Here is a 49,754-nt window from a genome sequence, read left to right as displayed (position 1 = left end):
CTTCATTGCGAGGTTGCTACTGGATTCCCGCCTTCGCGGGAATGACGAGTCGAGTGAACAATCGGCAAGCCATCCGGGTTCAACGAACGTCCACTGTGGGCGATTTCAGACGTTCGATGCCGATCCATTGTCACTTTGGATATTGAAGCACTGCATCTTGCGCCGGATCAGGATTGAAATTTATTTATAATCGCCCGCACCGCATAACCAACGGCGGCAGCGGGGATGACAGCAATCGCTACCGTTCCTAGCCATTCCAGTGTGCTTGCTCCGCCTAATCCTGCTACCATTGAGCCGGCAAGGAAAAGCGGGACGCCGAGAACCGCCGCAGTGGCGCATCCGAACTTACCACCAAGTGTTGCCCCAGCTTGGTATCTGCTATCTGCCACCTGCGCTCCCTAATGGCTCATTCCGTAACGGCTAAATGCTTGGCCATTTGTCCGCAATGGGGCGTGTCCGGAATGGCGCGTTTCAGGCAAATTCCCCAGATAGCCGCCGCCGCTGTCGGTCCCCGAATTCGTTTACGCCGCCCGGGCTGCGTGAAAAGTCTCCAGGTGCCGTCCGCCTGCTGGATCGCGGGCAGGGCTATCCCCGGTCAGTATCCGCTACCGCGCCAGCGGTTCATCACGGTTTCGAGGATGATGGGGTTGAGCAATTGCTCGAAGGCGCAGCCGACCAGACCGTCTTCCCACCAGATCACGCGGGCAGGCAAGGCCTCCATGCCCGGCAGCGTCAGCCAGCAATAGGTACCGGCATGGATACGGCTGATCGCCGTGGCCGAGAACCCGGAAAGCGAAAGGTCGCGGACCGCCGTCTGGTAGCCTTTGGTTCCGGATGCGCGGAAGCCGGCAGGAATGGAGATGCGCTGGCGAATGGCACTGCGATCTTCCTGCGCGGCCAGTTCGTAAATGTCCTGCGGGGATTTCGTCGTCATGTTCCCGAGACCCGTACCCTTGAATGGCGCAGGAGGTGCGCCGTTCAAGGGCAGGAAATCAGGAAAGGGTTACCGCGCGGTTAATTCGCGGCGGCAACGGTCTCGCGGTGGCCGGTTTCGAAGGGTTCGCCAAGCAGCGAAACCACCCGTTCCGCAACGACTTCCGGCGGCTTCACCGAAGCCGGTGCCTCGCCGGGGTAGGCGCGGGCACGCATGGCGGTGCGGGTGGCGCCGGGATTGACCACGGCGACACGCAGCTTCGCGATATTGCGGGTTTCGTCCGCATAGCAGTCCAGCAGGACCTCGAAAGCGGCCTTGGTCGCGGCATAGGCGCCCCAGAAGGCGCGCGGCGCGGTCGCGACGTGGAGGTCATGCCGATGACGCGGGCGTCGCTGCTCAGGCGCAGGAGCGGATCGAAGTTGGCGATCAGCGCTTGCGTGGCGAGCACGTTGGTGGTGAGCGCCTTGTTGAAGGCGCGCTGGTCGATATCGGCCACGCTCGTCAGCTCGGGCAGGACCGCGGCATTGACGACGAGAATGTCGAGCTTGCCCCAGCGCTGCGAGACCGCCGTTGCAAGGCGGGCGATCCCGTCCGATTCGACGAGGTCCACCGGCGCGATCGTGGCCGAGCCGCCGGCCTCGAAGATCTGGTCCTCGATGGCCTCGAGCGCCTTGGTGTCACGGCCTGTCAGCAGGACATGCGCACCGGCTTCGGCCAGGGCGAGCGCGGTGGCCGCGCCGATCCCCCGGCTGGAGCCGGTGACAAGCGCGACCTGACCTTCGAAAGGCTTTCCGCCGGTACCGTCGCTCACGCTGCGTTGAGCTCCCCGGCGAACCGGTCGGCGAAGTCCGTCAGCTTGGTGGGGTATTCGCCCGAGAAGCAGGCGTCACAGAACTGCGGGCGCTTCTTGTTGCGCTTTTCCTCACCCACCGCGCGGTAGAGACCGTCGATCGAGACGAATGCGAGGCTGTCGGCCTTGATGAAGTCCGCCATGGCCTGGATGTCCATGTTGGCGGCCAGCAGCTTCGAACGCTCCGGCGTATCCACGCCGTAGAAGCACGAATGCTCGGTCGGCGGGCTGGCGATGCGCATGTGCACTTCGGCGGCGCCTGCGTCGCGCATCATTTCCACGATCTTCATCGAGGTGGTGCCGCGCACGATCGAATCGTCGATCAGGATGATCTTCTTGCCTTCGACGATGGCGCGGTTGGCGTTGTGCTTGCGCTTCACGTCCGCATGGCGGGCCGCGTCACCCGGCTGGATGAAGGTGCGGCCGACATAGTGCGAGCGGATGATCCCCAGTTCGAAGGGAATGCCCGATTGCTGGGCATAGCCGATCGCGGCAGGCACGCCGCTGTCGGGAACCGGGATCACGACATCGGCCGGGGCCGGCGCTTCCTTGGCCAGTTCCATGCCGATCTGCTTGCGCACCTGATAGACCGAGCGGCCGTCCATCACCGAATCGGGTCGGCTGAAATAGACGTGCTCGAAGATGCAGGGGCGCGGGGCCGGATTGCCGAAGGGGCGGTGGCTGGAGATCGTGCCCTTGTGATCGACCTGGACCAGTTCGCCCGGCTCGATCGAGCGGATGAACTCGGCGCCGATCACGTCGAAGGCCACGGTTTCCGAAGCGAAGACGGTGGCGTCGCCGATACGGCCCATGACCAGCGGGCGGATGCCCAGCGGATCGCGGCAGGCAATCATGCCCTCTGCGGTCATGCAGATCAGCGAATAGGCGCCTTCCACCATGCGCAGCGCGTCAACGAACCGGTCGAGCAGGGTGGGGTAGCGGCTGGTCGCGACGAGGTGAATGATGACCTCGGTGTCGGAGGTCGACTGGAAGATCGAACCCTTCGACACGAGATCGCGCTTCAGCGTCATCGCGTTGGAAATGTTGCCGTTATGCGCAATGGAGAATCCGCCGGCGGCGAGGTCCGCGAAGAGCGGCTGCACGTTGCGCAGCCCCGACCCCCCGGTCGTCGCATAGCGGACATGGCCGGAAGCCATGGTGCCGGGCAGGGTATCCAGCTCACGCTGGGAGAAGACCTGGGCGACGTGCCCAAGCCCGCGGTGGGAATGGAATTCCGCCCCGCTGAAGCTGGTTATGCCCACGGCCTCCTGGCCGCGGTGCTGCAGGGAATGGAGCCCGGCCGCAGCGATGTTCGCTGCGTCCTTGGAACCGATTACGCCGAAAACGCCGCACTCTTCGCGCAGCTTGTCCCCATCGGCGTCTCGAAAGGGATGTGTCATGTTCATGGATGTCGTCCGGGCTGCTGGCGCGCCAAAATCGCCCGCGCATTTGGAGCGTGTTGGCTTCAAATGCAAGGCCCTCGACAGGATATGGCCAAGGTGGCGGCGTTGCGCGCTTTTCGTGACTGCATAATGACGGCGGGCAGGGAGCCGAATCGGCCAGCGTTCGTTTCTGCCGGAATGCCGGATCCGTTCATCGCAGCGTCACCGGCATTCGCCGATCAGCTTGCCAGCTTTCAGACATATGCTTAATGCCGGGCCATCTGCCCGATCACAGACGGACCGTCGCTTGATCCTATCCCCTTTCGAATGGACCATCGCCAAGCGCTACATGCTGCCCGGCAAGGGCGAGCGCTTCATTGCCCTGGTCGCCGGCATCAGCCTGGCAGCAGTCATGCTCGGCGTGGCCGCGCTGGTCATCGTCATGAGCGTGATGAACGGCTTTCGCGCCGAGCTTTTCGACAAGATCGTCGGCCTCAACGGTCACGCGATCATTCAGGCCTATGGCAGCCGTCTGGATGACTGGCAGGGCGTTCTCAGGGACGTTAGGGCCACTCCAGGTGTCGTTCAGGCCTCGCCGCTGATCGAACAGCCGCTGATGACGACGTTCAACGGCCGGGTCGAGGGTATCCTCGTGCGCGGCAATACGAACGAGGATCTCGGCCGGCTGCGGGACAAGGTGCAGTCCGGCAATCTCTCCGAGTTGAAGACCGGGAGCGACAATGTCGCCATAGGCTCGCAACTGGCGCAGAACCTCGGCGCGCAGATCGGCGATACGATCACGATCATCAACCCGCTCGGGCGCTCGACCCCGTTCGGCACGGTTCCGCGGCAAATCGCATATCGTGTGGCGGCGATTTTCGAGATCGGCGTCTATGACTATGATAAAGCCTATGTGGTCATGCCGATGCAGGACGCGCAGACGCTCATGCTCACCGGCGACACCATCGGCATGATCGAGGTGACGACCACCAACCCCGACAAGGTCGGCGAAATCCTCGCCCCGCTGAGCCGGAAGCTGGCGGGCCGCGCCATCGTCACGGACTGGAAGACGATCAACGCATCGCTCTTCGAGGCGCTTGCCGTGGAGCGGGTGGCGATGTTCGTGGTGCTTTCCATCATCGTGCTGGTGGCAGTGTTCAATATCCTGTCGTCGCTCATCATGCTGGTGCGCGCCAAGACCCGCGACATCGCGATCCTGCGCACCATGGGCGCGACACGGCGCTCGTTGCTGAAAGTCTTCGTGACGACCGGCTTCTGCATCGGGGCGCTGGGAACCGTGGCGGGCGTGCTGCTGGGCTTCGTGTTCCTGTATTTTCGCCAGCCCATCGTCCATCTGGTCGAGATATTGACCGGACAGAACCTCTGGGATCCGTCGATCCGGTTCCTCACCGAACTGCCTTCGCGTCCCGATCCTTTCGAAATCGTGGTGATCTGTGTGATGGCGCTGATCTTCAGCTTCCTTGCCACGCTCTATCCGGCCTTCAAGGCGGCGAGCACCGATCCCGTGCAGGTGCTGCGTTATGAATGATCCCGTAGTCCGTCTCGACAACCTGACCCGCAGTTTCGAGCAAGGCGGCGTCCGCATCGACGTGCTGCGCGGTGTCGACCTGACCGTTCAGCCCGGCGAGATCGTGGCGCTGCTCGGCCCTTCGGGTTCGGGCAAGTCGACCATGCTTCAGGCCATCGGCCTTCTCGAGGGCGGTTTCGGCGGCCGCATCGAGATTGCGGGGATCGACGCGTCCAAGCTCGGCAAGGACCGCCGCGCGGCCGTGCGGCGGACCATATCGGGTTCGTCTACCAGTTCCACCACCTGCTGCCCGATTTCAACGCGATCGAGAATGTGGTGCTGCCGCAGCTCATTACCGGCAAGTCGCGGGAAGAGTGCGAGCAGCGGGCCACCGAACTGCTTGCCGCGCTTGGGCTGGGCCAGCGGCTCGAACACCGGCCAAGCAAGCTTTCGGGCGGGGAGCAGCAGCGCGTGGCCGTTGCCCGTGCGCTTGCCAACCGCCCGCGGCTGGTGCTGGCCGACGAGCCGACCGGCAATCTTGACGAGAAAACGGCGGACAAGGTCTTTGCGAGTTCCTGGAACTGGTGCGCGGGCAGGGCAGTGCGGCGCTTGTGGCTACTCACAACGAGCGTCTCGCGGCGGCGATGGACCGCGTGGTAAGACTTCACGAAGGCGTGCTGACCTGACATTCTGACAGGGAACATCGCAGGCTTTCGGCGCGTTTTACCACCAGAGGCAAAAAGCGCGCGAAAGGAGCGTTGTATGAGCGACTTTCCTACTACCATCCAAGGCCTTCCTGCCGGCGAGAGCCCTGGCTGGAACGACGGTGCCGAATTGCACAAGACGGCCGACGGTGGCGGTTTGTTCAACGTATTCAAGGGTATCCGCCGGGATACGGTGGCAAACCTGATCCGTTATGTCATGCATCTGCCTGAAGCGGACCAGGCTGGCTATGCCGTCCAGAAGGATGGTGACAGGCTATTGGAAATCGGGGACATTCGCCGTCTCTATCGAAGGACGGACTTCCCACATGGCATCACCGGCTGATCCTCGAACGATCGCGGATTTTGAAGCGATATTGCCGAATGGCGAGGCGGTCAGTCTTGCTGAAAAGCTCGGCAAGGTGCTGCTCGTCGTAAACACGGCCAGCAAGTGCGGGTTCACGCCGCAGTATGCGGGCCTTGAAACGCTCTGGAAAAAGTACCGCGAGAGCGGGTTCGAGGTGATCGCGTTTCCCTGCAACCAGTTCGGCTCTCAGGAGCCGGGCTCGGCTGAAGAAATCGCGGAATTCTGCGACATCAACTTTGGCCTCTCATTTCTCCTGATGGGCAAGGTGGCCGTCAATGGAGATGATGCCTCGCCGCTTTGGAAATGGCTCAAGGCCGAGGCGCCGGGGCTGCTCGGCAGCAAGTCGGTGAAATGGAACTTCACGAAGTTCCTGATCGGGCGCGACGGCAAGGTCGTGCGCCGCTATGCCCCCACCGACAAGCCGGAATCACTGGAAAAGGACATCGAGGCGCTGCTGTAGTCGGCAGCGCCTCGACCGCTTTCCTCAATAGAATGCGCTATAGATAACGTCCACGACCCGTCGGGTCCGGCGATCCACCAGCAACAGGTCAGGGCCGTAGCGAACCCAGTAGTAGCCGGGGGGGGCGGCCCGACGCCGATCATGGCATAATCCTGGAACAGATAGGTCGAGGACAGGAAGATCGCCGGCAGGATCATGTGGATCGACCACCGCCGGTAGCCGTAGCCGCGTGGATAACGATATCCCGGCGCATGCATGGGCCGAAACGTGCTGGGACGGCCGGCACCCGGTCTATGGGGGTGCTTGATGGCCGGGGGGCGGTAGTTTCCGGGGCGATCTGGCCGATTACCGCCGGGTTGCGAGGGCGGCCTCGTCTGGTTGCCTCCGCCGGGACGAGAGGGCTGAACGTGGTTCCCGCCCGGCCGGGGTGGCTGCGGTTGAGGCCTGTTGCTTCCCGATCCCGGATTCGTCGGGCGGTTCGATCCCGCGCCGGGCGGTCTTGTTCCCGGGCCGTGCGAACCGCCGCCGGGCGGCTTTGCGCCCTGCCCATGAGATCCACCGGGCCGGCTCTGTTGCGCCATGGCGGCAAATTCCGTGGGAAGCAGGCTTTCCGGAGCCAGCAGCAACGGGACGAGGGCAAGATAGGCGAATTTCATTCACACGTCTCCAGTGCCGCCCGTGAACGGGGCAACGACAAATTACGCCGGATCGGCGTGGGTTGTGCATGAATTATCGGGTTCTTGAAGTAACCGGCCGGAAGAGCCGGTGAGGACAGGAACGGATCGAGCATGGCGCGATTTCCCGCTGCTTTCAAGGTAATCCGGCCTGGCGCCCGTCGATGCCCGCGCCTTGGCCGCGTGTGCGATCAATGACATGGGCACTTCCGTTCACTCCGGTTCCGCGGTCGGTGCCTGGTGGCCGCATATCGCCTGCTCCTATCCCCCGGCTTATCCCCAGCCCCGCCTTGATTGAGGGGTAGGGCAATGCCTAAATTCCGCCGATGGCTCATGCACCTTTCGTTCCGCTCCGCATCTTCTCGAGTTTCACGATGCTGGACGGTGCGATCGATCCCAAGGCAGCCGCCAAGCTCGCCAAGGAGCGCAAGTTTCCTGCCGCCGCCATCTGCGATCGCAACGGCCTTTACGGCGCGCCGACTTATGCGCAGGCGTGCAAGGGGGCGGGGGTTCAGCCGATCGTCGGAACGTTCCTGGCAGTGGCACGGCCGGGTGTGGTGGCGCAGGGGCAGGATCTGCCGATCGACTGGCTTGCCCTTCTTGCCCAGAGCGAGCAGGGATGGCTCAACTTGTGCGATCTCGTCAGCCGCGCTCACCTCGAACGTCCGCTCGAACTCGATCCCCACGTCCCGCTCGAATCGCTTCGCGGCCATACCGATGGCCTGATCTGCCTTACCGGCGGCGACGAGGGCGCGCTCGCCCGGCTGTTCGCGGCTGGCAGGTTCGAGGCTGCCGAGAGTTATTGCGATACCTTGCAGTCTCTGTTCGGTGACCGCCTCTATATCGAGATCACGCGCACGGGGGAGCAGGTAGAGGACGAAAGCGAGGAAGACCTGATCGCGCTCGCCTATTCGCGGGACATTCCGCTCGTCGGCACCAATCCGGCGCAATATGCCGAAGCGCAGTTCCATGCCGCGCATGACGCCATGCTCTGTATCGCCAATTCCACACAGTCGATGCGCCCGAGCGCCCTCGGTCCTCGGCCGAGCGTTGGGTCAAGCCGGTCGAGGCGATGCAGGAACTGTTCGCCGACTTGCCCGAGGCGCTGGCGAATACTCTCGTCGTCGCGCAGCGCTGTGCCTACATGCCTCCGCGCCGCAAGCCGCTGCTGCCCAGCCTTGCAGGCGACCTCGAGGGCGAAGCGCGGATGCTTGCGGACAACTCGCGCGCCGGTCTGGCGCGGCGGCTTGCACCCTATTGGCCGGATGTGACCGAGGAAGAACTCGATGCCGCCATGGCCCTTCAGGGCGAAGAGCGGGAGGCAGCCTATCGCGAACTCGCCGAGCGCGGTGTCACCGAAGACTTCCTCGACTATGCAAGGCGCCTCGACTTCGAAGTGCAGATCATCGTCGGCATGGGTTTTCCCGGCTACTTCCTGATCGTTGCCGACTTTATCAAATGGGCCAAGGACAACGACATTCCGGTCGGTCCGGGCCGTGGTTCGGGCGCGGGTTCGCTGGTCGCCTGGGCATTGACCGTGACCGACCTCGATCCGCTGAAGCTGGGCCTGCTGTTCGAGCGCTTCCTCAATCCCGAACGCGTCTCGATGCCTGACTTCGACATCGACTTCTGCGAAACCCGGCGCGGCGAGGTGATCCGCTACGTCCAGCGCAAGTATGGGCACGATCACGTCGCGCAGATCATCACGTTCGGCAAGATGAAGGCCCGCGCGGTGCTGCGCGACTGCGGGCGAATCCTGCAGATGGGCTACGGCCGTGTCGACAGTCTCTGCAAGATGGTGCCGAACCATCCAACCGATCCCTGGACCCTGACCGAGGCGCTGCATGGAAGGAAGCAGCACGGTGTGACCAAGGATCCGCCGGTCGCCGAATTCCGCCGGGAATACGACGTAGACCATGAGGTCAGGCGTCTGGTCGATCTGGCCGTCCAGCTCGAAGGCTTGCCGCGCAATTCTTCGACTCACGCGGCGGGCGTGGTCATCGGGGACCGTCCGCTGGCGCAGCTCGTGCCGCTTTACCGCGATCCGCGTTCGGACATGCCGGTGACCCAGTTCGACATGAAGTCGGTGGAAGACACCGGCCTCGTGAAGTTCGACTTCCTCGGTCTGAAGACGCTTTCCGTGTTGAAGAAGGCCTGCGACCTGCTTGAGCGGCGGGGCATCACGATCAACCTGTCCACGCTCGGCTGGGACGATCCGGCGGTCTACGAACTGCTCAAGCGCGGCGATACGGTTGGCGTGTTCCAGCTCGAATCGGAAGGGATGCGCCGCACGCTGGCGGCCGTGAAGCCGACCAATTTCGGCGACATCATCGCGCTCGTGTCGTTGTACCGCCCCGGCCCGATGGACAATATTCCGTTGTTCGGCCGCCGCAAGAACGGGCTGGAATCGATCGAATACCCGCACGACAAGCTGGCGGGCATTCTGGGCGAGACTTACGGGATCTTCGTCTATCAGGAACAGGTCATGCAGGCCGCGCAGATCCTGGCGGGCTACTCGCTGGGCGACGCCGACCTTCTGCGCCGCGCCATGGGCAAGAAGGTCCAGGCGGAAATGGACAAGCAGCGCCAGCGCTTCGTCGATGGCTGCAAGGAAGTGTCCGGCATCGATGCGGCCAAGGCCAACGAACTGTTCGACTTGATCGACAAGTTCGCAGGCTACGGCTTCAACAAGTCGCACGCCGCCGCCTACGCGCTGCTCGCCTACCACACCGCGTGGTTCAAGGCGCATTACCCGCACGAATTCTATGCGGCCTCGATGTGCTTCGACATGCACCAGTCGGAAAAGCTGGCGATCTTCGTTGACGACGCGCGCCGCAACGGCATCCAGCTCGCCGCGCCCGACATCAACATGTCGGAAGCGGAGTTCTGCGTGGAGGAAACGCCGGACAGCCACGCCGTGCGTTATGCGCTCGCCGGTATCCGCAACGTCGGCGAAAAGGCCATGGACGCAATCGTTGCCGAGCGCGAGGCGAATGGCAAGTTCGTCAGTCTTGACGATGTGTTCCGCCGCGCGCGGCCGGATCGATGAATCGCCGCCAGCTGGAAAGCCTCGCGGCTGCGGGCGCCTTCGATGGGCTGGAGGCCAATCGCGCCAAGGTCCTGGCCAACGCCGATACGTTGCTGGCCGAAGCAGACCGTTCTTCCCGTGAGCGAAACAGTGCCCAGCATGGCCTGTTCGGGGGTGAGGATCACGTCGAGCAGGGCTTGCGCTTCGTCGAGGCGGATCCGTGGAATCGCATGGACCAGATGGCCAAGGAGCGGGAAACGTTCGGCTTCTACTTCGCCGCACACCCGGTCGAGCAATTCCGCGCGGTGGCTTCCGCCAACGGCGCGCGCACTTATTCCAGCCTCATGACGGGGGGCGGCGCGGGCCGCACCGGCGCGGTGATGGCGGCGATGGTCGAGAACGTCCAGAAGCGAAAGACGAAGCGCGGCAAAGATTTCGTCATGGCTGACTTTTCGGACCAGTCCGGCAACTTCTCGGCCTCCTGCTTCGAGGAGAGCATGGTCGAGAACTTCGTCAAATGGTCGAAGGAGGGGGCATGCGTGCTGCTCAACGTCGAACTGGACAGCCCCAGTCCCGACGAGCCGCCGCGCGTCACGGTGCGAAGCGCGCGTCCGTTGAACGAGGTCAAGGCCGATGCCCGGATGCTGCTGTCGCTTGAAATAGACAGTATCGAAGCGGTTCAGGAACTCGCGATGCTCATGCGTCCGGGGGCGCCCGGCTGCGGCGAGGTTGTCGCCACTTTGCACCTTGGCGAAGGCCGCACCCAGAAAATGCGGCTAGGCCGCGATTTCGCGCTGGACGGCGACTTTGCCGAGCATCTCTCCAGCATCAAGGGCCTCTCGAATGTCTCGCTTATCGCCAGAAGAGGCCCGGAGGGCTTGCGCCGGGCGGCTTGACCGCCGGCGCAAGCGCCAAGCTTACCGATTGTTTCGGCTGACGTCCTGAGCGGCGTCCTGGGCGGCGTCGCCAACCTTGTTGGCGGCCGTGCCTACTTCGTTCGCGGCCTCCGAGATCGCGTTGTCCTTTGCCGTCTCGCTCTCCGTACCCTTGCTGAAGAGATAGATGCCGCCGACTACGGCGACCAGCAGGATCAGCGCCATCACTATCCCGGTCGCCCCGCCGGACGAGCTGCGCTCGCGAATGATCGTTGTCGTGGTGGTGGGGGCTTCCGGTGCGCGCTCGGTTGTAACGGTTTCTTCGGTCATGCAGACCTCCTGTCCTGTCTTATCGTTGGACGGGGAAACGCGTGAAAGCGGCGCAAGGTTTCGTGATCCCGTTCAGCGATCCCGGAACTTGGGCGGGCGCTTCTCACGAAAGGCCGCCAGTCCTTCCGAAAAATCCTCGCTCATCAACATCATGACCTGTTGCCGGTCTTCGAGCGCCATGGCGTCAGAGAGGGAGCGCGCATCGAGATTGCGGTTTATGCCTTCCTTCGTAAGGCGCAGGCCCATCGGAGAATTGGCCAGCATTTCGCCGGCCAGCGCCAGCCCACGATCCAGCAGGGAATCCAGCGGAGCGATCTCGCTCAGAAGGCCGCATTGCAGCGCCTTCCCGGCATCCATGAAGCGGCCGGTGAGCATGTATTCGGTGGCGACCGAAGCGCCCACGATACGGGGCAGGAAGTAGCTGCATCCCAGATCACAGCCGCCAAGGCCGATCTTGATGTAGGCCGCATTCATCCTGAGGTCCGGCGCGCCATATCGCACATCGCAGGCCAGCAGGAGCGAAAACCCGCACCGCAGGCCGCGCCATGGCCGAGGCCGATGATCGGCTGCGGACAGGCGCGCATCAGTTCCAGCAGCCCTGCGAGGCTCCTTTGCAGGCGCCAGAAGTGCTGAAGTTCGCCCCTAGATGCGTCGTTTTGCCACCCGGAAAGGTCCAGTCCGGCGCAGAAGTTCCGGCCTGCGCCGCGCAGCAGCACCACCCGCACCTCGGGCCGCTCGGCCAGGCCGGCAAAATAGTCTCGCAGCGCGAAGGTCATGTTCTCGTCGAGAGCATTGAGGACGTGCGGCCGATCGAGAGTGAGGATCTCCACGTCGCCGCGACTATCTACGAGAATGGTGGGTTCCTGCATGGCGTCCCCGGTTGGAATGGCACAGGAATCCTCGGGTTTTCCTGATCGGCGATCAAGGTCTGCAATGGCCGGGACAATTGCCTCTCGGGGGCATTCCAAAGGTGGCTTCAACAGGTGTTGAAACGCCTCTAGAGCAGGGAGAGCTGGCCATCGAGCGACGGACGGCGAAATTGCGAACAGTCGAGCGCGATGGACGGCTTCGCGAAGCCCATCCGCTTCATCGCAACCCTGAACCGATGCCGGAAAAGGTCGGCCCACACGCCGCTCGGCCGCATCCTGGTGAAGAACTGCGGGTCATTGTCGCGTCCGCCCCGCATCGACTGGATAGTGGCCATGACTTTCCCGGCCCGGTCGGGGAAATGAGCGTCAAGCCATTCGCGGAACAAGGGAGCGACTTCGTGAGGAAGCCGGATCATGATCCACGTTGCGGCGTGGATTCCCTGCGCGGAGGCTGCTTCCAGAATTTCCTCCAGGAACTGGTCGGTGATGGAGGGAATGACCGGCGCGATCGAGACATGGGCCGGCACTCCGGCTCTGGCCAGTTCGCCGAGCGCTGCGATCCGCTTGTGCGGAGTCGCGGCGCGAGGTTCGAGAAGGCGTGACAGGTGCGGGTCCGTGCTGGTCACCGAAATGGCCACTGCCACCAGCTTCAGCCGGGCCAGTTCCGCGATCAGGTCGAGATCGTGCAGGACGCGGTCCGATTTCGTGGTGATCGTCACGGGGTGGCGTGTTTCGAGGCAGAGCTCAAGAATGGCGCGGGTGATCCGGTAACGCCCCTCGATAGGCTGATAGGGGTCTGTATTGGTGCCCATCGCGATCGGTGCGGGCCTATAGCCGGACTTGGCCAGAGTTTCGCGAAGCAGACTGGCTGCCTGGGGTTTCGCGAAGAGCCTGGTTTCGAAATCGAGACCGGGCGAGAGGTCGTGATAGGCATGGGTCGGCCGTGCGAAGCAATAGATGCAGCCGTGCTCGCAGCCGCGATAGGCGTTGATCGAGCGATCGAACGGGATGTCCGGAGACTTGTTGAAGGACAGGATTGAGCGGGGATGCTCTTCTGTTACGGTCGTGGCCGGATGGCGGGCAGGGCCGTCGACATCGTCCCTGCTGTCGAGCCAGTCGCCATCGGCCTCCCGCTGTGGGAGGTTGAAGCGGGTGCTGGCCTGTCCGCTGACGGCGCCTCTTCCCTTGTGGACTTTCATGCCGCCTTTTTTGAACAAACAGGGAACAAATAGCAAGTCCCGGCGGTCCGGTTGATCTTCCCGGCCGCAGGCCCTAGGCCAGCGCGGCAAAGGAGATCTGATGGCAGGCGCACCGCGCAGGATCGGAGCCGAGACGTCCGCGACGCGGGCACGTATCGTCGAGGCGACCGTCCAACTCATTCGGGACGAAGGCTATGCCGCCGCAAGCACGCGGCGCGTGGCGGCGCGGGCAGGGCTCAAGCCTTCGCTCGTCCATTACTATTTTCCCACGACCGACGATCTCCTGCTCGAAGTCTCGCGCCAGGGCGCTGCCGAAAGCGATCGCATGATCGAGGAGGCGCTGACTTCCGACGATCCGGTGCGGGCGCTCTGGTGCTTCTTCGTCGATACCAGCAGGACCGCGATGTCCCTCGAATTCATGGCGCTTTCCAACCATCGGCCGGCGGTTCGCCAGATGATGGCGGAGCACAGCATGGCCATGCGCAAGCGCCAGGTCGAGATTCTCGAACATATTCTGGGCGATCGCTCAAGGTGCTTGAAGGTTTCGACGCCGCCGGCCTCACCGTGGTTCTGGCCGGGATCGGCCGGGCCATCGTGATGGAATCGGCGCTGGGCGTGACGGACGGCCATGAGGCCGCCATGGCCATCGTGGAAACCTGGCTGTCCCGGCTGGAGCCGATCGGGGCCGACTGATCGCCGAGCCGCTGCACGCCTGTTTGAACGGGCGTTCAGTACGTGATAAAACAATCCCGATCGCAACTATCGCCATGGGCGGATTGATGCAGGCCTCGTTCTTCGCGCATCGCAGGAACGACGTTCTCGTCAGTGAATTGGGAGAGTTCGGAAAATGTCGGTCGCAACCCAGACCAAACTCAACGCGGAAGATATCAAGCCGAAAATCGGCGGTCGTGTGCTCAACACGAAGGAAGAGCTCCTGTCCGGGGAAATTGCCAGGGAAATCCGGGAGCTGCTGGAAGCGCGCGGCGTGCTGGTGTTCCCGCAGGTCAACTTCACCGATGAAGAGCAGATCGCCTTCACGAAGACGCTGGGCACTTTTGCGCCGGAGCGGAAGGGCGGCGAGGAAGTGATCTCGAAGATCACGCTCGACGCCAAGGAAAACCCGATGGCGGCGGAGTACCTCAAGGGCTCGCTCTACTGGCATATCGATGGCACCCGCAATGACGTGCCGATCCTGGCCTCGCTGCTTTCCTGCCGCGTGCCGAGCCCGCGCGGCACCGGCAACACCGGCTTCGCCAATACTTATGCGGCGTTCGAGGGCCTGCCTGCCGAAAAGCAGGAAGAGTACGAGCAGTACCGCGTCGTTCATGGTCCCTGGGCAAGCCTGTTCTATTACGAGCCGGAACCCAGCCTGGCCAAGCTCCAGGGCTATGCCCAGATCGGCGAACAGGAGCTGCCGCTGGTCTGGAAGCACCAGTCGGGCCGTAAGAGCCTCGTGATCGGCTGCACTTCCGCGCAGGTCGTTGGCAAGTCGGCTCTGGAAAGCGCGATGATCATTCACGGCCTGCGCGAATGGGCGACCGGCCCGGAATTCACGTATAGCCACGAATGGGAAGTCGGCGATCTCGTGATGTGGGATAACACCGGCACCATGCACCGGGCAGAAGCCTATGATCCGACCTGCGGGCGCATGATGCACCGTACCAAGCTCGAAGGTGAAGAGCCCTTCGAATAAGCTTTTGCCGAAGCCGATTTCAAATTCCATAAGCCCGCCGGATGTGTCCGGCGGTCGGAGCGCTTGCAGGCAAAGAAAAACCCTCCGCCCTTGATGGGCGGAGGGTTTTTCTTCGAATTCAGATCCGAAAGGCCGGGGGCTTACGCCCAGTTGGCCATTTCGGCTTCGAGGTTCTGGACGATGGCCTCGAAGAACTGTTCGGTGGTCATCCAGTTCTGATCCGGACCGATCAGCAGCGCGAGATCCTTGGTCATCTTGCCGCTTTCGACGGTCTCGATGCAGATACGCTCAAGCGTTTCGGCGAACTTCACCACTTCCGGCGTTTCGTCGAACTTGCCGCGATAGGCGATGCCGCGGGTCCAGGCGAAGATCGAGGCGATCGGGTTGGTCGAGGTCGCCTTGCCCTGCTGGTGCTGGCGGTAGTGACGGGTCACGGTGCCGTGGGCGGCTTCCGCTTCCACGGTCTTGCCGTCGGGCGAGAGGAGAACCGAGGTCATCAGGCCCAGCGAGCCGAAGCCCTGCGCAACGGTGTCCGACTGCACGTCGCCGTCGTAGTTCTTGCAGGCCCAGACGAACTTGCCCGACCACTTGAGCGCCGAGCGACCATGTCGTCGATCAGGCGGTGTTCGTAGACGATGCCGGCATCCTTGAACTTCTCGGCGAAGCCTTCGGTGTCGAACACTTCTTGGAACAGATCCTTGAAGCGGCCGTCATAGGCCTTGAGGATGGTGTTCTTGGTCGAGAGGTACACCGGCCACTTGAGGTTCAGGCCGTAGTTGAACGAAGCGCGTGCGAAGTCGCGGATCGATTCGTCGAGGTTGTACATCGCCATGGCGACGCCCGGAGCCGGGAAGTCGAACACGTCGAGGTCGATCTTCTCGCCGCTCTCGCCGTCCCACACCAGGCGCAGCTTGCCCGGGCCGGGGATCAGGGTGTCGGTGGCCTTGTACTGGTCGCCGAAGGCGTGACGGCCGACGACGATCGGATCGGTCCAGCCCGGAACCAGGCGGGGAACGTTCGAGATCACGATCGGCTCGCGGAAGACGACGCCGCCCAGGATGTTGCGGATCGTGCCGTTGGGCGACTTCCACATCTTCTTGAGGTCGAATTCGGTGACGCGCGCTTCGTCGGGCGTGATGGTCGCGCACTTGACGGCAACGCCGTGTTCCTTGGTGGCGTTGGCGGCGTCGACGGTGATCTGGTCGTTCGTCTCGTCGCGCTTCTGGACCGAGAGGTCGTAGTACTTGAGATCGATGTCGAGGTAGGGGAGGATCAGTCGTTCACGGATCCATTCCCAGATGATCCGCGTCATTTCATCGCCGTCCATCTCGACGATGGGATTCTTGACCTTGATTTTCGCCATTCCTGAATACTCCCCAGAGGTGAGAAATTGGGCGTCTCTTAGGCAGGCGGGGGAGCGCTGGCAAGGCAGGTTGCGGGGCGGCCGGCCGCTTTGCGCGGTGGCGGAGTTGCAACGCATGCACGGTCGATGTCGAAGGGGAGTGAAGGATGCGCAATCGATGGCGACTTGCGCTTCTGTCGGCGTGCTTCTTTACGAAGCCGGCTCAACGATGTTCGGGAGGGCCGGCTCAGCTCTGGCCGGCGGTCCGAATGGTGGGCGTAGCAAGGATTGAACTTGCGACCCCTACGATGTCAACATAGTGCTCTACCACTGAGCTATACGCCCACACCATTCGGTCGGTCCGGAGCGGCGTGGTGTGCCGCTCGGTGGATTGGCCCTCTAACGGTGGTGTCAGAGGTTGGCAACCCGTTTTTTCCAAAAATCTCGAACTGCCTGTGGACGGTTCTGTGGATAGCCGGAATCAGAGGCGAGCGTGCTCGGAAAGCCCGAAGACGCGCTGAACTTCCATAACGATATCACGCAGATGGAAGGGCTTCGAGAGCACTTTGGCGTGCGGTGCCTCGCGGCTGGCGCGCAAGGTGACGGCCGCGAAGCCGGTGATGAACATGACCTTGGTCATCGGCGAAACTTCGGCACAGCGCTGGGCAAGCTCGATGCCGTCCATCTCCGGCATGACGATGTCGGAGAGCAGCAGATCGAAATGTTCGTTTTCCAGGTGGGGGAGGGCTTCTGTACCGCGATCGACGGCCAGTACGTCGTAGCCGGCGTTTTCCAGCGCACGTGCAAGGTAAGTGCGCATGGCCTGGTCGTCTTCGGCAAGCAGGATGCGGATCATCGGGTTTCTATCCAGATTTGTTCTGACGCATGGGTGCGACGGTCTATGCTTCGAGCCATAGCGCCTATTCCGTTAAAATTCTCGCCCGGTTTCCCCACTGACCGGGAACGGGACGCTTTGACTTGAGTGGTCGAAAAGGCCAGTTTCCGAACATGGCAAAACCTTCGGGCGAGAATGATTCGCAACAACGGGTCGGGGGCTGGATACCGGGCTTGCCGGAGATTCCGGCCTATGTGATCGATGGATCGGAGCCTTCCGCGATCCCCGTGCTGATCGCGGTTCCTCATGCGGGCCGGGCCTATCCGGCGTCGCTCCTGCGTGAGATGCGCCAGCCTGAAATCGCCGCAGTCCGGCTTGAAGATCGCTATGTCGATCGAATCGCGAGAAGCGTTGCGCGGTCAACGGGGGCGGGGCTGCTCGTCGCTCAGGCTCCGCGCGCCATGATTGATCTCAACCGGGCGCCAGACGATGTGGATTGGGAAATGGTCCCGCGCGGTTCGCGGCCGGAAGGTGCGAGCCTCTTGCCGAGTCGCCGCGCGCGCAGCGGGCTGGGGCTCGTCCCGCGCCGCCTTCCCGGTCTGGGGGAGATCTGGCGCGGGAGGCTTGAGCGCGCTGCGCTCGTCGATCGGCTGGAGGGGGTTCACCGGCCTTACCATTCCGCCTTGTCGCAGGCGCTAACGGCTCTGCGCGACCGCTGGGGCGCGGCCTTGTTGCTCGATTTCCATTCGATGCCGCCGCTGCCCGTGCGACTGGGAAGCGAGCCTGCCCGTTTCGTTATCGGAGACCGCTTCGGTGCCGCCTGTCACGGCAGTCTGGTCGCTTCGGCATTCTCGTGGTTTTCAGTGCAGGGGCAGGAGGCAGCTCATAATCGGCCCTATGCGGGCGGATATGTCCTCGATCGTCATGGCGCGCCGTCCGAGGGTGTCCATGCGATGCAGATCGAGATCGACCGGAGCAGCTATCTCGATTCGCGGCTGCTGGAGCCGGGTGACGGGATGAATGCGGTGACCGAACTGCTGGAAGGACTGGTGCGCCGCCTGGCGGCCTTGGTCTGCGATCTGGTGCAGGATTCGGGCGGCAAGGGCTGGGCGCAGGCTGCGGAATAGCGCAGGTTTTGCGGCAGGTCGCCCGCAGCTAAGTTCGATTGTCGGATAAAGTCCGGCGCTTTGCTCAGGACATTAAAAAACCACCTCGCGCAATGCGCGAGGTGGCCAAGGTTCAGGGAGGAGGTGCACGATGTGCACCAACCCGACCGGGCCATGAGGGTAGCGCCGATCAGGTAGCCCTAACATAGCAAGCCTGATCGCACATTCAACCCCTAGAATGGGGCATGCAACATACCTTTTGCAAGTGCGCGTTGGGATGGTGCTGCATAATGGGGCGGGGGTGTGACAAAATTGTCATAAACCCCGCCCCGAAAGTTCACGAAATCAGAGTGTCAGGCGGCGGGGAGGATCTGCGGACCCTTGCCCTGGGAAACCTGACGACCGAAAATGTCCCGCACCAGATCGAGCGAGAAGAGGTGTGCGTAAATCAGCGGCAGCATGCCGTTCTGGTTCCACTGGCGCAGCACGTCGCCGCGCATTTCACGCAGCTTGTTTTCGTCGACCATCTGGAAGCCGCGATAGGTGAAGGGCTGGCCGGTGCCGATGTCGATGTTCAGTTCGCCGTCCATCAGCAGGTTGTGCTTCGTCAGCTCCGCCATGAAATTGGCGGTCTTGGTGCCGGCGATCTCGAAGTTCTCGCAGAACTTGAGCATGTTCTTGGTCGCTTCGGTCGGCTCGGCCTCATTGAAGAGGGCTTCACCGTCCTCGCCTTCACCGACGAGATCGCTGGTGGGGTCGACGCAGAGCGAGAGTTCTTCGGCATCCGGGCGCAGACGGGCCAGCATGAACGGATAGCGGCGTGCGTAAGCGGGGATGTAGACCGGCGTATTCACGGTGCCGTCTTCGTCGACGTAGACGTTCACGCCTTCGTTCATGCCCATCAGGATCAGCGGCACCGGATTTTCGCCAGCGGTGAAGATGATCGGGAAGTGGCGCTGCGCCTGCGGGAATTCCTCGACGGTCAGCGGGATCGAGTTCACGCCGACCAGCCAGGTGGCCTTGTCGGTGGAACGCGTCTTCCAGGTGGCGTGCTGCTGCGAGTTGAGCGGCACGAGGTCCTTGTAGAACAGGGGCAGGGCAGGATTCTGCGGCGCGGTGGCCATTGCGTTACTCTCCGCAAGACTGGGAAATTTCGAAGGCGACGCTTTAGGGGCTGCATGGGGCGGGCGCAAGCGCGCAGCCCGCCGAAACGGGGATATTGGGCGAGTCGTGGGTCCTCGCCCGATTGATCCCGGTAAGTGCCACTGCCGAAGCGCAGGCGCGCTTGTCGTTCGGGGTCAGATCAGCTTGCCGGGATTGAGGATTCCGGCGGGATCAAGGGCATGCTTCACCGCGCGCAGCATGGACAGCGCGGCAGGGTCTCCGAGGCGGGCCAGTTCGTCGCGCTTGAGCTGGCCGATGCCGTGCTCGGCCGAGATTGAGCCGCCCCATTCGGTGACGAGATCATGGATGTAGCGGCTGATCGTCTTGCCCTGGTCGGCTTGCCAGGCGGGGCCGTCGGTCACATCCGGCGCGATCACATGGTAATGGACGTTGCCATCGCCAAGGTGGCCGAAAGCGATGGCTTCCGTGCCGGGCCACCTGGCCTCGATCATCGGGGCGGTGGTTTCCACGAAGTCCGGCATTTTCTCGACGGGAACGGAGATATCGTGCTGCACCGCCGGACCGCGAGCGCGCTCGGCCGGGGAAATCGATTCGCGCAGCAGCCACATGGCCTCGGCCTGGGACTCGTTGCTGGACATGGCTGCGTCTTCCAGAAGCTCGGCTTCGAATGCGTCCGCCATCATCGATTCGCAGCGATCGCGCAGCGTCGCGGCAGCGTTGCGATCCGCCACGACCTCGATCAGGACATGCCATGCGTGGCGATCCGAAAGCGGTGCGCGGCTGTCGGGCAGATAATCGAGCACGGCGTCGAGGCAGGCTTGCGGCAGAACCTCGAAGCCTTCCAGTGCCTCTCCCGCAGAGCGCTCGCAGTGGAGCAGGAGCTTGCGCGCCGCACCGAGCGAGGGCACGCCGGCCCAGATCACGACGCGTTCGGCAATGGCGGGCAGCAGGCGCAGCGTTGCCGCGGTCACGATGCCCATCGTTCCTTCGGAGCCGATCAGCAATTGCTTGAGATCGAACCCGCGATTGTCCTTCTTGAGCGGCGTAAGCATCGAGAAGACCTGGCCGTCGGCCAGTACGGCTTCGAGCCCCAGCACAAGCGCGCGCATCGATCCGTGCCGCAGAACCTGCGTGCCGCCGGCATTAGTGGAAATCAGTCCGCCCACCGTGGCCGAGCCCTTGCCGCCAAGCGAGAGGGGGAAGCGCAGGTCCCGCGCTTCGGCCGCTTCATGAAGGGTCTGGAGCACGACACCGGCTTCGCACGTGACCTGCCGCGCTTCGATGTCCAGCGTGCGAATCGCGTTCATCCGGCGCAGCGAAAGAAGCAGCGCGGTTCCGCTGCCGTCAGGCGTTGCCCCTCCGGACATGCCGCTGTTGCCGCCTTGCGGAACGATCGAAACGCCGAACCTGGCGCAGATATTCACAAGCTCGGCCAGTTCCGGGACGTTTGCGGGAGAGGCCATTGCCACGGCGCTTCCGGTATATCGTCCGCGCCAGTCGGTGAGCCAGGGGGCAAGCAGGTCCGCGTCAGTGGTCAGGCCGCGAGGGCCAAGCAGGGCGGTGGCTTCGGCAAGAAAGCTGTCGGTATTCGTCATGAAGGCGATATGGCACAGGCTTCACCGGGTTTCATCCGTGGTCTTGCCTCGCTATCGACATGGAGCGTGCATCGTATCGGGTTAAGCGCTGGTTCAAGCTCTTGCTCTAAGGCGACAGCACTGTGCCCGGGGACCAACTCTTTCGATGAATCTCGCCTCCGTCCTGCTCTATCCGTTTGCGCTGCTGCTACCCGTGGTGGGCGCGACGGAGGCTGGCCGCACGGCCCGAAGCGAGCGGGCGGAGACCGGGACCGTCTCCGTGGAACCGGAAGCCGGCAGTTATGCGTGGCCGGATGAGCTGCCCGATTCGCCGGGCGGCTGGCCGTTTTCCGCATCGGCGTTCGATCATGTCGAGCCGGGCGATGCCTGGCAGGTGCGAATCGAGCAGCGCATGACGATTCGCGTCACCCCGCGCGCGCAGATGCCCAGCCCGCCAGACATGTTCGTGGGCATGCCCGGGCGGGATGACGACGGCCCGCGCTTTTCCGAACGCAAGATCGGTAAATGCCTGCCGATGTCCGGCATCGCCGGGGTGCAGCCCGACGGGCAGAGCCGGCTCCTGCTGTTCATGCGCGATCGGCGGGTGATCGGTGCCGAACTCGAAAGGGGGTGCCGGGCAGGGGCTTTCTATTCCGGATTCCTGCTATCGCGGACATCCGATGGCCAGCTCTGCGTCGATCGCGACGAATTGCTTTCCCGCAGCGGCACCACCTGCAAGTTGACGCGCATTCGCCAACTGGTTGCCGTGGGTCGTTGAGCGATTGGCCGCGGTTGGCGCGCAAATCCTGATTTGGAGCATTGTCGGCCTGGTCGAATCGCGGCCTTTGCGCGGATTTCCTTGACGTTGGGGGCATTTCCCGCATAGGGCCCGGCCAGATATACGATCGGCTTCGTGCTGACCGATTGATTCGGTCGTCGCCGTAGCGCCGCGAATATCCTTAGCGTCCTTGATTCTCGCTAACCTGCCTGATTCTCGCTAACTTGCCTGATTTTCGCTAACCTGTTTGCCTATGAGCCCTGTCTGTCTATGAACTTTGCCGATCTCGGCCTGTCTGACGAATTGCTGCAAGCGGTTGAAACCGCTGGCTATAGCGAACCGACTCCGATCCAGGCCCAAGCCATTCCGCCGGTCCTGATGATGAAGGACCTGATCGGCATCGCCCAGACAGGCACCGGCAAGACGGCCAGCTTCGTGCTCCCGATGATCGACGTTCTCGCGCATGGCCGTCGCCGTGCGCTGATGCCGCGCTCGCTGATCCTCGAACCGACCCGCGAACTCGCGGCCCAGGTTGCCGAGAACTTCGAGAAGTACGGCAAGAACCACGATCTGCGCATGGCGCTGCTGATCGGCGGCGTTCAGATGGGCGACCAGATCAAGGCGCTGCAGGAAGGTGTCGACGTTCTGATCGCGACGCCGGGCCGCCTGATGGACCTGTTCGAGCGCGGCAAGATCCTGCTGACCGGCTGCGAACTGCTCGTCATCGACGAAGCGGACCGCATGCTCGACATGGGCTTCATTCCCGACATCGAGAGCATCTGTTCCAAGCTGCCGACCAATCGGCAGACGCTGCTCTTCTCGGCAACGATGCCTCCGCCGATCAAGAAGCTGGCGGATCGCTTCCTGTCGAATCCGAAGTACATCGAGGTGGCCCGCCCGGCGACCGCGAACACGAATATCGTCCAGCACAAGGTGGCGGTGCCGGCCCGCAAGAAGCGCGAGGCCCTGCGCCAGCTCCTGCGCACCGACAACGTCTCGACCGCGATCATCTTCGCCAACCGCAAGACGACCGTGCGTGAACTGGCCAAGAGCCTGAAGGGCCATGGCTTTGCGGCCGGCGAGATCCACGGCGACATGGAGCAGCCGGCGCGCCTTGCCGAACTCCAGCGTTTCAAGGATGGCTCGATCAACATCCTCGTCGCGTCCGACGTGGCTGCGCGCGGGCTTGACGTGAAGGGCGTGAGCCACGTCTTCAACTTCGACACGCCCTGGCATCCGGACGATTACGTCCACCGTATCGGCCGTACCGGCCGTGGCGGCGCAACCGGGCGTGCTTTCACTTTCGTGGCGCCTGAAGACGCCGAAGCGATCGAGAACGTCGAGAAGCTGACCGGCGGCAAGATTCCGGTCTATCATCTCGGCGGCGAGGAAGCGGCTGCGGAAGCACCCGAAGCTGCTGCTCGTGCGGAAAAGCCCCGCCGTGAGAAGCGTGAGCGTGCAGAGCCGCGCACGGAGGCGAAAGCCCCGCGCGAAGAACGTGCCGCGCCGCGTGAAGAACGCGCAGCTCCTCGCGAGGAACGCGCTGAGCGTGCCCCGCGCCGCGAAAGCCGGGGTGACGAACAGCGCCGCGAACGCCGTGCCGATGGCAATCGCTCGCGTCGCCGCGATGCCGAGCCCGCCGATGACGGCTGGAACGGTCCGATCCCCGAATTCCTGAGCGTTTCCGCTCTCACCTGATCCTACTTCAAGCCAGGCACCATTGCCGCGCCTCAGGGTGCGGCAATGGTGCTTGCCTGTCCTTGCCGCCCTGTGCAGACTGCCTTCTATCGAGAGGCAGGCGAGGCGGATTATCCATGAAATTCAGGTATGCTCTGGCGTTCGGCGCTGCGCTCGTCTCCTCGTGCGCGGCGTTGGCCGAACCGCAGGCGGTGGTCCAGGTGGACAGCGGCAGGCTTGCCGGCAGCGTCGAGGACGAGGTGGTGAGCTGGAAGGGAATTCCCTTCGCGGCGCGCCGGTCGGCGCGCTGCGCTGGCGTGCACCGCAGCCTGTTGCGGCATGGAAGGATGTCCGTTCGGCGGAAAGCTACGGGCATGATTGCATGCAGAAGCCCTTCGCCGGAGATGCGGCGCCGCTGGGCACGCCCCCCGCCGAGGACTGTCTCTACGCCAATGTCTGGCGCCCGGCGCAGGCCAAGGCGAAACTCCCCGTGATCGTCTGGATCTACGGTGGCGGCTTCGTGAACGGCGGCGCATCGCCGCCGACTTATTCAGGTGCAGAACTCGCGAAGCAGGGCGTGCTGTTCTTCAGCTTCAATTACCGGGTCGGCCGTTTCGGCACTTTCGCCCATCCTGCGCTGACCCGCGCGGCGCAGGACAAGGGGCTTGTCGGCAACTATGGCTTCATGGACCAGATCGCCGCGCTTGCCTGGGTGCAGCGGAACATCGCGGCGTTCGGCGGCGACCCCGAGAATGTGACGATCATAGGCGAAAGCGCGGGCGGCATGTCCGTCAACAACCTGGTGACCTCGCCCATGGCCGAAGGGCTGTTCGACAAGGCAGTCGTCATGTCCGGCGGGAACGGCACGAGCCTTGCCAATCCCGATCTCGCCGCCACGGAAGCGATCGGCGTGCGCTTTGCCGAAGCGAAGGGCATTTCCCGCGATGATCCGCAGGCCCTTGCAAAATTGCGCGGCCTTTCTGCCGATGCGGTGACGGATGGGCTCAACCTGATGGCTCTCTTCAGTCCGAGCGGCGCGCCGCGCACGTTCGCCAGCCCGTTCAGCGACGGCAAGCTGGCGGTGGATCAGCGCCATGCCTACGAGGCGAAAACGTTCCATCGCGTGCCGATGATGATCGGTGCCACCAGTGACGATATCGGCGGGATTTCGGGCAGCATGGTTGCGGGGGCGCGGCAGATATCGGCCTTGGCGGCGGCCGGCGGCGCACCTGTCTACGAATACCGCTTTTCCTATGTTGCCACATCGATTGAAGGCGGCGGCAAAGGGGCCGGCCATGCTACGGACATACCGTTCTTCCTCGATACGCAGGACGTGAAATACAGCGGCAAGACCAGCGCGCGGGATCGGGAAATGGGCCGCACCATCAGCAGCTATCTCGTGAATTTCGCGAAGACCGGCAATCCTAACGGCGCAGGCCTGCCGGAATGGAAGTCACGCGCCGGAGACGGCTCCGCGCTGATGGACTTTTCGCCCGGCGGAACGGCCGAATTCGGCGCTGACCCGTGGCTCCGGCAGATCGAGGCAGCCTCCGCCAAAAGCGGGATCTAGGCGCCGCCAAGCCAACGCGTTCAGCCGGCCGGGAGGCTCATTCGCTTCCGGCTGGCTTGACGAAGCTGTCGATCACCCGCTTGCGGCCGGCCTGCTCGAAGTCGATCTCCAGCTTGTTGCCTTCCTGCGCGGTGACAGTGCCGTATCCGAACTTCTCATGAAAGACGCGGGCGCCGATCTCGATGTCGGTGCGAGGCTTGGCGGCGAAGCTGGCGGCGCTACGGGTGGTTTCGGCAATGCGGCGCGGTGCGGGATCGAACTCGCGGGCAGCGGCGCGCTGCCAACCGGGGCCGCGTGTCATCGTGCGCGCGGGCTGCGCCCGGGCGACGTCGGCGAAAGGATCGCCATGTTCCGACCATTGCGCGCGCCAGAGGGAAGCACCGCCTGACAATGTCGTTTCGCTCTCGACGTGATCGTCAGGCAGTTCGGCGATGAACCGGGAAGGGATCGAGCTTGTCCACTGGCCGTAGATCCGGCGGTTGGCGGCGTGGAGGATCGTGCACTTTCGCCGCGCGCGCGTGATGGCAACGTAGGCGAGGCGGCGTTCCTCCTCGAGACTGGCGAGCCCGCCTTCGTCCATCGCCCGTTGCGAGGGAAACACGCCTTCTTCCCAGCCCGGCAGGAACACGTTGTCGAATTCCAGGCCCTTGGCGCCGTGCATGGTCATGATCGTGACCTTTTCCTCGTCCGAGGCGGCATCGTTGTCCATGACGAGGCTGACGTGTTCGAGAAAGTCGCCCAGGCTCTCGTACTCTTCCATGGCCCGGGCGAGTTCGGTGAGGTTTTCGAGGCGTCCGGCCGATTCGGGCGTCTTTTCCGCCTGAAGGGCATCGGTATATCCGCTCTCGTCGAGCACGGTGCGCATGAGGTCGGCAGGGTTCTCGGTTCCGGCGAGTTCGCGCCAGCGGGCGAAGTCACGCATCAGCGAGAGGAAGGTATTGCGCGGGCGAGCGGGGAGTTCGTCGGTATCGACGATCTCGATCGCGGCCATGGCGAGCGGAATGTTCCGGCGGCGCGCCAGGACATGCAGCGCTTCCAGCGCCTTTGCGCCCAGCCCGCGCTTGGGGGCGTTGTAGATACGTTCGAACGCCAAATCGTCGGCGGGCTGGGCGATGACGCGAAGATAGGCGAGAGCGTCGCGAATCTCGGCGCGTTCGTAGAACCGGAAACCGCCGATGATGCGGTATTTGAGGCCGATCGAGATGAAGCGGTCTTCGAATTCGCGGGTCTGGTACTGGGCGCGCACGAGGATCGCGATCTGTTCCAGCGGAGCGCCTTCGCGTTCGAGGCGCTCGATCTCGTCACCGACCCGGCGCGCTTCTTCGGGGGCATCCCATACGCCGATCACCCGCACCTTGTCGCCCGAGTGCCGCTCGGTCCACAGCGTCTTGCCGAGCCGCTGGCTGTTCTCGTTGATGAGGCCGGAGGCGGCAGCGAGAATCTGCGGCGTGGAGCGGTAGTTCTGCTCAAGCCGGATGACCTTGGCTCCGGGGAAATCCTTTTCGAATCGCAGGATGTTAGCCACTTCGGCGCCGCGCCAGGAATAGATCGACTGGTCGTCGTCGCCCACCACGCAGATGTTGCGATGACCCTGTGCGATCAGGCGGAGCCAGAGGTACTGGACCTGGTTGGTGTCCTGATACTCGTCCACCATGACGTATTTGAAGCGCTGCTGGTACTGTTCCAACACCTCGCGGTTGGTGCGCAGGATGTTGAGCATGTGGAGCAGAAGGTCGCCGAAATCGCAGGCGTTCAGCGCTTTCAGGCGGTCCTGGTAAAGCTGATAGAACTTCTGGCCGCGCCCGTTCGCATAAGTCTCGTTCTCGGCAGCGTCGAGGTCGGCGGGATTGAGGCCCCGGTTCTTCCAGCGATCGATGCAACCGGCGAGCTGGCGCGCTGGCCAGCGCTTCTCGTCCAGCCCTTCGGACTGGATCAGCTGCTTGAGCAGCCGCAACTGATCGTCGGTATCGATGATCGTGTAGTTTGGCTGCAGCCCTACCAGTTCGGCGTGGCGACGCAGCATCTTCGCCGCAATCGCGTGGAACGTGCCGAGCCATGGCATCCCTTCCACGGCAGGGCCGATGAGATGGCCCACGCGTTCGCGCATCTCGCGCGCAGCCTTGTTCGTGAACGTGACGCAGAGGATTTCGCTGGGCCATGCGAGCCGGTTGCGGATCAGGTTGGCAAGCCTGCGAGTGAGCGCTGCGGTTTTCCCTGTTCCCGCGCCTGCCAGCATCAGCACTGGTCCGTCAGTGGTCAGGACGGCTTCGCGCTGGGGCGGATTCAGGCCTTCGAGCAGAGGGTCCGACGAGGCTTCGGGCATGGAGGATTGCAGATCGTTCACCCGTGAACATCTAGGGAACGGGGTGTCGCGGCGCAAGGCCGCTTCGTCGCACCGGGGGAACAATCCCAGGGACGGGGCGTCGGTTGTTCACGAACAAGAACATGGAGAGCGATCATGCGAAAATATCTCCTTGCCGGAGCCGCCGCGCTTTCGTTCCTGGGAATGTCGGGAGCGATGGGGGCGCAGGATACCAATGGCGAAATGCCCGCCGCGCCAGAAGCCCCTCCGCCGCCGGCAGCACCTTCGGATTCCGGGACGCCGCCGGCCAGGCCGATCTCTCCGGCATCAATGTCTGCCGAACAGAAGGCTATGTACGATTCGTGGCCGGCAGCCCAGCGTGCCGATTACGATTCCTGGTCGCCGGAGTATCAGGCCTATTACTGGAGCCTGACGGACCCGCAGCAGAAAGGCTACTGGGCGCTTACGCCGGACCAGCGCGGACAGATCTACAAGATGACGCCCGAGCAGCAGGCAATCGCCTGGAATTCCATATCGCAGCAGCTTGCCGGGCAGACCCCGACCACGCCGCCCACTCAGGCCAATCCTCCGGGTGAGGGAATGCCCACGAACGGCGTACCCGACCCGCAGTTTGCGCAGCAGGCGGTGCGCCCTGCGATGCCTGCGGATCAGGGATATCAGGGCGGCCCGTACAAGGGCGCGCTGACGCCCCCTCCGGCGACCGCGATGAACAAGCCGTATCCGGTATGCAGCAAGAAGGTGACGGACAATTGCCGCAATCGCGGCGGCGTCTGAGGAAGGCAAGACTTCCGGCCTGAAGCGGCGCGCTTCAACGCGCACTGCCTCAGGCCGGCGGATTCAGGATTCGGTCTTGCGAAGGAAGTGCAGGCGCGCCTTGCCGACGTCGCGTTCCGATTCCACCTCGAAGCCCCGAATGGACACGGCCTCGGTGCGGGAGGTTTCAAGGCATATCCAGGTCTGCTCGCCGATCCAGCCCAGCCGCGCGAGTTTGTCGATCGCGACGACCCCGGCCCCGGTCTCGTAAGGCGGATCGAGCAGGACGAGGTCGAGGACGTCCTTCGCAGGCCCGAGCGCCATTACCGAACCTGCCCGGACATCGCTTTTGCCCTGTGCCTGCAGGTTGGCAATGTTGGAGCGGATCGCGCGGATGGCTGCCGGATCCTGGTCCACGAACAGGCAGTGCGCCGCGCCGCGTGAAAGCGCCTCGAATCCGAGCGCGCCCGATCCGCGAAGAGATCGGCCACTTTCAGGCCCTCGAAAGTGCCCAGACGGCTGGCCAGCATCGAGAACAGCGTCTCGCGCGTGCGGTCTGCGGTGGGGCGGGTATTTTCCCCCTCCGGCGTGGCCAGCTTCCGGCCGCGCCATTCACCGGCGACGATGCGCAGGCCGGTCTTGATCGGACCGCCTTTCATCGGGGCCTTCGCTCCCACTTTCATGCGGCGTTGCCCGGCAGCGTGCGGCGGAAGTTATCGAGATCGCGCGGAGCCACCTCGAACGCCATTCCCTTGGGCAGGTCCAGTAGACGGAACGGCCCGTAGGAGGTGCGGATCAGGCGGCTGACCTGCAGACCGAGATGTTCGAGAACGCGGCGGACTTCGCGGTTCTTGCCTTCGGTGAGGGTCATCTCGATCCACTGGTTACGCCCGGTGCGGCGCTCCATGTTGGCGTCGATCTTGCCGTAGACCACGCCCTCGATCTCGATGCCTTCGATCAGATCCTCGAGTTGGTCCTGCGAAATGTCACCGAATGTGCGGGCACGATACGTGCGCGGCACGCCGGTGGCGGGCAGTTCAAGCTGGCGCTTGAATTCGCCGTCATTGGTCAACAGGAGCAGGCCCTCGGTGTTGAGGTCGAGACGGCGATCGGCATCACGCGGCCGCTGCCCTCGGGCAGGGCGTTGCGCAGCGCGGTGTAGATCGTGGGACGACCGATCGGATCGCGTTCGGCAGTAAGGAGGCCTGCGGGCTTGTGGAAGACGAAGAGGCGGGTTTCCTCCGCCTCCCGGACGGCATTGCCGTCAACCGTCACGCCGCGAAGATCGTGCAGCACGGTAGACGGCGTTTCGATCACGTCCTCGCCCAGCTTGACGCGGCCTTCGATGATCATCGCTCGCCTCGCGGCGGCTGGCGATTCCGGCGCGTGCGAGAAGCTTGGCGATGCGTTCGCCTTCGCGCACGGGCATTCCCGGCGTTTTGGGCGTAGGAGCGGCAGCCTGCGGGGCCGAGCGGGGCGGTTTCCTGCGAGGGCGATCGCCGTCGAACGGCCGGGAGTCCTGTCGCCGCGAATCTGACTGGCGCGAGCCGCGCGAAACATATGCGCCGCCGGAAGGTGTAAACTCGCCGGAACGCGAGCCGGGGCTCCGGCGCGGCGCGCCGTCCCGCGGGGCCCTGGCCGAACGTGCGGGGCGTTCACCGCGCGCCGGAGCGTCGTCCCGGTGGGGCCGGTCGCCGCGTGCCGGGCGTTCGGAGCGGACGGGCCGGTCGTCGCGCGCGCGGCGCTCGTCGCGCACCGGGCGTTCGTTGCGGCCAAAGAGTTCGCCGCGATCGCCGCGTCCACCGCGTGCCGGGCGGTCGTCGCGGCCGGAGCGCTCTGCACGAGCCGGACGATCATCCCGCGACGGGCGCGTATCGCGCGACAGGCCGTCGCGGGGGCCGCGGCCACGTCCGGTGCTTTCCTCCCGTCGGCCTTCTTCGCGGCGGCCGTCGCTACGGGGGGCGCCATCGCGTCCGGTTCTATCGGCGCCGCGCCGACCTCCGTTGCCTGAGCTGTTGCCAGAGCCGGTGCGGAAGGGGCCGCGAGAAGATCCGCCATCGCGGGAAGAGCTGCCACGCTTCGGGCCGCCGGATTTGAAAGGAGGTTTGGACATTCGCCCGCCCATACCTGTTGATCGCCGCTTCATCCAGCCTTCCCTTCGAGCATTGCGGCGTTAGGTTGGCGCGGGATCGCAATTTCAGGGAGTAAGGCGTGGACGCCCAAAGCATCGAACAGCGTCGCGGCGTCTGGGATTCAATCAAGCCCTATCTCGAAAAGGAATCGCTGGCGGCATTCCTGCTCGGCCTGTCATCGGGTTTTCCTTATGCGATGATCGGCGCGACGCTGACGACGCGCCTGGCGCAGGACGGGATCGACAAGAAGACCGTTACCGCTTTCACGCTTGCCTTCCTTGTCTATAATCTCAAGATTTTCTGGGCCTGGATCATCGATGGCGTACGCCTTCCGGTGATCGGCCGGCTTGGCCAGCGCGTCTCGTGGATGCTGGTTTGCGGCGTGTTTGTGATCGCCGCGGTGCTCAATCTGGCGCTGGTCGATCCGGCTGCCAGTATCCGGGCGACGGTCATCGCCGCCGTGCTGGTGGGCGCTGCCGGCGCCAGCTTCGACATCGTTATCGACGCCTACCGTATCGAGACGCTGAAGCCCTACCAGCTCGGCACCGGCTCGGGCATGAGCCAATATGGCTGGCGCATCGGCTCTGCCGGTGCGGGCGCGCTGGCGCTGATTCTGGCGGCGCGTTATGGCTGGAGCGCGGGCTATGCGGCCTGTGCGGTCTTCGCGCTGCCCGCAATGCTCACCGCGCTGTTCCTCGGCGAGCCGGAACGCCGCAAGGTGGTGGTGGAAAAGCGCGGTGTCGTGGAGGTCTGGAATTCGATTGCCGGGCCGTTTGGCGAGTTTTTCCGCCGCAACGGCGCGTTTCTCGTCCTGCTGTTCATCCTCGTCCACAAGATCGGCGACACGCTGGCCAATCTCACGTTCCGCCTGCTGTTCGACGATCTTGGCTTCAGCAATGACGAAATCGCCATCTACGACGTGGGGCTGGGCTTCTGGGCCTATCTGATCGGCGTGTTCATCGGCGGGGTGGCATTCGCAAAGATGGGCCTGAAGCGCTCTGTCATGGTTTCGCTGGTGCTGATGGGGATTTCCAATCTCAGCTTCGCGGCGCTGGCTGCCGCCGGGCACAGCAACTGGGGAATGGCCGGCGCAATCGGGTTCGAGAACATCGCTTCGGGTTATGGCGGGGTCGTCGTCATCGCCTATTTCTCGGCGCTCTGCGACTTGCGCTATACGGCCTCGCAATATGCCCTGATTTCGGCGAGTGCCAGTGTCGTCGGCCGTTTCCTGACCGGTACGACGGCAGGCGCCCTGATCGAGGCCTTGGGCTACGTGAACTTCTACCTCGTCACCACCGTCGCTTCGCTGCCCGGCATCGTCCTGTTCTGGTGGATGTGCCGGACCGGCCTTGTCGATCAGGCGATGGGGACCGCGGGTGAGGACAATCCTGAGGAGTCCTAGTCGGGAATCTCGTCGTTGGCGCGCAGGACCTCGCCCGAGAGGTAGAGCGAGCCGGCGATCAGCACGGGCAGTCCGTCGTCGGGCAGGGCTGCCAGTGCTTCCTCCACGGAGCGCGCTGCCAGGGCTTTGGACCCAAAGCTTGCAGGGCCATGACATTCGTGGCCAGGCACCGGAACCGCGCGGATGCTCGCGAGATTCGCGGCGAGCGGATCGGTGATGGCGCCAGGGTCCTTGTTCGCGAGCATTCCGATCACGAGATGCAGGCGCTGCCCGGCGAAGTGGCGGCCGATCGCGAGCCCAGCATCGGGATTGTGACCGCCATCGAGCCACACTTCTCGTGCTCCTGCGAAATGGGTGAGCGGGCCGGCTGACAGGCGTTGCAGCCGCGCTGGCCAGCGCGCCGCTGCGATGCCCTGCGCCATAGCTTCGGGCGAGACGGAAACACGGTCCTGATGGCGCAGGATGGCGACGGCCAGTGCCGCATTCTCGGCCTGGTGGGAGCCCGGCAGGCTGGGCAGCGGCAGCACGAGTTCGCCGTGCCGGTCCGAATACTCGATCCTTTCGCCCACGCTGGCGTCCCAGTCCCGCCCCCGCATGTGCAGCGGTGCACCGGCGGTCATGGCGGCACGTTCGATTTCGAGTTCGGCTGATTCCGGATAGGCGAGGGTGCAGGCCGGAGCGCCGGGACGGACGATGCCGGCCTTTTCGAAGGCGATGCGGGCGAGCGGTTCCTGGGGAACCCCCGGCTCCGGCCGAAGCAGGAAGGCCTCATGGTCGATGCCCAGCGTGACGATGCCGACCGCGGCCGGATGTTCGATCACGTTGGTGGCATCGAAGCGCCCGCCAAGCCCGACTTCGATCACGCAGGCATCCGCAGGAACCCGCGCGAATGCGAGGAAGATCGATGCCGTCGTCACTTCGAAGAAACTGGGAGCAAGGTCTTCGCCGGTATCGAGCACTTCCGCCAGCAAGGTGGCCAGCATGCCGTCGTCGATAAGCTTGCCGGCCAGGCGGATACGCTCGTTGTAGCGCACGAGGTGCGGCTTGGTGGCGGTGTGGACCGTCAGCCCCTGCGCTTCCAGCATGGCGCGCAGGTAAGTGCAGGTCGAACCCTTGCCGTTGGTTCCGGCCACATGGAAGGTCGGCGGCAGGTGCTTTTGCGGGTCGCCGAGACGCGCAAGGAGCATGCGGATCGTTTCGAGGCCGAGGCGACCCTGCGGCACGGCGAGCGCGCCGAGCCGGTCGAGCTGGGCCTGAACCTCGGGCGAATCCGAAACCGCGAAGTCGCGCATCGGCGGAATTCCGTGCTTATCGGGCGGCGTGGACAGCCTCGGCCAGGGCCGAGGTCAGTTCGCGCAAATGTGCCGGGGCTTCGGTTCCATGCTGCTTGACCAGATCGACCAGAGCCGAACCGACCACGACACCATCCGCGACTTTGGCGATCTGCGCTGCCTGTTCGGGGGTACGGACGCCGAATCCGACCGCAACCGGGATCGTGCTGGCCGCCTTGAGCTTTGCCACGGCGTCCTCGATCGAGCCCTGAGCGGCCTGCTGCATGCCGGTCACACCGGCGACAGAGACGTAGTAGAGGAAGCCCGAGGAGCCACTGAGAACGGCAGGAAGGCGCGCGGCGTCGGTCGTCGGCGTCGCGAGGCGGATCAGCGAGACGCTCCTGGCGCGCAAGGCCGGACCGAGCTCGGCATCTTCCTCGGGCGGGATGTCGACGCAGATCACGCCGTCGACACCGGCCTTGGCGCATTCATCCGCGAACCAGTCCGCGCCGCGCGCGATCATCGGGTTGGCATAGCCCATCAGCACCAGCGGAACCTGCGGATGACGGGCGCGGAATTCGCTTGCCATGCGGAAGATGTCGGTGGTCTTGGTGCCGGCGTCGAGGCTGCGGATGTTCGCTTCCTGGATCGCCGGGCCGTCGGCCATGGGATCGGTGAAGGGCATGCCGAGTTCGATCACGTCGCACCGCCTGCGACCAGCGCGTCGAGATTGGCGGCAGTGTCGCCATCGCCGCCGGTGATGAAGCAGACGAGCGCCGCCCGGCTTTTCCCGTTAATTTCCTTGGCGAATGCGGTTTCGAAGCGGGTCATCGATTAAAGCTCCACGCCCAGCGCTTCGGCGACGGTGAAGATGTCCTTGTCGCCGCGGCCCGAGACGTTGACGACGAGCAGCTTGTCCTCGTCCATCTGAGCCGTCAGCTGCGGCAGCGCGGCCAGCGCGTGCGAGCTTTCGAGCGCCGGGATGATGCCTTCGAGTTCGCAGCAGAGCTGGAACGCTTCGAGGGCCTGCGTATCGGTGATCGGCACGTAGTTCACGCGGCCGCTCTCATGCAGCCACGAGTGCTCCGGCCCAAGCCCCGGATAGTCGAGCCCGGCCGAGATCGAGTGTGCCTCGGTGATCTGGCCGTCCTCGTCCTGCAGAAGGTAGGTCTTGTTCCCGTGGAGGATGCCGGGCTTGCCGCCGGTCAGCGAGGCAGCGTGCTTGTCGGTGTCGATGCCGTGGCCCGCTGCCTCGATGCCGGTCATTGCGACTTCGGGATCGTCGAGGAAGGGGTGGAACAGGCCGATCGCGTTCGATCCGCCGCCCACGGCTGCCACCAGCATGTCGGGCAGGCGACCTTCCTTCTCCAGCATCTGCTCGCGCGTTTCCTTGCCGATGATCGACTGGAAATCGCGCACCAGTTCAGGATAGGGGTGCGGGCCTGCGGCAGTGCCGATGATGTAGAAAGTGTCGTGGACGTTCGCGACCCAGTAGCGCAGCGCGTCGTTCATCGAGTCCTTGAGGGACTGCGATCCGCTTTCGCAGGAGATCACTTCCGCGCCCAGCAGCTTCATGCGGAACACGTTGGGCTTCTGGCGCTCGATGTCCTTGGCGCCCATGAAGATCTTGCAGGGCAAGCCGAAGCGCGCGGCGACGGTGGCCGTGGCGACGCCGTGCTGGCCGGCACCGGTTTCGGCGATGATCTTCTTCTTGCCCATGCGGATGGCGAGCAGGATCTGGCCGATGCAGTTGTTGATCTTGTGCGCGCCGGTGTGGTTCAGCTCTTCGCGCTTGAAGTAGACCTTCGGGCCTTTGCCTTCCGGGGCAAGGGCGCGGAAATACTCGGTGATGCGCGGCGCATAGTAGAGCGGGCTGGGACGGCCCACGAAATCCTTCATCAGCGCGTCGAATTCCGCCCAGAATGCCGGGTCCGCCTGTGCCTTGCGGTATTCCGTCTCGAGATCGAGGATCAGCGGCATCAGGGTCTCGGCGACGTAGCGACCACCGAACTGGCCGAAGTGGCCGGTATCGTCGGGCAGGCTGCGGAGACTGTTCACGGGCGTCTGTGCGGTCATGATCGGGCCGATTGGCAGAGCGGCGCGGCCAAGTCCAGCGCCTTCGCCTCTATTAGACTGCATGGGGACGAGTTGCCCGATTTCAATTGCAAATCATGCAACACCACTGAATGCATTGGCAATATAATGTCTGTAAGCGGCAGTTTCATGACGGTTTCGGGTAATTATGAATAATTTTGTTCATCTGGGCGAAAGGTAAGGGGGAGCAGCGGGGCCTCCCCCGGTGAGGGCCGGGGACACACTGGAGTTAAAAAATATGCGTATTGCACTCGTTTCGCTCGCCGCGGTTGCTGCCGTGGCTGCTGCTACTCCCGCCCTGGCCAACGAAGCACGCGTTGAAGCGCGCACCGGCGTGATCTGGGACGGTAGCGACAGCGAAGCAGTTGCTGGCGTCGCTGTCGGTTACGATTACGACCTGGGTGACAAGTTCTTCGTGGGCGTCGAAGGTTCGGCGGACAAGATCCTGACCGACAACACCCGCGTTTCGTGGGGCGTCGGCGGCCGCGCCGGCTTCAAGGTCCTTCCGGCCACCAAGCTTTATGCCGCTTCGACCTGGCAGTCGAAGTTCAGCAAGTACGGCAACAGCGCCGTTGCTGTTGGTGGCGGTGTCGAGCAGGGTCTCGGCAGCCAGTTCTACGCCAAGGCTGAATACAAGCACCTGCTGGTTGGCGACAACACCCCCGACGCAGACGTCGGCCTGGTTGGCGTCGGCTACAAGTTCTGATCGAACGCTTCGGCCTGGCGCAGCTACCGAGTTCGCCAGGCGGGGCCGGACGATGGGAATCCGCTCTGCAAGGAGCGTAAGCCAGGGAAGGGCGGTCTATGAGGGGCCGCCCTTTCTCTTTGGGTCAGGCCGCGGCTGCTCAGGCGCCGCGCACGGCGCGGGCGAAGGCATCGATCCGGTCGAGGTCCTTTACGCCCGGCGCGCTTTCCACGCCCGAGGACGTATCGACCAGCGGCGTGCGGGTCATCCTGATGGCCTGAGCGACGTTGTCCGGCGTAAGGCCGCCAGCGAGGCCCCAGGGGACCGGCCCCTGCCAGTCCGCCACCAGGCTCCAGTCGAAGCTGAGGCCCATTCCGCCCGGCAGCGAGCCCTTGGGCGTCTTGGCGTCGAACAGCACGAGATCCACGGCACCGGCATAGGCTGCGGCCCTGGCGGCATCTTCGGCGGTGGCCACGGACAGGGCTTTCCACACCGCTATCCCGAAGCGATCTCGCAATTGCGCGGCGCGTTCGGGGCTTTCACTGCCATGAAGCTGGAGTGCATCGAGGCGGGCGCCGGCCACGGCTTCGGCGATCGCCGCGTCATCGGCATCGACGAACAGCCCGACCTTGCCGATGCGGTTTCCGGCCTGCTGCGAAAGCAGGGCAGCCTGCGCGGGCGTGACGTTCCGGGGGCTTCTGGGAAAGAACACGAAGCCGGCGTGGGCCGCCCGCGCGCGGATCGCCGCTTCGAGCGCTTCGGGCGTGCTTATCCCGCAGATCTTGATCGCCGCAGTTGGCATGTCGCTTTTCTGGCCTAGATTGTGTCCCCGATGTGAAGGGGGACCGATGATGAACCGACTGGGCCGCTATCTAATGCCATTTGCCGCCGCTGCAATGCTGGGAGGCTGCGGGGTGAAGGAGTCGTTCAAGGATGCCGAGATCGAAGTCGGCAAGTTCCATCAGGCGCTCGATGCCGGGCAGTGGCAGCAGATCTGGACCAAGGCCGATCCGCAATTGCGCGAGACGACTCAGCGCCCGCAGTTCGAGAAGTTCCTCGATGCCGTGCATCGCAAGCTGGGCAAGGTCCGCGAAGCGAAGCAGGTCGGCTGGAATGCCAATGCCACCACCGGCGGCAGCTTCGTCACCCTCACGTACCAGACGACCTTCGAGCATGGCTCCGGGGTCGAGCAGTTTGTCTATCGCAAGGGTGACGGAGGCGGAATGACCCTGGTGGGCTACAACATCGATTCGCAGGATATGATGCTGAACTGACCGGGGGCTGCCAGAGGGGGGATCAGGGGGCGAGTTCGAACTGCACCGTGACGTTCACGTTGGTTTCCAGTTCGCCTGCGGCGACCGGGGGAGCGGCGGCCACGGAATCCATGGCAGCCTTGGCGCGGTACATGATCGGTGACGGCGAATAACCGCCGCTCTCGCTGATGGAAATGATGCGGGGCCACCCCGCAGGCCGGTGGCGCCGGCATAGAGATCGGCCCGTGCGCGCGCGTCCTTGATCGCGGCGACTCGCGCCTCGTTCTGCGCGGCGTCGGGCTGGGAGAGCATGAAGTTGGGGCCGTTGACCTGATTCGCGCCGGCCTTGACCAGCGCGTCGATCACCTTGCCCATATCGTCGAGCTTGCGCTGGCGAACGCTGACGGTGTTGCCGGCCTCGTAACCGACGATCTCGCGCGGGCCGTCGACATAGGATCCGTCAGGCTGGCGCTTGGGCTGCGCATAGACCGGGTTGACGCTGAGACTGCTGGTCTGGATGTCCTTGTCGGCAACGCCTGCACGCTTGAGCGAGGCGATGACCTGGCTCATCCGCGTCGAATTGCTGTTCAGCGCTTCGCTGGCGGTGGCGCCCTGCGTGGTGACGCCCGCCGAGAAGCCCGCCATGTCAGGCGTGCGGGTGGAAGAGCCTTGTGCGTTGATCGTCAGCAGCGTGTGGCCCGCGGCGATGGCGGGGATCATGCCGGAGTCCTGGGCAACGGCGGGAACCGCCATCGTCGATGCCAGGGCGGCAGTGGTAACGGCAAGCAGGTTCAGGGATTTCATGAGGTCGCACTCTCTATCCATTTGGCCATTCATTGGCCGGATCAACGATCTGGCTGGCGAGAGGTTGCCCGGCGCTGAACCGTGCATTTTGCGCTATGAAAGGTTTGTGTTCCACGCGGGGTCGCACCGGCCCGAACGGGCCGGTGACGCGAACAACCGCCGGCAGCGGATTTCAGTTCAGAGTGTGGCCTCGATCGCGCGCGCGGCGGCGAGGGGGTCTTCGGCGCGGCTGATCGGGCGGCCGACGACAAGTACGCTGGCGCCGGCATCGCGCGCGGCGCGCGGGGTCATGGTGCGCTTCTGGTCGCCATTGCGGCCATCGTCCGGGCGCAGGCCGGGGACGACGAAGTAGCCGTCCTTCCACTGCTGATGGACGGCGGCGACTTCGTGGCCCGAGCAGACGATGCCGTCGAGCCCGGCAGAATGGGCAAGATCCGCCAGGCGCAGGGCCTGTTCGTGCGGTTCGGCGTTGACGCCGATGGCGTTCAGGTCGCCGCCATCGAGGCTGGTCAGCACGGTGACCGCCACGACCTTGCAGTTCTCTCCGGCAGCGGCCTTGGCGTCTTCCATCATGGCGCGGCCACCGGCGGCGTGGATGGTGACGATCGACGGTTCGAGCACGTGGATCGCCTGCATGGCGCCGGCCACGGTGTTCGGAATGTCGTGCAGCTTGAGGTCGAGAAAGATCGGCAGGCCGAGCTTGTGCAGTTCGTGCACGCCGTGATGGCCGTGGGCGCAGAAGAATTCGAGACCGAGCTTGATCCCGCCGATGTGCCCGGAAACCTTTCGCGCCAGCGCCTCTGCGGCGTCTAGGCGGGGCAGGTCGAGGGCGAGATAGACGGGATTGCTGTTCATGTTCTCAAGGTTCCGGCGAGGGTTCTGGGGTGGAGAGGGGTGTTTCGACGGTGGTCGGGGAAGCGACGGCCGACGGCACGCTGTTGGCGCGCAGCGAGTTTTCCAGGCTGGCGATGCGGCGCTGGAGCCGCCAGCGCATCGCGCGCAGGTAGAGCCACACCGGGGCCATGCCGAGGCCGAAGAAGACCAGCGCCACGACGCCGACCGGCCATTCGAAATGAACGTAATTGGCATCGTCGAGCGGCCAGAAGTTCACCGGGACCTTCGTCCAGTTCATGGCTATGAAAGCGACCAGGATCGCGGTGATCGCAATCCACAGCACCGTGCGGACTATCTGCATGTTCCCTCCGGCAATTCGTGTACCAAGACCTTCGCAATCGCGCTCGATGCTAAGCGCGATTGCGAGGCATGGGAAGTGTCGGCTGGAAGCTTAGTTCCCGAAAACGCGCGCGAAGATCGTGTCGACCTGCTTGAAGTGATAGTCGAGGTTGAACTTGTCCTCGATCACTTCGACCGGCAGCGCGGCGGTGACTTCCTCATCCGCCTTGAGAAGTTCGAGCAGCGAGAGCTGACCGTCCGATTCCCACACCTTCATCGCATTGCGCTGAACCAGGCGATACGACTGGTCGCGCGTCAGGCCCGCCTGCGTCAGCGCCAGCAGCACGCGCTGCGAGTGGACGAGGCCGCCCATGCGGTCGAGGTTCTTCTGCATGCGCTCGGGATAGACGAGCAGCTTGTCGATCACGCCGGTGAGGCGGGCCAGTGCGAAGTCGAGGGTGATGGTCGCGTCGGGGCCGATGAAGCGTTCGACCGAGGAGTGCGAGATGTCGCGCTCGTGCCAGAGTGCCACGTTTTCCATCGCCGGGACCACCGCCGAGCGTACGACGCGGGCAAGGCCGGTGAGGTTTTCGGTCAGCACCGGGTTGCGCTTGTGCGGCATGGCCGACGAGCCCTTCTGGCCGGGAGAGAAGTATTCTTCCGCCTCAAGCACTTCGGTGCGCTGAAGGTGGCGGACTTCGATGGCGAGGCGTTCGATCGAGCTGGCGATCACGCCCAGCACGGCGAAGAACATGGCGTGGCGATCGCGCGGGATGACCTGCGTCGAGACCGGCTCGACCGCGAGGCCGAGCTTGTCGGCCACATAGTCTTCCACGGCCGGATCGACGTTGGCGAACGTGCCCACGGCGCCCGAGATCGCGCAAGTGGCGACTTCCTCGCGGGCGGCGAGCAGGCGCGTCTTGCAGCGCGAGAATTCGGCATAGGCTTCGGCCATCTTGAGGCCGAAAGTCACCGGCTCGGCGTGGATGCCGTGGCTGCGGCCGATGGTCGGGGTGTACTTGTGCTCTTCGGCGCGGCGCTTGATCGCGGCCAGCAGGGCGTCGAGGTCTTCGAGCAGGATGTCCGCGGCCTTGACGAGCTGGACGTTCAGCGTGGTGTCGAGCACGTCGGAGCTGGTCATGCCCTGGTGCATGAAGCGCGCTTCGGGCCCGACCTGCTGGGCTACCCAGTCAAGGAAGGCGATCACGTCATGCTTGGTCACGGCCTCGATGGCGTCGATCGCGGCGACGTCGATGGTCGGGTTGGTGGCCCACCAGTCCCACAGGGCCTTGCCGGCGCTCTCGGGCACGGTGCCCATCTCGCCCATCTTCACGGCGGCGTGCGCCTCGATCTCGAACCAGATGCGGTAGCGGGCTTCGGGTTCCCAGATCGCGGTCATTGCGGGGCGGGCGTAACGGGGGACCATGTTCGACTCCTTGAGTGACCTGACTCGACCGGGGCTGCGCTGGCAGGCTGACCGGGCCTCTTGCGCCAGAGCCGCTAGGGCGGGCTTGCGATAAAGGCAAGGGCGCGTGGGCCCGCTTCTCGCAATCCTGAGGCCGGATCGCGGCCGTTCCGGCGCGGGCGTGCAAGGTTTGCACGGCCTGGGCGGTGTTCGGGACGGTTATCGAAGCGCTCCGCAACCTTTGCGAGGAAACGATTTTTCCGGCTTCAAGGAGCCATGTTCAACGAGATGCGCTATCGAGAGGACAGCTTTTCGCGGCTCCTCGTCACAACAGGAAGAACAAGCGATGCGACGTGCGCTTTCGATTTTTCTCGCCACCGCCTTCATTCTGGGCACGCCCGCGGCCCAGGCGGAGGAAACGAAGCTGGAGGAATTCGGCACCGATCTCGAACGCTTCCCCTATCCCTGGAAGGTCGAGCGCATGGAGCTGAAGGTCGGCGCCGAAAGCGCCTCGATGGCCTATATGGACGTGCAGCCGGACCAGCCCAACGGGCAGGCCGTCGTCCTGCTCCACGGCAAGAACTTCTGCGGTGCGACGTGGGAGGATACCGCCCGCACCCTGCTCGGCGCGGGCTACCGGGTGTTGATCCCCGACCAGCTCGGCTTCTGCAAATCGTCGAAGCCTGCCTCCGCGCAGTACAGTTTCGCGATGATGGCCGATGCGACGCACCGGCTGATGGAGAAAGTCGGGCTGGAGAAGGCGATCATCCTCGGCCATTCGACCGGTGGCATGCTTGGCCTGCGTTTCGCGCTGATGTATCCCGGCGCGGTGCAGCGGCTCGTGCTGGTGAACCCGCTTGGCCTTGTCGATCGCATGGAGGAGGGCGTGCCCTATGTCCCGCTCGACAAGCTGCTCGCTGCCGAGAAGGCCAAGGGATATGCCGAAATGCGGCAGTACCAGCTCGATACTTATTACCATGGTGAGTGGAAGCCTGCCTACGACCGCTGGGTCGCGATGCTGGCGGGCCAATATGCCACGCCGGACAACGATGCCGCCGAACTGGCACAGGCCAAGACCGCCGAGATGATCCTGACCCAGCCGGTTTCGCACGAGTTCGGCCGCCTCGCCGTTCCCGTCACGCTGATGATCGGGATGAAGGACACGACGGTGTTCGGCAAGGGACAGGCCCCGGCCGAGGTGCGCGCGAAGCTGAAGCCGATTCCGGCGATTGCCCCTCAGGCGGCTGCGGCGATGCCGTCCGCGCGCATCGTCGAACTGCCGGACTTCGGCCATTCGCCGCAAGTGGAAGCGCCGGAGGTGTTCGGCGCGAAATTGCTGGACGTGCTGAGCGCCCCGGCGCCGTGAAGGCCGGATATCGACCGGAGAGGAAAGACGCGTGGGCTGTTACGGGCTCGGCGGCAGGGCGCCGGGGTTCCGGCGGCACGCCGGTGCAGGGGTGGCCGAGGCCTTCCAGCGCAGTTCGTAAGTGACGAGAAAGCCGTCATGGTCCGATAGCCTGGGGCTTTCCGGGCGTCCGTCAAACAGGGCCTCCACCCGGATCGGGCGGATCCGGACGCTGTCTCCGCTCCACAGGAACTGCAGGTCCTGCGTGTCCATCCACGGTTCGTCGCCATCCCATGACATGCGCACGTCGCATCCGGAAGCAGGCTCGGCGCAGATGCGATGGACGAGATCGAGCGACTGATAGCGGGAGAAGTTCTCCCAGCGCTGTTCCGAATGGCGCATGTTGAAATCGCCCCCGAAGATCAGCGGCGTTGCGTCATCGTGAGTCCGGTCGATGAACTCGGAGGCTTCGAGCGCCTGCCGGTCATGCGCTGCGAGATTCCGCGCGGCCGGGGCCCGGGAGGCCCCGCGCGAATTCATGTGCGTATCGTAGATGTCGATCAGCGTGGGCACGCCGGGAATCTCGATTCGCGCCAGTGCGATGCCCTTGTTGGCGAGGCAGTCGAACCCGGCGCAGGATTTGCGCCCATAGGCGCGCCGCGCGGTATCGACGATCGCGTAGCGCGAGGCGATGGCAAGGCCGCTGCCGAAGAAATGAATGCCGATCTCGCCGCGCTGGAGATTGGAGTTGCCCGGCAGCTTCTGCCTGGTGGAGCCGCGGGCGCGGGTGGTGCGGTGCGGGCCGGAGTGGATTGCGGGGTACCCGGTGGATGCGACCGCCCGCTTGGCGGCATCGCTGAACATCTCCTGGAACAGCACCACGTCGGGGGCGGTTCCGGCAGCGCGCATGGCGGAAAGGCGTTGGCCGATCTGCGAGAGGGACGGCCCCCGGCCGCTCCGCGCGGGCCAGGAGAGGCCTTCCATATTGTAAGTCAGCACCGAAAGTGTCGCGGTGGCCGTTTGCCCGTCGTCGAGCAGCGTGATCGGGGGCGGCTGGACGGCGCTGCATGGCACTTGCGCCGAAGGGGGCGCCATCGTGTTGCAGCCGGCGACCAGCAGCATGAGGCCGATTCCCGCAGCGCTTCGGGAAAGAGCAGGTCCACCATTCATCCGTTTGCGGAAATACATGCCAGCGACCTAAGTCCTGCGAGATCGCAAGTCCATGGCGGCGCGGTCAGGCGGTGGGCCACTGGAACTCCATGCACACTTCACCGGAGGTGGTGCCGTCCGGGGCGAAGCTGCGCTCCACGATCGTGCCCTTGCCGCCGCGCTGTACGGCCAGCACCGTGCTGCACCGCGTGCCGTAGAGGGGATCGCGAATGAAGACCGGGGCGAAGCGCGGCTCCGGGCCGTCTTCGGAAATGGCGAGTCGTGGGTCCGGGGTTTCGGCGCGCAGTGCGGCGAGCAGGTCTGCAGGGTTAGCATCGCCCTGGGCCAGCCAGGTGGCAATCGACTGCTCGACCTGGAGCGTCTTGGGCCAGGGCACGTCGAACCCGCCGTTCGAAAGGCCATGGATGCCCGGCAGGAGCGGGCGTGATTCGGGGGCGGGGTGGTTGGTCAGGAAACGCGCCTCGCCCGCCGCCACTTCGACGAGGTTGAAGGGGTTCATCGATTCGACCGGTTCGGACCGGCGGCCTTCGAGCAGATCGGTGACAAGCTTTCCGCGTGAAGGCCTGCCGGGCACGGAGCCTTCCGGCACCCGGTAATTGGTCACGAGGACGAATCGGTTCGTCCTTGCCGTTTCGCCTTCGGTGAGGCCTAGCCAGGTGCCCCCGCCCAGCAGGTCCCGTCCGGCGATGATGCCGCTTCCGTCACCCCAGCGCGCGAGCGGGGCGGTGGGGCGGGTGTGGAACTCGTCCCGGTTGCCGGCAACCACGAGCGGCCATTCCGGGTGGGCCTGCCATGCCACGGCGGCAACGCACATCGTCAGATCAGTCCCTTGGCCCTGAGGCTCGTATGACCTTCCCGGCCGATGATGACATGGTCGTGCACCGAGATGCCGAGCAGCCGTCCGGCCTCGGCGATGCGGTTGGTGACCTCGATGTCGGCGCGGCTGGGCTGGGGCGAGCCGGAAGGGTGGTTGTGAACGAGAATCAGCGCCGTTGCCCCAATGTCCAGCGCACGGCGAATCACCTCCCGCGGATGGATGGCGGCTTCGTCGATCGAACCGTCGCCCACGAGGTCGTCGAGGATCAGCATGTTCTTCGAATTGAGATAGAGCACGCGCACGCGCTCACGCGTGAGGTGCGCCATGTCGATCGTCAGATAGTCTATCAAAGCCTGCCACGAGCCGATCACCGGTGTTTCGCGCACTTTCTGGCGGGCGAGGCGGGTCGCCGCGACAGTGACCACCCGCAGCGCGGCCACGGCCGCCTCGCCCATGCCGGGGTGGCCGGCCAGCGCGCGCGGATCCGCCTGCAGCACGCCGCCAGCGAGCCGAAGCGATGGATCAGGCTGCGGGCGAGGGGTTTCATGTCGCGCCGGGGAACGGCCTGCATCAGCAGGAGTTCTATGACCTCGTGATCCCCCAGAGCTTCCGCCCCACCTTCGACCAGCCGCTTGCGCAACCGGGCCCGGTGGCCGCTGGGATCGTTCCCCGTCTGCGCGGCGCGCCCATCCCGGGCACCCGAAACCCCACCGGCATCCGGGCCGGAGTTTTCGGCGGGTTCATCGAAGAGACTGTCGTGATCGGGCATAACGTGCACAGACAATTGCCTTTCCCGGACGCCAAGCGCAAGTGAAGGACCGGATGCCTCAGGAGCATGACCCAGCCACCGCTCCGGCGGAAACGCCCCCGCCGCGCCGCAAGCGCCGGAGGGCGTTTGCACTCGTCCTGCTGACGGGCGCCGCGCTCGGGCTGGCCGGCACATGGTTCTGGCGCGAGGACATCGCCGAAAACCTGATCTCCGGCGAGCTTGCCAAGCTGGGGCTTCCTGCCACTTACGAGATCGTCAACATCGGTCCTTCCGAACAGGTCGTGCGCAATCTCGTGATCGGCGATCCCCGCCGGCCGGACCTCACCGTCGAGGAAATCCGCGTCACCACGCGGCTGAACTGGGGTTGGCCGGGCATCGGGCGAATCACCGTGGTTCGCCCGCGCCTTTTCGGCACCCTTCACGGCGGCAGGTTCAGCCTGGGCACGCTCGACAAAGTGCTGAACGCGGGTGAGCCGAGCAAGGACTACGCCTTGCCCGACCTCGACGTGGCGGTGGAGGACGGGCGCGCCCTGATCGAGAGCGACTATGGCCGCATCGCTGCCAGGCTGGCCGGAAAAGGCGGGCTGCGCGGCGGGTTCGACGGCGAACTCGCGGCCCTTTCTCTGCATCTTGCCGCGCAAGGCTGCGAGGCGGGGCGGACCACGCTCTATGGCAGGGTCCGCATCTCCGGCGGCAAGCCCCGCTTCACCGGCCCGCTGCGGCTCGACGGTCTGGCCTGCCCGAAGCAGTCGCTTCGGGTGGCAAAGAGCGGCGCGCAGCTCGACGTGACGCTCGACCGGTTGCTCGACGGCGGCGAGGGCAGGATCGGTCTAGACGCCGGCGAGACAGGCTTCGCGGCCAACCGGCTGGAGGGCCTGACCGGCTCGGGACGTTTCACCTATCGCAGGCAGGCGCTCACCGCTCAGTTCCGCGTGGAGGCGAAAGGCCTCGCTACGCCGCAGGCGCGGCTGGGGGAACTGGCGTTCGATGGAAGCCTGCGCTCCGCAAACGGTCTTGCGCGATTCGATCTCGACGGAGACGTGACGGGCAAGGGCGTCTCCATCGGCGAATCGGTTGATGCCATGCTGGTCCAGGCGGCGCGCGCCGGGGAGGGCACGCTCGCCGCGCCGGTCGCCACGCAGGTCCGCTCTGCGCTGGCCCGTGAGACGCGGGGCAGTACGCTTGACGCAAACCTCATCCTGAGGCGCGGCGAGGACGGGTTCAGCCTGGTGGTGCCGCGCGGCCATTGGCGCGGGGCCAGCGGTGCCTCGTTGCTGGCGCTGTCCCGCCTGCAGGCGAAATTCGGGGCGAACGACCGCCGCCCCGTGGTCACCGGCAATTTCGCAAGCGGCGGGCAGGGATTGCCGCAAGTTTCCGGGCGGATGGAAAGCGATGCACGCGGCCATCTCGCGCTGCAGGTCGAGATGCCGGAATACCGCGCCGGCGATTCCCGCGTGGCCCTGCCGCATTTCGCGCTGAGCCAGACGCCTGACGGCACGATGAGCTTCACCGGCGAAACGCGCCTTTCCGGTGCCTTGCCCGGCGGCGCGGCGCAGGATCTGGTCTTGCCGATCGACGGGCGCTGGGGCGCGGACGGCACGCTTGCGGTCTGGCCGCGATGCACGACGATCGGCTTCGGGCGGCTTGCTTTTGCAAATCTCACGCTCGACAGGCGCAGCCTGCAGGTCTGCCCGGCGCGCGGCGGTTCGATCCTGCGCAGCCATGCAGGCGGGTTCGACATCGCCGCAGGCGTTCCGGCGCTCGACGTGTCCGGGCACCTCGGCGAAACCCCGATTCGCGTTGCCAGCGGTCCGCTCGGCTACGCGCAGTTCGCCGGCAGGCCCGGCGCGCTGACCGCGAAGGCGGTCGATGTCAGCCTCGGTCCGCGGGAGGCGCCATCGCGGTTCCGCCTCGCCACGCTGGATGCGCAAGTGGGCAAGGATATCGGCGGGGCGTTCGATGAAGCGGACATTTCGCTCGCCGCCGTCCCGCTCGACCTCAAGCAGACCGCGGGCAACTGGCGCTATTCGGGGGGCGTGCTCGCCATCGACAAGGCCCGCTTCACCCTGGTCGATCGCCAGCAGGCGCCGCGCTTCCAGCCTCTCGTCGCCCGCGACGGAACGCTGAGGCTGGAAAACAACGTCATTACCGCCCAGGCCGTGCTGCGGGAGCCCACCAGCGACCGTGAAATGGTCCGCGCCGACGTGGTCCACGATCTCGGCAAGGCGAGCGGCCATGCCGACCTCGCGGTCTCCGGGATCACGTTCGACAAGCAGGTCCAGGCCGAAACGCTCTCGCCTTTGCTGCTGGGCATCGTCTCGAACCTGGAAGGCAGCGTCCACGGCACCGGACGGATCGACTGGAACGGGCAGGGCGTGACCAGCCACGGGCGCTTCGCCACCGACGGCCTCGATTTTGCGGCGGCGTTCGGTCCGGTGAAGGGATTGAGCGGGGATATCGCGTTCACGGACCTGCTCGGCTTCGTCACTGCGCCAGACCAGAAGCTGAAGATCGCCTCGATCAATCCCGGCGTGGAAGTGACCGATGGGGAGCTGTCGTTCCAGATGGAGCCCGGCTACCTGCTGCGCCTGAACGGAGCACGCTGGCCGTTCATGTCGGGCACGCTGACGCTGGACCCGGCGACGATGCGCATCGGCGCCTCGGAAACACGGCACTACAAGCTCAACGTCAGCGGGCTCGACGCGGCGACCTTTGTTCAGCACCTCGAACTCACCAACATCAATGCCACCGGCGTCTTCGATGGCGAAGTGCCGCTGGTGTTCGATGAGCAGGGCGGGCGCATCGTCGATGGCTACCTCGCCTCGCGCGATCCGGGCGGCAATGTCAGTTATCTGGGCGCGCTGACCTACAAGGACCTTTCGGCGATGGGCAATTTCGCCTTCGGTGCGCTCAAGTCGGTGGACTACAGGCACATGGAGATCGGGCTGGGCGGCTCGATCTCGGGCGAACTTCTCACGCGCATCAGTTTCGACGGGCTCAGCCAGGGAACCAGTGCGCAGCGAAACTTCATCACCAAGCAGATCGCGAAGCTGCCGATCCGCTTCGTCGTCAAGATCAAGGCGCCGTTCTTCAAGCTCTTCGGCTCGATGCGTTCGCTTTACGATCCCACTTACGTCACCGATCCGCGTGCGGTCGGCATCTTCAGCACGGTGCCGGGGCAGGTCCCGACGGGCGATCCCGGTTCAACTCGTCCCGCCCCAGCCACCATTCAGCCTCCAGTCAGCGAGAATAATCCATGAAGGCCCTGGAATTGACCGGAAGCACTCCGGCTGCGACAAGTCCGGCGATGATGAGCCAGGCACTCCACAACCCGCAGCAGGTTCCCTTTCGGTCCGGCAGGCGCGCCGTTCGCGCCCTGATGGTGGTGATGGGTCTGGGATCGATGCTGGGCGGATGCGTGAATGTGAGCGCGCCCGACAAGCCGATCGTGATCGAACTCAACATCAACATCAGGCAGGAAGTTATCTATCGTCTCTCCCAGGACGCGGAGAACACGATCAAGGAAAACGAAGGCGTATTCTGATGAGCAAGATCCGTTTCAGCAGTCCCGTCGCCTATCTGGGTGCGATTGCGCTGGCACTTGGTGCCGGTAGCGGCGCGCTGGCGCAGGAAGGGCGCGACCCGGCCTATGCCGCAGCCCGTGCCGCAGGGCAGGTGGGCGAACAGAAGGACGGTTATCTCGGCGTGATCGGAGCGCCTTCCGCCGATATCCGCGCCATGGTTCGTGACCTCAACAACAAGCGGCGCGCGATCTACACCGAAAAGGCCGCGGGCAAGAGCACGATCGAGGAATATGCCTTTGCCACGGCATGCCGCCTGATCTCGCAGACCCAGCCGGGCGAAAAGTATCAGGCCCCCGATGGTTCGTGGAAGGTTCGCGGCGCCGGAGCGCCGGAGCGCGATGCACGCTGCCCCTGATATCGGGCTGGCGCTGATATCGACAGCGTCTAATGAACATTGAAAGGGCGGCCGGTTTTCCGGTCGCCCTTTTTCGTATGTCGAAGAGCGCCGCGTTCGCGAAGGCGAGCGGCCGGGCTTCCTCCCGAGCTGAATATCCCGGCGGACGTTCGGCGCGTTCTTGAGGATTTTCTTCGGCATCGTCCTTGCGGTATTGTCCGCAAGGCACCACTTCCGCAGCCTGATCGACACTTGGACACACGCCGTCGCGTGTGAACAACTGTTGCCGCGCGCCTCGTGCCATGGTTGACTCAAGAATAGCCCCACCCTAAGGGGGCGGCGCCCTCGGCGGGCAGCCGTTGAACGCGTCATTACGTTCCTATTCGTTTGAGAGGAGGAGCCTGACATGAACGACGAGCCGTCCGCACGGGAACCTGTCGGCGAGGATGCGCGCCTCGATTCGCTGGACGATCGGCTCAAAGCCCTTCGTGAGCGGGAGGCGAAGCGTCAGAAGCCGGTCGCGGGCGCGGAAACGGACGATGCCTATCGTGCCGGAAACCGCGTTCTGGCCGACTTGCTCGGTGGGGTTGCCGGTGGTCTGTTTCTTGGCTGGGTGATTGATCACTTTGCCGGAACATCGCCCTGGGGTCTGATGGTAATGATGTTCCTCGGAATATTCGTTGCCTTCAGGAATATTATCAGGAATTCGAACCGGCGCCCGGATTGACCCAAGGGGGGTGGATTAGGGCGCTGTCGTTCATTGGCGACAGGGATATTCGCGTGGCAGCCGAAGCGAAGGTCGATCCGATGCACCAGTTCAGCATCCAGCCGTTGTTCGGCTCGGAAGGCTGGAGCATCGCCGGTTACAACATCGCCTTCACCAACAGCACGCTGTGGATGGCGATTGCCGCCGTCACGCTGGCGTTCTTCGTTGCGGGCGGCATGAAGCGCCAGCTCGTGCCCGGTCGTTGGCAGATGGCGGTGGAAACCTTCACCGGCTTCATCGACGGCATGCTGGCTGCGAACGTCGGCCCCGGCGGCAAGAAGTACGTTCCGTACATCTTCTCGCTGTTCATGTTCATTCTCTTCGCGAACTTCCTCGGCCTGCTGCCGCTGGGCGTGATCGGTCTCCATGCCTTCACGTTCACCAGCCACTTCTCGGCCACGGGCGTTCTTGCGGTGCTTTCCTTCGCGATCGTCATCATCGTCGGTTTCGCGAAGCACAAGCTGCACTTCTTCTCGCTGTTCGTGCCGCACGGCACTCCGGTGATCATGATCCCGCTGATCTTCTGCGTGGAACTGATCTCCTTCCTGGTGCGCCCGTTCAGCCTCGGCCTGCGTCTTTTCGTCGCGATGATGGCCGGCCACGTCCTTCTTGAGGTTCTTTCGAGCTTCGTCATCAGCTCGGGCAATGCCGGTATCGGCCTCTTCGCCATCGCCGGGCTGCCCAGCTTCATCCTGATGGTCGGCATCTGCGCTCTCGAGCTGCTGGTTGCCGGTATCCAGGCCTATGTTTTCGCTCTTCTCACTTGCGTCTATCTCA

At 64.4% G+C, this 49,754-nt stretch carries 40 protein-coding genes, 1 tRNA gene and 8 pseudogenes (1 of these 49 only partly in view); 22 read left to right on the top strand and 27 right to left on the bottom strand.

Translation table 11 applies throughout. The annotated features are described in order from the left end of the window. Positions 1-595 precede the first annotated feature (595 nt). The 3 genes and pseudogenes from ADT71_RS20760 to purF form a co-directional block, all read right to left on the bottom strand. Positions 596-934: a PilZ domain-containing protein gene (locus ADT71_RS20760; RefSeq protein WP_054439852.1), complete on the bottom strand. Its 339-nt coding sequence runs from the start codon at positions 932-934 to the stop codon at positions 596-598. 80 nt (positions 935-1,014) lie between these two features. Then, positions 1,015-1,745: pseudogene (locus ADT71_RS20755) on the bottom strand (SDR family NAD(P)-dependent oxidoreductase). After that, the gene (purF, locus tag ADT71_RS20750; protein ID WP_054439850.1) at positions 1,742-3,190 is read right to left on the bottom strand and encodes an amidophosphoribosyltransferase; all 1,449 of its coding nucleotides are present in this window, start codon (positions 3,188-3,190) and stop codon (positions 1,742-1,744) included. The pseudogene ADT71_RS20755 and the gene purF overlap by 4 nt, the downstream one beginning before the upstream one ends. Positions 3,191-3,473: 283 nt before the next feature. Here purF and ADT71_RS20740 point away from each other — a divergent pair, with 283 nt between their 5' ends. From ADT71_RS20740 to ADT71_RS20725, 4 genes and pseudogenes are all read left to right on the top strand, one after another. Beyond that, positions 3,474-4,715, top strand: a complete 1,242-nt coding sequence (locus ADT71_RS20740; protein ID WP_054439846.1) for a lipoprotein-releasing ABC transporter permease subunit — start codon at positions 3,474-3,476, stop codon at positions 4,713-4,715. Beyond that, positions 4,708-5,380: pseudogene (locus tag ADT71_RS20735) on the top strand (ABC transporter ATP-binding protein). The gene ADT71_RS20740 and the pseudogene ADT71_RS20735 overlap by 8 nt, the downstream one beginning before the upstream one ends. Positions 5,381-5,456: 76 nt before the next feature. Continuing rightward, complete coding sequence (locus ADT71_RS20730; protein WP_054439843.1) at positions 5,457-5,741, top strand: hypothetical protein; 285 nt, start codon at positions 5,457-5,459, stop codon at positions 5,739-5,741. Then, a complete protein-coding gene (locus ADT71_RS20725) occupies positions 5,725-6,222 on the top strand; it encodes a glutathione peroxidase (protein ID WP_054439842.1) in 498 nt (165 codons plus the stop codon). Before ADT71_RS20730 ends, ADT71_RS20725 begins: the two co-directional genes overlap by 17 nt. A gap of 24 nt (positions 6,223-6,246) precedes the next feature. Here ADT71_RS20725 and ADT71_RS34170 read toward each other — a convergent pair whose 3' ends face one another. Beyond that, complete coding sequence (locus ADT71_RS34170) at positions 6,247-6,432, bottom strand: RcnB family protein (RefSeq protein ID WP_231636068.1); 186 nt, start codon at positions 6,430-6,432, stop codon at positions 6,247-6,249. A gap of 790 nt (positions 6,433-7,222) precedes the next feature. Between ADT71_RS34170 and dnaE the strand changes: the two are divergent. Beyond that, a pseudogene (dnaE, locus tag ADT71_RS20720) lies at positions 7,223-10,820 on the top strand (DNA polymerase III subunit alpha). A 21-nt stretch (positions 10,821-10,841) separates the two neighbouring features. Here dnaE and ADT71_RS20715 read toward each other — a convergent pair. The 3 genes and pseudogenes from ADT71_RS20715 to ADT71_RS20705 all read right to left on the bottom strand — a co-directional run bounded on the left by ADT71_RS20715 (position 10,842) and on the right by ADT71_RS20705 (position 13,197). Beyond that, complete coding sequence (locus ADT71_RS20715; protein ID WP_054439840.1) at positions 10,842-11,129, bottom strand: hypothetical protein; 288 nt, start codon at positions 11,127-11,129, stop codon at positions 10,842-10,844. A 72-nt stretch (positions 11,130-11,201) separates the two neighbouring features. Beyond that, positions 11,202-11,905, bottom strand: a pseudogene (locus tag ADT71_RS20710) (enoyl-CoA hydratase/isomerase family protein). 221 nt (positions 11,906-12,126) lie between these two features. Then, positions 12,127-13,197 (bottom strand): PA0069 family radical SAM protein, encoded by a 1,071-nt coding sequence (locus ADT71_RS20705; RefSeq protein ID WP_054439838.1) that lies wholly within the window; start codon positions 13,195-13,197, stop codon positions 12,127-12,129. A gap of 100 nt (positions 13,198-13,297) precedes the next feature. Between ADT71_RS20705 and ADT71_RS20700 the strand changes: the two genes are divergently transcribed. Together ADT71_RS20700 and ADT71_RS20695 are read left to right on the top strand one after the other, a co-directional pair. Then, the gene (locus tag ADT71_RS20700) at positions 13,298-13,795 is read left to right on the top strand and encodes a TetR/AcrR family transcriptional regulator (protein ID WP_231636067.1); all 498 of its coding nucleotides are present in this window, start codon (positions 13,298-13,300) and stop codon (positions 13,793-13,795) included. A gap of 249 nt (positions 13,796-14,044) precedes the next feature. After that, positions 14,045-14,890 carry a TauD/TfdA family dioxygenase gene (locus ADT71_RS20695; RefSeq protein ID WP_054439836.1) on the top strand — a complete coding sequence of 282 codons (846 nt, stop codon included), beginning with the start codon at positions 14,045-14,047 and terminating at the stop codon, positions 14,888-14,890. 140 nt (positions 14,891-15,030) lie between these two features. Here the strand turns inward: ADT71_RS20695 and ADT71_RS20690 are convergent. The 3 genes and pseudogenes from ADT71_RS20690 to cpdR all read right to left on the bottom strand — a co-directional run bounded on the left by ADT71_RS20690 (position 15,031) and on the right by cpdR (position 17,088). Continuing rightward, positions 15,031-16,253 (bottom strand): annotated as a pseudogene (locus ADT71_RS20690) (NADP-dependent isocitrate dehydrogenase). Between the two features lie 249 nt (positions 16,254-16,502). After that, a tRNA-Val gene (locus tag ADT71_RS20685) sits at positions 16,503-16,577 on the bottom strand. A gap of 136 nt (positions 16,578-16,713) precedes the next feature. After that, positions 16,714-17,088 carry a cell cycle two-component system response regulator CpdR gene (cpdR, locus tag ADT71_RS20680; RefSeq protein WP_054439834.1) on the bottom strand — a complete coding sequence of 125 codons (375 nt, stop codon included), beginning with the start codon at positions 17,086-17,088 and terminating at the stop codon, positions 16,714-16,716. A gap of 152 nt (positions 17,089-17,240) precedes the next feature. On the opposite strand from cpdR, the gene ADT71_RS20675 reads away from it, so the two are divergent. Then, complete coding sequence (locus ADT71_RS20675) at positions 17,241-18,194, top strand: N-formylglutamate amidohydrolase (RefSeq protein ID WP_054439832.1); 954 nt, start codon at positions 17,241-17,243, stop codon at positions 18,192-18,194. Positions 18,195-18,526: 332 nt separating this feature from the next. Here ADT71_RS20675 and ADT71_RS20670 read toward each other — a convergent pair whose 3' ends face one another. Beyond that, the gene (locus ADT71_RS20670; protein WP_054439830.1) at positions 18,527-19,297 is read right to left on the bottom strand and encodes a SapC family protein; all 771 of its coding nucleotides are present in this window, start codon (positions 19,295-19,297) and stop codon (positions 18,527-18,529) included. A 174-nt stretch (positions 19,298-19,471) separates the two neighbouring features. Then, entirely contained in the window at positions 19,472-20,893 is a 1,422-nt protein-coding gene (locus ADT71_RS20665) for an FAD-binding oxidoreductase (RefSeq protein ID WP_054439827.1), read from the bottom strand. A gap of 145 nt (positions 20,894-21,038) precedes the next feature. Between ADT71_RS20665 and ADT71_RS20660 the strand changes: the two genes are divergently transcribed. The 3 genes from ADT71_RS20660 (at position 21,039) to ADT71_RS20650 (ending at position 24,897) form a co-directional block, all read left to right on the top strand. Beyond that, the gene (locus ADT71_RS20660) at positions 21,039-21,650 is read left to right on the top strand and encodes a hypothetical protein (protein WP_054439825.1); all 612 of its coding nucleotides are present in this window, start codon (positions 21,039-21,041) and stop codon (positions 21,648-21,650) included. A gap of 270 nt (positions 21,651-21,920) precedes the next feature. Next, on the top strand, positions 21,921-23,348 hold the full coding sequence (locus tag ADT71_RS20655) for a DEAD/DEAH box helicase (protein ID WP_054439823.1): 1,428 nt from the start codon (positions 21,921-21,923) through the stop codon (positions 23,346-23,348). Positions 23,349-23,385: 37 nt separating this feature from the next. Further along, positions 23,386-24,897: a carboxylesterase/lipase family protein gene (locus ADT71_RS20650; RefSeq protein ID WP_369818317.1), complete on the top strand. Its 1,512-nt coding sequence runs from the start codon at positions 23,386-23,388 to the stop codon at positions 24,895-24,897. A 37-nt stretch (positions 24,898-24,934) separates the two neighbouring features. On the opposite strand, the gene ADT71_RS20645 is transcribed toward ADT71_RS20650, so the two are convergent. Continuing rightward, positions 24,935-27,220, bottom strand: a complete 2,286-nt coding sequence (locus tag ADT71_RS20645) for an ATP-dependent helicase (protein ID WP_054439821.1) — start codon at positions 27,218-27,220, stop codon at positions 24,935-24,937. Positions 27,221-27,355: 135 nt separating this feature from the next. Here ADT71_RS20645 and ADT71_RS20640 point away from each other — a divergent pair, with 135 nt between their 5' ends. After that, on the top strand, positions 27,356-27,994 hold the full coding sequence (locus tag ADT71_RS20640; protein WP_054439819.1) for a hypothetical protein: 639 nt from the start codon (positions 27,356-27,358) through the stop codon (positions 27,992-27,994). A gap of 63 nt (positions 27,995-28,057) precedes the next feature. Here ADT71_RS20640 and rsmD read toward each other — a convergent pair. From rsmD to ADT71_RS35915, 3 genes and pseudogenes are all read right to left on the bottom strand, one after another. After that, positions 28,058-28,605: pseudogene (gene rsmD / locus ADT71_RS20635) on the bottom strand (16S rRNA (guanine(966)-N(2))-methyltransferase RsmD). Between the two features lie 47 nt (positions 28,606-28,652). Further along, positions 28,653-29,045: a hypothetical protein gene (locus tag ADT71_RS35920; RefSeq protein WP_156336718.1), complete on the bottom strand. Its 393-nt coding sequence runs from the start codon at positions 29,043-29,045 to the stop codon at positions 28,653-28,655. Next, on the bottom strand, positions 29,042-29,326 hold the full coding sequence (locus ADT71_RS35915; RefSeq protein ID WP_156336715.1) for a hypothetical protein: 285 nt from the start codon (positions 29,324-29,326) through the stop codon (positions 29,042-29,044). The genes ADT71_RS35920 and ADT71_RS35915 overlap by 4 nt, the downstream gene beginning before the upstream one ends. Positions 29,327-29,654: 328 nt before the next feature. Between ADT71_RS35915 and ADT71_RS31580 the strand changes: the two genes are divergently transcribed. Together ADT71_RS31580 and ADT71_RS20620 are read left to right on the top strand one after the other, a co-directional pair. After that, a complete protein-coding gene (locus tag ADT71_RS31580; RefSeq protein ID WP_054439817.1) occupies positions 29,655-29,984 on the top strand; it encodes a hypothetical protein in 330 nt (109 codons plus the stop codon). A 200-nt stretch (positions 29,985-30,184) separates the two neighbouring features. Beyond that, the gene (locus tag ADT71_RS20620; RefSeq protein ID WP_082370471.1) at positions 30,185-31,507 is read left to right on the top strand and encodes an MFS transporter; all 1,323 of its coding nucleotides are present in this window, start codon (positions 30,185-30,187) and stop codon (positions 31,505-31,507) included. On the opposite strand, the gene ADT71_RS20615 is transcribed toward ADT71_RS20620, so the two are convergent. The 3 genes and pseudogenes from ADT71_RS20615 to trpB form a co-directional block, all read right to left on the bottom strand. Next, the gene (locus tag ADT71_RS20615) at positions 31,504-32,799 is read right to left on the bottom strand and encodes a folylpolyglutamate synthase/dihydrofolate synthase family protein (protein WP_054439814.1); all 1,296 of its coding nucleotides are present in this window, start codon (positions 32,797-32,799) and stop codon (positions 31,504-31,506) included. The two genes, ADT71_RS20620 and ADT71_RS20615, sit on opposite strands and share 4 nt — an antisense overlap. A 16-nt stretch (positions 32,800-32,815) precedes the next feature. Then, positions 32,816-33,609, bottom strand: a pseudogene (gene trpA / locus ADT71_RS20610) (tryptophan synthase subunit alpha). Positions 33,610-33,612: 3 nt separating this feature from the next. Further along, entirely contained in the window at positions 33,613-34,854 is a 1,242-nt protein-coding gene (gene trpB / locus ADT71_RS20605; RefSeq protein WP_054439811.1) for a tryptophan synthase subunit beta, read from the bottom strand. A gap of 256 nt (positions 34,855-35,110) precedes the next feature. Here trpB and ADT71_RS20600 point away from each other — a divergent pair, with 256 nt between their 5' ends. Further along, positions 35,111-35,578 carry an outer membrane protein gene (locus ADT71_RS20600; protein ID WP_054439809.1) on the top strand — a complete coding sequence of 156 codons (468 nt, stop codon included), beginning with the start codon at positions 35,111-35,113 and terminating at the stop codon, positions 35,576-35,578. A 139-nt stretch (positions 35,579-35,717) separates the two neighbouring features. On the opposite strand, the gene ADT71_RS20595 is transcribed toward ADT71_RS20600, so the two are convergent. Continuing rightward, positions 35,718-36,359 carry a phosphoribosylanthranilate isomerase gene (locus tag ADT71_RS20595; RefSeq protein ID WP_054439807.1) on the bottom strand — a complete coding sequence of 214 codons (642 nt, stop codon included), beginning with the start codon at positions 36,357-36,359 and terminating at the stop codon, positions 35,718-35,720. Positions 36,360-36,408: 49 nt separating this feature from the next. Here ADT71_RS20595 and ADT71_RS20590 point away from each other — a divergent pair, with 49 nt between their 5' ends. Then, a complete protein-coding gene (locus ADT71_RS20590; RefSeq protein WP_054439892.1) occupies positions 36,409-36,831 on the top strand; it encodes a DUF4019 domain-containing protein in 423 nt (140 codons plus the stop codon). A gap of 54 nt (positions 36,832-36,885) precedes the next feature. Here the strand turns inward: ADT71_RS20590 and ADT71_RS20585 are convergent, their stop codons facing one another. The 4 genes from ADT71_RS20585 to purB form a co-directional block, all read right to left on the bottom strand. After that, positions 36,886-37,614, bottom strand: coding sequence for an SIMPL domain-containing protein (locus ADT71_RS20585; RefSeq protein WP_231636066.1), 729 nt, complete (start codon positions 37,612-37,614; stop codon positions 36,886-36,888). Positions 37,615-37,791: 177 nt separating this feature from the next. After that, entirely contained in the window at positions 37,792-38,469 is a 678-nt protein-coding gene (gene pyrF, locus ADT71_RS20580) for an orotidine-5'-phosphate decarboxylase (RefSeq protein WP_054439805.1), read from the bottom strand. A 4-nt stretch (positions 38,470-38,473) separates the two neighbouring features. Further along, positions 38,474-38,809: a LapA family protein gene (locus tag ADT71_RS20575; protein ID WP_054439803.1), complete on the bottom strand. Its 336-nt coding sequence runs from the start codon at positions 38,807-38,809 to the stop codon at positions 38,474-38,476. A 90-nt stretch (positions 38,810-38,899) separates the two neighbouring features. Beyond that, a complete protein-coding gene (gene purB / locus ADT71_RS20570; RefSeq protein WP_054439801.1) occupies positions 38,900-40,213 on the bottom strand; it encodes an adenylosuccinate lyase in 1,314 nt (437 codons plus the stop codon). A 325-nt stretch (positions 40,214-40,538) separates the two neighbouring features. Here purB and ADT71_RS20565 point away from each other — a divergent pair, with 325 nt between their 5' ends. After that, a complete protein-coding gene (locus ADT71_RS20565; protein ID WP_054439799.1) occupies positions 40,539-41,558 on the top strand; it encodes an alpha/beta fold hydrolase in 1,020 nt (339 codons plus the stop codon). A 39-nt stretch (positions 41,559-41,597) separates the two neighbouring features. Here the strand turns inward: ADT71_RS20565 and ADT71_RS20560 are convergent, their stop codons facing one another. The 3 genes and pseudogenes from ADT71_RS20560 to radC form a co-directional block, all read right to left on the bottom strand. After that, positions 41,598-42,659: an endonuclease/exonuclease/phosphatase family protein gene (locus ADT71_RS20560; RefSeq protein WP_231636065.1), complete on the bottom strand. Its 1,062-nt coding sequence runs from the start codon at positions 42,657-42,659 to the stop codon at positions 41,598-41,600. A 112-nt stretch (positions 42,660-42,771) separates the two neighbouring features. Continuing rightward, positions 42,772-43,521, bottom strand: a complete 750-nt coding sequence (locus ADT71_RS20555) for an NRDE family protein (RefSeq protein WP_054439797.1) — start codon at positions 43,519-43,521, stop codon at positions 42,772-42,774. A gap of 2 nt (positions 43,522-43,523) precedes the next feature. Continuing rightward, a pseudogene (gene radC / locus ADT71_RS20550) lies at positions 43,524-44,293 on the bottom strand (DNA repair protein RadC). 53 nt (positions 44,294-44,346) lie between these two features. Between radC and ADT71_RS20545 the strand changes: the two are divergent. From ADT71_RS20545 to ADT71_RS20525, 5 genes are all read left to right on the top strand, one after another. Further along, positions 44,347-47,553 carry a YdbH domain-containing protein gene (locus ADT71_RS20545; RefSeq protein ID WP_054439887.1) on the top strand — a complete coding sequence of 1,069 codons (3,207 nt, stop codon included), beginning with the start codon at positions 44,347-44,349 and terminating at the stop codon, positions 47,551-47,553. Continuing rightward, complete coding sequence (locus ADT71_RS20540; protein WP_054439794.1) at positions 47,550-47,837, top strand: YnbE family lipoprotein; 288 nt, start codon at positions 47,550-47,552, stop codon at positions 47,835-47,837. Before ADT71_RS20545 ends, ADT71_RS20540 begins: the two co-directional genes overlap by 4 nt. Beyond that, a complete protein-coding gene (locus ADT71_RS20535; RefSeq protein ID WP_054439792.1) occupies positions 47,837-48,232 on the top strand; it encodes a YdbL family protein in 396 nt (131 codons plus the stop codon). Before ADT71_RS20540 ends, ADT71_RS20535 begins: the two co-directional genes overlap by 1 nt. Before the next feature lie 385 nt (positions 48,233-48,617). Further along, a complete protein-coding gene (locus tag ADT71_RS20530; RefSeq protein ID WP_054439790.1) occupies positions 48,618-48,938 on the top strand; it encodes an AtpZ/AtpI family protein in 321 nt (106 codons plus the stop codon). Positions 48,939-48,991: 53 nt separating this feature from the next. Further along, on the top strand, positions 48,992-49,754 hold the 5' portion of the coding sequence (locus ADT71_RS20525) for a F0F1 ATP synthase subunit A (RefSeq protein WP_054439788.1). Its footprint extends 23 nt past the window's final position; only the first 763 of its 786 coding nucleotides appear in the window; its start codon is at positions 48,992-48,994; its stop codon lies off the right edge, out of view.

The sequence above is a fragment of the Novosphingobium sp. ST904 genome, from assembly GCF_001298105.1.
GTDB lineage: Bacteria > Pseudomonadota > Alphaproteobacteria > Sphingomonadales > Sphingomonadaceae > Novosphingobium.
This window is presented reverse-complemented; position numbering and strand designations above follow the sequence as displayed.

Excerpts from the sequence above, each read along its gene's own strand:
- ADT71_RS20760 (WP_054439852.1), bottom strand. The coding sequence starts at position 934 with ATGACGACGAAATCCCCGCAGGACATTTACGAACTGGCCGCGCAGGAA.
- purF (WP_054439850.1), bottom strand. The coding sequence starts at position 3,190 with ATGAACATGACACATCCCTTTCGAGACGCCGATGGGGACAAGCTGCGC.
- ADT71_RS20730 (WP_054439843.1), top strand. The coding sequence starts at position 5,457 with ATGAGCGACTTTCCTACTACCATCCAAGGCCTTCCTGCCGGCGAGAGC.
- ADT71_RS20725 (WP_054439842.1), top strand. The coding sequence starts at position 5,725 with ATGGCATCACCGGCTGATCCTCGAACGATCGCGGATTTTGAAGCGATA.
- ADT71_RS20715 (WP_054439840.1), bottom strand. The coding sequence starts at position 11,129 with ATGACCGAAGAAACCGTTACAACCGAGCGCGCACCGGAAGCCCCCACC.
- ADT71_RS20705 (WP_054439838.1), bottom strand. The coding sequence starts at position 13,197 with ATGAAAGTCCACAAGGGAAGAGGCGCCGTCAGCGGACAGGCCAGCACC.
- ADT71_RS20700 (WP_231636067.1), top strand. The coding sequence starts at position 13,298 with ATGGCAGGCGCACCGCGCAGGATCGGAGCCGAGACGTCCGCGACGCGG.
- ADT71_RS20695 (WP_054439836.1), top strand. The coding sequence starts at position 14,045 with ATGTCGGTCGCAACCCAGACCAAACTCAACGCGGAAGATATCAAGCCG.
- cpdR (WP_054439834.1), bottom strand. The coding sequence starts at position 17,088 with ATGATCCGCATCCTGCTTGCCGAAGACGACCAGGCCATGCGCACTTAC.
- ADT71_RS20675 (WP_054439832.1), top strand. The coding sequence starts at position 17,241 with ATGGCAAAACCTTCGGGCGAGAATGATTCGCAACAACGGGTCGGGGGC.
- ADT71_RS20670 (WP_054439830.1), bottom strand. The coding sequence starts at position 19,297 with ATGGCCACCGCGCCGCAGAATCCTGCCCTGCCCCTGTTCTACAAGGAC.
- ADT71_RS20665 (WP_054439827.1), bottom strand. The coding sequence starts at position 20,893 with ATGACGAATACCGACAGCTTTCTTGCCGAAGCCACCGCCCTGCTTGGC.
- ADT71_RS20660 (WP_054439825.1), top strand. The coding sequence starts at position 21,039 with ATGAATCTCGCCTCCGTCCTGCTCTATCCGTTTGCGCTGCTGCTACCC.
- ADT71_RS20655 (WP_054439823.1), top strand. The coding sequence starts at position 21,921 with ATGAACTTTGCCGATCTCGGCCTGTCTGACGAATTGCTGCAAGCGGTT.
- ADT71_RS20645 (WP_054439821.1), bottom strand. The coding sequence starts at position 27,220 with ATGCCCGAAGCCTCGTCGGACCCTCTGCTCGAAGGCCTGAATCCGCCC.
- ADT71_RS20640 (WP_054439819.1), top strand. The coding sequence starts at position 27,356 with ATGCGAAAATATCTCCTTGCCGGAGCCGCCGCGCTTTCGTTCCTGGGA.
- ADT71_RS35915 (WP_156336715.1), bottom strand. The coding sequence starts at position 29,326 with ATGATCATCGAAGGCCGCGTCAAGCTGGGCGAGGACGTGATCGAAACG.
- ADT71_RS20615 (WP_054439814.1), bottom strand. The coding sequence starts at position 32,799 with ATGCGCGACTTCGCGGTTTCGGATTCGCCCGAGGTTCAGGCCCAGCTC.
- trpB (WP_054439811.1), bottom strand. The coding sequence starts at position 34,854 with ATGACCGCACAGACGCCCGTGAACAGTCTCCGCAGCCTGCCCGACGAT.
- ADT71_RS20600 (WP_054439809.1), top strand. The coding sequence starts at position 35,111 with ATGCGTATTGCACTCGTTTCGCTCGCCGCGGTTGCTGCCGTGGCTGCT.
- ADT71_RS20595 (WP_054439807.1), bottom strand. The coding sequence starts at position 36,359 with ATGCCAACTGCGGCGATCAAGATCTGCGGGATAAGCACGCCCGAAGCG.
- ADT71_RS20590 (WP_054439892.1), top strand. The coding sequence starts at position 36,409 with ATGAACCGACTGGGCCGCTATCTAATGCCATTTGCCGCCGCTGCAATG.
- ADT71_RS20585 (WP_231636066.1), bottom strand. The coding sequence starts at position 37,614 with ATGAAATCCCTGAACCTGCTTGCCGTTACCACTGCCGCCCTGGCATCG.
- pyrF (WP_054439805.1), bottom strand. The coding sequence starts at position 38,469 with ATGAACAGCAATCCCGTCTATCTCGCCCTCGACCTGCCCCGCCTAGAC.
- ADT71_RS20575 (WP_054439803.1), bottom strand. The coding sequence starts at position 38,809 with ATGCAGATAGTCCGCACGGTGCTGTGGATTGCGATCACCGCGATCCTG.
- purB (WP_054439801.1), bottom strand. The coding sequence starts at position 40,213 with ATGGTCCCCCGTTACGCCCGCCCCGCAATGACCGCGATCTGGGAACCC.
- ADT71_RS20565 (WP_054439799.1), top strand. The coding sequence starts at position 40,539 with ATGCGACGTGCGCTTTCGATTTTTCTCGCCACCGCCTTCATTCTGGGC.
- ADT71_RS20560 (WP_231636065.1), bottom strand. The coding sequence starts at position 42,659 with ATGCTGCTGGTCGCCGGCTGCAACACGATGGCGCCCCCTTCGGCGCAA.
- ADT71_RS20555 (WP_054439797.1), bottom strand. The coding sequence starts at position 43,521 with ATGTGCGTTGCCGCCGTGGCATGGCAGGCCCACCCGGAATGGCCGCTC.
- ADT71_RS20545 (WP_054439887.1), top strand. The coding sequence starts at position 44,347 with ATGCCTCAGGAGCATGACCCAGCCACCGCTCCGGCGGAAACGCCCCCG.
- ADT71_RS20540 (WP_054439794.1), top strand. The coding sequence starts at position 47,550 with ATGAAGGCCCTGGAATTGACCGGAAGCACTCCGGCTGCGACAAGTCCG.
- ADT71_RS20535 (WP_054439792.1), top strand. The coding sequence starts at position 47,837 with ATGAGCAAGATCCGTTTCAGCAGTCCCGTCGCCTATCTGGGTGCGATT.
- ADT71_RS20530 (WP_054439790.1), top strand. The coding sequence starts at position 48,618 with ATGAACGACGAGCCGTCCGCACGGGAACCTGTCGGCGAGGATGCGCGC.